This is a genomic window from Stutzerimonas stutzeri (assembly GCF_002890915.1).
GTDB classification, from domain to species: Bacteria; Pseudomonadota; Gammaproteobacteria; order Pseudomonadales; family Pseudomonadaceae; genus Stutzerimonas; species Stutzerimonas stutzeri_AF.
This window is the reverse complement of the sequence record NZ_POUT01000014.1, coordinates 55,267-104,072: the sequence shown is the minus strand read 5'-3', so window position 1 is coordinate 104,072 and position 48,806 is coordinate 55,267. Positions and strand designations below refer to the sequence as shown.

Sequence of the window (48,806 nt, the reverse complement as noted above, 5' to 3'; positions counted from 1 at the left end):
GAGCGTTGGAACCACCTGATCCCATCCCGAACTCAGCAGTGAAACGACGCATCGCCGATGGTAGTGTGGGGTCTCCCCATGTGAGAGTAGGTCATCGTCAAGCACCTATCCCAAACCCCCGATCCGCATTAGCGGCTCGGGGGTTTGCTTTTGCGTACGGTCCGGCTTCCTAGGCACTTACGGTCGGCGTCGCTATCATGCGAGCCTCGTCAGTTGGGGTGTGACATGAATAGGCTGTTGAGATTGCTCCAGGATGGGCGCTTTCATTCGGGGCAGGAGTTGGGGGAAAAGCTCGGTGTGAGTCGCAGCTCCGTCTGGAAGCACTTGCAGCGTGTAGAGAGCGAAACCGGCTTGAGGCTTTACAAAGTGCCCGGGCGAGGTTACCGCCTGGCTGAGCCGCTTTCCCTGTTCGATCATGCAAAGCTCGAGCCGCACTTGCGTCGGCTGGGATGGTCGCTGTACCTGCGCAGTACTACCGACTCCACCAATGCCGAGGCGCTCCGTCTGCTGCAGGAGCAAGTATCCGCTCCCTTTCTCGTTCTGGCTGAGGCTCAGACTGATGGGCGGGGACGGCGCGGTCGTAAATGGGTCAGTCCTGTCGGGCAGAATCTCTATTACAGCTTGGCTCTCAAGGTTGTTGGAGGGGCGCAGCAGTTATCGGGCATGAGTCTGGTCGTGGGGCTGGCGGTCATGCAGACACTGCGTCTTCTTGGCGTTGAACGGGCGGGGCTGAAGTGGCCAAACGATGTATATGCCGATGGCCGAAAGATCGCTGGGATCCTCTTGGAGTTGACGGGGGATCCGGCGGATGTGTGCCATGTCGTCATAGGCATAGGCATCAACGTCAACATGCTCACGGCCGATAGTGGAATCGACCAGCCATGGACCTCCGTAAGGGCTCAGGCTGGAAGCATGGTGGATCGGAATGATCTCGTGCTTGCGCTGAGCGACTCGCTGCAGGGCTACTTGAAGCGTCATATGGCGCTCGGATTTCCAGCTTTGCAGGCCGAATGGGAGGCCAGCCATATCTGGCAGGGGTGCAAATGCACCCTCAGCACCGGCGCTCAAGATTTCTCTGGGATTGTACTCGGGGTCGATCAGCAGGGGGCTCTCAGGTTGTCGATCAATGGCTGCGAGCATTCGTTTAGTGGTGGGGAGCTCAGCTTGAGGTTGGATCCATGATTCTTGAGTTGGATTGCGGTAACAGCCTGATCAAGTGGCGTGTATTCGATCCTTCGGTCGATGTCGTATTGATGGAGGGCGTGGCGGTTTCGTTGGTCGAGCTGATCGCCCAGCTTGCGGAGCTGCCTGAGTTGCATGTCTCGCGTGCGAGACTGGTTAGCGTCCGTAGCGATGACGAGACCGCGGACGCTTGTTCGCGTCTGGCCGAAACGTTGGGCGTCGAGGTGCTCCGGGCAATGCCGGCGAGGCAGCTCGGCGGTGTGCTTAATGGCTACCTCGATCACGAGCGCTTGGGCATGGATCGTTGGTTGGCAATCGTGGGCGCCTTCCAGTTAGGCGCGCGCGCGATGCTCGTAATCGATCTTGGAACGGCCGTGACCGTCGATTTGGTCAACTCGGAGGGGGTTCACCTGGGCGGCTACATTTGCCCGGGTATGTCATTGCTTCGGCATCAGTTGCATGCTCATACGCGGCGTATTCGGTATGACGTTGAGTCTGCTCGGGCGCTTCGGGATGAGGCCCGGCCGGGTCGCTCGACAGCCGAGGCGGTTGAGCGGGGCTGCTTGCTGATGTTGCGCAGTTTTGTCGAGTCGCAGATCCTGCAGGCCGGCGATTATCTGGGGAGTGACTTCGTGGTATATGCCACCGGCGGCGATGTCGCTCTGATTGCAGGCATTGAGGGCATACGCTGCGTGCCTGATCTCGTGTTCCGCGGCTTGGCCATCGCCTGCCCCTAGCCCATAGACAAGGTCGAAGCTTGCATGCGTTGGTTTTTTCTCCTGCTGATGCTGTTGAATGTCTTTTTCTTTCTACAACACCAGTACCAAGCGCCTCTGAGGATAAAGGAGGTGGCGCCACTCGACGCCTATAACAGGCCCCAGCAGAACATTACCCTGCTCAGCGAGTCGCCTTCTCCAAAGCGCCGTGAGCAGGTGGCGGTGCCTGGCGAATCCGATAGCGCGTGTCTGTTCTTGGGTGGGTTCGATGATGAGCAGCTGGCCAATTCATTGGAGCAACGGCTGTTGAGCCTGGACGTGCAATCCAGTGTCCAGTTCGTGGATATGGCTGGCGGGGTGGACTATTGGGTGTATCTGCCGCCACTGGCTTCCAGATCGGCCTCTCTGCGTCAGTTGCGAGAGCTGCAGAGCAGGAATATAGACAGTTACATCATCACGGTCGGTGACTTGGCCAACGGTATTTCACTCGGAATCTTTTCGCGCAAGGATTCGGCGGAGGGGGTCGTGGCTCGTCTACGGGAGGTGGATTATGCTGCTCTGGTCCGTGAGCTGCCTCGAGTGCATCGCAAGTATTGGGTCCGTATTTCCGCTGCCAGCCGTCATCTCGTCGACGACACGATCCTGGAAGGGCTGATGAAGGATATGCCGGCGCTACAGCATCGGCAGATGTCCTGCACAAGCGTTGCAACTTCGGAATAGTTTGAATAGAATGGCGCCCGCTTCGCAGCTAGGGGCTGTTGTTCCGCTGTCGTAGCCGCTGTCATGGAAGCTAACCTCAAGATTTATATGAGAAAATGCTTGACAGCAGGGTGGCAAGTGATGAAAATGCCGCCTCACTTTGGAGGGGTTCCCGAGCGGCCAAAGGGATCAGACTGTAAATCTGACGTCATAGACTTCGAAGGTTCGAATCCTTCCCCCTCCACCAGATTCAAGCGTAGGCTTCGGCGTTCGCGGGTATAGTTTAGTGGTAGAACCTCAGCCTTCCAAGCTGATGATGCGGGTTCGATTCCCGCTACCCGCTCCAGCTTTGAAGGTTACGGTAAAAGCTTCGCTCATGTAGCTCAGTTGGTAGAGCACACCCTTGGTAAGGGTGAGGTCAGCGGTTCAAATCCGCTCATGAGCTCCAAACCACAAAGGCAGATATGTAAATATCTGCCTTTGTTTTAATGGTGGCGTGACTAGCTCAATTCAACGATGGGAGACGGTCTCGATGGCTAAAGAAAAGTTCGAACGTAACAAACCGCACGTCAACGTCGGCACCATTGGTCACGTCGACCATGGCAAGACCACTCTGACCGCTGCGCTGACCCGCGTGTGCTCCGAGGTGTTCGGTTCCGCTCGCGTCGACTTCGACAAGATCGATAGCGCGCCGGAAGAGAAGGCTCGCGGTATCACCATCAACACTGCGCACGTGGAATACGACTCCAACGTCCGTCACTACGCGCACGTTGACTGCCCGGGTCACGCTGACTACGTGAAGAACATGATCACCGGTGCTGCCCAGATGGACGGCGCGATCCTGGTCTGCTCGGCTGCTGACGGCCCCATGCCGCAGACCCGCGAGCACATCCTGCTGTCCCGTCAGGTAGGCGTTCCGTACATCGTCGTGTTCCTGAACAAGGCTGACATGGTTGATGATGCCGAGCTGCTGGAACTGGTCGAGATGGAAGTTCGCGACCTGCTGTCGACCTATGATTTCCCGGGCGACGACACGCCGATCATCGTCGGTTCCGCGCTGATGGCGCTGAACGGCGAAGACGACAACGAGCTGGGCACCACTGCGGTGAAGAAGCTGGTCGAGACCCTGGACACCTACATCCCGGAGCCGGTTCGTGCCATCGACAAGCCGTTCCTGATGCCGATCGAAGACGTGTTCTCGATCTCCGGCCGCGGTACCGTGGTGACCGGTCGTGTCGAGCGCGGCATCATCAAGGTCCAGGAAGAAATCGAGATCGTTGGTCTGCGTGACACCACCAAGACCACCTGTACCGGTGTCGAAATGTTCCGCAAGCTGCTCGACGAAGGTCGTGCCGGCGAGAACTGCGGCGTGCTGCTGCGCGGCACCAAGCGTGATGACGTCGAGCGTGGTCAGGTGCTGGCCAAGCCGGGCACCATCAAGCCGCACACCAAGTTCGAAGCCGAAGTGTACGTGCTGTCCAAGGAAGAAGGTGGTCGTCACACCCCGTTCTTCAAGGGCTACCGTCCGCAGTTCTACTTCCGTACCACTGACGTGACCGGTTCGTGCGAGCTGCCGGAAGGCGTCGAGATGGTGATGCCGGGCGACAACGTGAAAATGGTTGTCACCCTGATCAAGCCGATCGCCATGGAAGACGGCCTGCGCTTCGCGATTCGCGAGGGTGGCCGTACCGTCGGTGCCGGCGTGGTTGCCAAGATCGTCGAATAACGATTGATCTGTTTGAAGCAGGTCGGCATAATAGTCGGCCTGACTCTTTCTAGGCCAGTAGCTCAATTGGCAGAGCGGCGGTCTCCAAAACCGCAGGTTGGGGGTTCGATTCCCTCCTGGCCTGCCAATTTCAATATCGAAATTTGGCAGTCTTTACAAGGTTCTAGCAGATGAATATCAAAGCTGAAGCCAAAGACACGCGCTTCGATCTGGTGAAGTGGCTTGTTGTGGCTGCTTTGGTGGTTGTTGCCGTTGTCGGTAATCAATACTACTCCGCTGAGCCGATTCTGTATCGAGTCCTGGCGGTGCTTGTGATCGGTGCGGTAGCTGCGCTGGTTGCTCTGCAGACCTCCCGGGGGCGTTCTTTCTTCGCGTTGCTGAAAGAGGCGCGTGTAGAGATTCGCAAAGTCGTTTGGCCGACCCGTCAAGAAACCACTCAGACCACCTTGATCGTTGTCGTTGTGGTCCTGGTTATGGCGTTGTTGTTGTGGGGGCTTGATACCCTGCTGGGTTGGCTGGTTTCCATGATTGTTGGTTAAGGGTGTCTCGTGGCTAAGCGTTGGTATGTTGTGCATGCTTACTCGGGTTACGAGAAGCACGTCATGCGCTCGCTGATCGAGCGCGTCAAGCTTGCCGGCATGGAAGATGAGTTCGGCGAGATTCTGGTTCCCACCGAAGAAGTGGTCGAGATGCGTAACGGGCAGAAGCGCAAGAGTGAGCGCAAATTCTTCCCGGGCTACGTTCTCGTGCAGATGGAAATGAACGAGGGCACTTGGCACCTCGTCAAGGATACCCCGCGAGTGATGGGCTTCATTGGTGGTACGGCAGACAAGCCGGCGCCCATCACCGACAAAGAGGCTGAGGCGATTCTGCGTCGTGTTGCCGACAGTGGTGACAAGCCGAAGCCGAAGACGCTGTTCGAGCCGGGTGAGGTCGTGCGTGTTGCCGATGGGCCATTCGCCGATTTCAATGGGGTGGTCGAAGAGGTCAACTACGAAAAGAGCCGGATCCAGGTCGCGGTGCTCATTTTCGGTCGCTCTACCCCGGTAGAGCTGGAGTTCAGCCAGGTCGAGAAGGTCTAGCTGGGTAAAGCATCCCACACCCCGCAGCTGCTGGCTGCGGGGTTTTGTCGTCACTGGGATAAATAAGCAATGGGGAGCCGCGAGGCGCTAAAACCCGTAACGGAGTAAATATGGCTAAGAAAATTCAAGCTTATATCAAGCTTCAGGTAAAGGCCGGTCAGGCCAACCCGTCGCCGCCGGTTGGTCCTGCACTGGGCCAGCATGGCGTGAATATCATGGAGTTCTGCAAGGCGTTCAATGCCAAGACCCAGGGCCAGGAGCCCGGTCTGCCGACTCCGGTGATCATCACCGTATACAGCGATCGCAGCTTCACTTTTGAAACCAAGAGCACTCCGGCAGCTGTGCTGCTGAAGAAGGCTGCCGGTATCACCAGTGGCTCCGCTCGTCCCAACACCCAGAAGGTCGGCACCGTTACCCGTGCCCAGCTGGAAGAGATCGCCAAGACCAAGCAGGCCGATCTGACCGCTGCCGAAATGGAAGCTGCCGTTCGGACCATCGCCGGGTCCGCGCGCAGCATGGGCCTGAACGTGGAGGGCGTGTAATGGCTAAGTTGACCAAGCGCCAGAAGGCAATCGCCGAGAAAGTCGAAGCCGGCAAGCAGTACGCCTTCGAAGACGCAGCCAAGCTGCTGGCCGATCTGTCGGCGGTGAAATTCACCGAGTCGTTCGATATCGCCATCAACCTCGGCGTCGATCCGCGTAAATCCGACCAGGTCGTGCGCGGTGCAACCGTGCTGCCGAACGGCACCGGCAAGACCGTGCGGGTTGCCGTGTTCACTCAGGGTGCGGGTGCCGAAGCTGCGCTGGCTGCTGGTGCCGATCGTGTCGGTATGGACGAGCTGGCTGCCGAAATGAAAGGTGGCGACCTGAACTACGACGTGGTGATCGCTTCCCCGGACGCGATGCGTGTCGTCGGCCAGCTGGGCCAGATCCTCGGCCCGCGCGGCCTGATGCCGAACCCCAAGGTCGGCACCGTGACTCCGGACGTCGCCACTGCGGTGAAGAATGCCAAGGCCGGTCAGGTACGTTTCCGTACCGACAAGAACGGCATCATCCACACCTCCGTAGGCAAGGTCGGTTTCGAGGCCGTTCAGCTGAAGCAGAACGTCGAAGCGCTGCTTTCCGATCTGAAGCGCCTGAAGCCGTCCACCTCCAAAGGTATCTACGTCAAGCGCGTCACCCTGAGCACCACCATGGGCCCGGGACTGGTCATCGATCAGGCTTCCCTGGAAGCGTAAGACACAAGCCGCCCCGTTCGCGGGGCGGTCTGCAAGATTGGGGTCCCTGCCTGGCGGGGGCTATCCAAGACCGTAGGCGGCGCAAGCCTTAAACCTCAAGCCTACGCAGAGGTGCTCCCGATTCGTACCGAATCAGACACCAAAACCCGTCCGGTCTCGACCGGATGAACCGGTAACATCCAGGAGTGAAACCCGTGGCAATCAAACTCGAAGACAAGAAGGCCATCGTCGCTGAAGTCAACGAGGCTGCCAAAGCTGCCCTGTCCGCTGTCGTGGCCGATGCCCGTGGCGTGACCGTGGGGGCCATGACCGGACTCCGTAAAGAGGCCCGCGAAGCTGGCGTGTACGTGCGTGTCGTGCGTAACACCCTGCTGCGTCGCGCCGTTGATGGCACTCAGTTCGATGTGCTCAACGACGTGTTCAAAGGCCCGACCCTGATTGCATTCTCCAACGAACATCCGGGCGCTGCCGCTCGTATCTTCAAGGAGTTCTCCAAGGGTCAGGACAAGTTCGAGATCAAGGCCGCTGCGTTCGAGGGTCAGTTCCTCGCAGCCAACCAGATCGACGTACTGGCAACTCTGCCGACCTACGACGAAGCCGTTTCCCAGCTGATGAGCGTGATCCAGGGCGCCACCAGCAAGCTGGCTCGTACTCTGGCGGCCGTTCGCGACCAGAAAGAAGCCGCTGCCGCCTAAGGCGTGCACGACCCTTTCGAATCTCTTTTTGAATTAGATGGCCGCAGGCCGTCACCTATATACAGGAATTAGAGTCATGGCTCTGACCAACGAAGATATCATCAACGCCGTTTCCGAAATGTCCGTGATGCAGGTTGTTGAACTGATCAAGGCAATGGAAGAGAAGTTCGGTGTTACCGCTGCTGCCGCTACCGTTGCTGCTGCTGGCCCGGCTGCTGCTGCTGTAGAAGAGCAGACCGAGTTCACCATCGTCCTGGCCGAGGCCGGCGACAAGAAAGTGAACGTGATCAAGGCGGTGCGCGAGCTGACCGGCCTGGGCCTGAAAGAAGCCAAGGCTGTCGTTGACGGCGCCCCGGGCGTGGTCAAGGAAGGCGTTTCCAAGGAAGAGGCCGAAGCGGCCAAGAAGGCTCTGGAAGAAGCAGGCGCCAAAGTCGAGCTCAAGTAAGCGACGACCTTGCGTCTACAGCCGGAGCGACTCGCGTAAGGCTGACGGCTGGTGGCTTTTGCCACCGGCCTTTTTCCGTTATGGAAAGCTGGCGATGCCGGCGCTTCCGCGGAAATAAAAACCACCCCCTGGGTGGCGCGAATCAAGGGATTCGCACGATTTTCTGGCAGCTCCCGTCGGGAGAGGCCAACAAGCAGGTGACCAAGCTGGGGAACGCTGATGGCTTACTCATACACTGAGAAAAAACGTATCCGCAAGGACTTTAGCAAGTTACCGCACGTGATGGACGTGCCGTATCTTTTGGCCATCCAGCTGGATTCGTATCGCGAATTCCTGCAGGCGGGAGCGACCAAAGATCAGTTCCGCGATATTGGCTTGCATGCAGCCTTCAAATCCGTTTTCCCGATTATCAGCTATTCCGGCAATGCAGCGCTGGAGTACGTCGGCTATCGCCTGGGCGAGCCGGCCTTCGATGTCAAGGAATGTGTCCTGCGCGGCGTGACCTTCGCGGTACCGCTGCGGGTGAAGGTGCGCCTGATCATTTTCGACAAAGAATCGTCGAACAAGGCCATCAAGGACATCAAGGAACAGGAAGTCTACATGGGGGAAATTCCCCTGATGACCGAGAACGGTACCTTCATCATCAACGGTACCGAGCGTGTGATCGTTTCCCAGCTGCACCGCTCGCCGGGCGTATTCTTCGATCATGACCGCGGCAAGACCCACAGTTCGGGCAAGCTGCTGTACTCCGCGCGCATCATTCCCTACCGCGGCTCCTGGCTGGACTTCGAGTTCGATCCGAAGGACGCCGTGTTCGTCCGTATCGACCGTCGCCGTAAGCTGCCGGCGTCGGTACTGCTGCGCGCGCTGAACTACAGCACCGAGGAAATCCTCGAGCAGTTCTACGACACCAACATCTTCCACGTGAAGGGCGAGACCCTGGCGCTGGAACTGGTGCCGCAGCGTCTGCGTGGCGAGATCGCTACCTTCGACATCAAGGATGATAGCGGCAAGGTCATCGTCGAGCAGGGCCGTCGTATCACCGCCCGTCACATCAACCAGCTCGACAAGTCCGGCATCAAGGAGCTCGAGATGCCGATGGAGTACGTGCTGGGCCGCACCGTGGCCAAGGCCATCGTGCATCCGGCCACCGGCGAGATCATCGCCGAGTGCAACACCGAGCTGACCGTCGACGTAATGGCGAAGATCGTCAAGGCGCAGGTCGTGCGCTTCGAGACGCTGTACACCAACGACATCGACTGTGGTCCGTTCATTTCCGACACCCTGAAGATCGATTCGACCACCAATCAGCTCGAAGCGCTGGTCGAGATCTACCGCATGATGCGCCCGGGGGAGCCGCCGACCAAGGACGCCGCCGAAACGCTGTTCAACAACCTGTTCTTCGCCGCCGAGCGCTACGACCTGTCGGCCGTCGGCCGGATGAAGTTCAATCGCCGCATCGGTCGTACCGAGATCGAAGGTTCCGGCGTGCTGAGCCGCGAGGACATCGTCGCGGTGCTCAAGACCCTGGTCGACATCCGTAACGGCAAGGGCATCGTCGACGACATCGACCACCTGGGTAACCGTCGTGTGCGTTGCGTCGGCGAGATGGCCGAGAACCAGTTCCGCGTCGGTCTGGTGCGCGTCGAACGCGCGGTGAAAGAGCGTCTGTCGATGGCCGAAAGCGAAGGCCTGATGCCGCAGGACCTGATCAACGCCAAGCCGGTCGCGGCGGCGGTGAAGGAGTTCTTCGGCTCCAGCCAGCTCTCGCAGTTCATGGACCAGAACAACCCGCTTTCGGAAATCACCCACAAGCGCCGCGTTTCCGCGCTCGGCCCGGGCGGTCTGACCCGTGAGCGTGCCGGCTTCGAGGTGCGTGACGTACACCCGACCCACTACGGTCGCGTCTGCCCGATCGAAACCCCTGAAGGTCCGAACATCGGCCTGATCAACTCGCTGGCCGCCTATGCCCGCACCAACCAGTACGGCTTCCTGGAAAGCCCGTACCGCGTGGTCAAGGACGGCGAAGTCACCGACGAGATCGTGTTCCTCTCGGCGATCGAAGAAGCCGACCACGTCATCGCCCAGGCCAGCGCCAAGCTGGACGGTCGCAAGCTGGTCGACGAGCTGGTGGCCGTACGTCACCTGAACGAATTCACCGTCAAGGCGCCGGAAGACGTGACCCTGATGGACGTCTCGCCGAAGCAGGTCGTTTCCGTCGCTGCCTCGTTGATTCCGTTCCTCGAGCACGACGACGCCAACCGTGCACTGATGGGTTCCAACATGCAGCGTCAGGCCGTGCCGACCCTGCGTTCGGACAAGCCGCTGGTGGGTACCGGCATGGAGCGCAACGTGGCGCGCGACTCCGGTGTCTGCGTCGTGGCCCGTCGCGGCGGCGTGATCGATTCGGTCGACGCCAGTCGTATCGTCGTGCGCGTGCGTGACGACGAGGTCGAGACCGGCGAAGCGGGTGTCGACATCTACAACCTGACCAAGTACACCCGTTCCAACCAGAACACCTGCATCAACCAGCGTCCGCTGGTGCGCAAGGGCGACGTGGTTGCACGTGGCGATATCATGGCCGACGGCCCGTCCACCGACATGGGCGAGCTGGCCCTGGGGCAAAACATGCGCGTCGCGTTCATGCCCTGGAACGGCTACAACTTCGAGGACTCCATCCTCCTTTCGGAGCGCGTGGTCCAGGAAGATCGCTTCACCACCATCCACATCCAGGAACTGACCTGCGTGTCGCGCGACACCAAGCTCGGCCCGGAGGAAATCACCGCGGACATCCCGAACGTGGGTGAGGCTGCGCTGAACAAGCTGGACGAGGCCGGTATCGTCTATGTCGGCGCCGAAGTCGGCCCAGGCGACATCCTGGTCGGCAAGGTCACGCCGAAGGGCGAGACCCAGCTGACCCCGGAAGAGAAACTGCTGCGTGCGATCTTCGGTGAGAAGGCCTCCGACGTGAAGGACACCTCCCTGCGCGTGCCGACCGGCACCAAGGGCACCGTCATCGACGTGCAGGTGTTCATCCGCGACGGCGTCGAGCGCGACTCCCGTGCGCTGGCCATCGAGAAGATGCAGCTCGACGAGATCCGCAAGGACCTCAACGAGGAATTCCGCATCGTCGAAGGCGCGACCTTCGAGCGTCTGCGCTCGGCATTGGTCGGCGCGACCGCCGAGGGCGGTGCCGGTCTGAAGAAGGGCGCGGTGATCAGCGACGAGATTCTCGACGGGTTGGAGCACAGCCAGTGGTTCAAGCTGCGCATGGCCGAAGACGCGCTGAACGAGCAGCTGGAGAAGGCCCAGGCCTATCTCTCTGACCGCCGTCAGCTGCTCGACGACAAATTCGAGGACAAGAAGCGCAAGCTGCAGCAGGGCGACGACCTGGCGCCGGGCGTGCTGAAGATCGTCAAGGTCTACCTGGCTATCAAGCGTCGCATCCAGCCGGGTGACAAGATGGCCGGTCGTCACGGTAACAAGGGTGTGGTCTCGGTGATCATGCCGGTCGAGGACATGCCGCATGACGCCAACGGCACGCCGGTGGACATCGTGCTGAACCCGCTGGGTGTACCGTCGCGTATGAACGTCGGTCAGATCCTCGAAACCCACCTGGGCCTTGCGGCCAAGGGCCTGGGCGAGAAGATCAACCTGATGCTCGAAGAGCAGCGCAAGGTCGCCGAGCTGCGCAAGTTCCTGCACGAGATCTACAACGAGATCGGCGGACGCCAGGAGAGCCTGGATGACCTGAGCGATCAGGAAGTGCTGGACCTGGCGAACAACCTGCGCAAGGGCGTGCCGATGGCGACCCCGGTATTCGACGGTGCCAAGGAGCGCGAGATCAAGGCCATGCTGAAGCTGGCCGATCTGCCGGAAAGCGGCCAGATGCAGCTGTTCGATGGGCGCACTGGCAACAAGTTCGAGCGCACCACCACCGTCGGCTACATGTACATGCTCAAGCTGAATCACCTGGTCGACGACAAGATGCACGCGCGTTCCACCGGTTCCTACAGCCTGGTCACCCAGCAGCCGCTGGGCGGCAAGGCGCAGTTCGGTGGTCAGCGTTTCGGGGAGATGGAGGTCTGGGCCCTGGAGGCCTATGGCGCCGCGTATACCCTGCAGGAAATGCTCACGGTCAAGTCGGACGACGTGAACGGGCGGACCAAGATGTACAAGAACATCGTGGACGGCGATCACCGCATGGAGGCCGGCATGCCGGAATCCTTCAACGTGTTGATCAAAGAGATCCGCTCGCTCGGTATCGATATCGATCTGGAAACCGAATAACCACGCACCGCCTGTGCGGCACCCGGCGTCAGCCGGCTGCCGCAGGTCCGTGAGGAGGAAAGGCCTTGAAAGACTTGCTGAATCTGTTGAAAAACCAGGGTCAAATCGAAGAGTTCGATGCCATCAAGATTGCCCTGGCTTCGCCCGAGATGATCCGTTCCTGGTCCTTCGGTGAAGTGAAGAAGCCGGAGACCATCAACTACCGTACGTTCAAGCCCGAGCGTGACGGCCTGTTCTGCGCCAAGATCTTTGGCCCGGTCAAGGACTACGAGTGCCTGTGCGGCAAGTACAAGCGCCTCAAGCACCGTGGCGTGATCTGCGAGAAGTGCGGCGTGGAAGTCGCGCTGGCCAAGGTGCGCCGCGAGCGCATGGCGCACATCGAGCTGGCCTCGCCGGTCGCTCACATCTGGTTCCTGAAGTCGCTGCCGTCGCGTATCGGCCTGCTGCTGGACATGACCCTGCGCGATATCGAGCGCGTGCTCTATTTCGAGAGCTACGTGGTGATCGATCCGGGCATGACCACCCTGGAAAAGGGCCAGCTGCTGAACGACGAGCAGTACTTCGAGGCGCTGGAAGAGTTCGGTGACGACTTCGATGCCCGCATGGGCGCCGAGGCGGTGCGTGAACTGCTGATCCAGATCGACCTGGAGCACGAGATCGGCCGCCTGCGCGAAGAGATTCCGCAGACCAACTCGGAAACCAAGATCAAGAAGCTCTCCAAGCGTCTGAAGCTGATGGAAGCCTTCCATGGTTCGGGCAACCTGCCGGAGTGGATGATCCTTACCGTGCTGCCGGTGCTGCCGCCGGACCTGCGTCCGCTGGTTCCGCTGGATGGCGGCCGTTTCGCGACGTCGGATCTCAACGATCTGTATCGCCGTGTGATCAACCGCAACAACCGTCTCAAGCGCCTGCTCGACCTGTCGGCGCCGGACATCATCGTGCGCAACGAAAAGCGTATGCTGCAGGAAGCCGTCGATGCGCTGCTGGACAACGGCCGTCGTGGCCGTGCCATCACTGGTTCGAACAAGCGCCCGCTCAAATCCCTGGCCGACATGATCAAGGGCAAGCAGGGGCGGTTCCGTCAGAACCTGCTCGGCAAGCGCGTGGACTACTCCGGCCGTTCCGTGATCACCGTGGGCCCGACCCTGCGTCTGCACCAGTGCGGCCTGCCGAAGAAGATGGCCCTCGAGCTGTTCAAGCCGTTCATCTTCGGCAAGCTGGAAATGCGCGGCATGGCCACCACCATCAAGGCGGCCAAGAAGATGGTCGAGCGCGAACTGCCCGAGGTATGGGACGTGCTCGCCGAGGTCATCCGCGAACATCCCGTGCTGCTCAACCGCGCACCGACCCTGCACCGTCTGGGCATCCAGGCGTTCGAGCCGGTACTGATCGAAGGTAAGGCCATCCAGCTGCACCCGCTGGTCTGTGCCGCGTACAACGCCGACTTCGACGGTGACCAGATGGCCGTGCACGTGCCGCTGACGCTGGAAGCCCAGCTGGAAGCGCGCGCGCTGATGATGTCGACCAACAACATCCTCTCGCCAGCCAACGGCGAGCCGATCATCGTGCCGTCGCAGGACGTGGTGCTGGGTCTGTACTACATGACCCGCGAAGCGATCAACGCCAAGGGCGAAGGGCGCGTGTTCGCCGACCTGCAGGAAGTCGACCGTGTGTTCCGTGCCGGCGAAGCGTCCCTGCATGCCAAGGTCAAGGTGCGCATCAACGAGACCGTCAAGCAGAAGGACGGCAGCCTGGTGAAGAACACCCGCATCGTCGACACCACCGTCGGCCGTGCGCTGCTGTTCCAGATCGTGCCGGCCGGCCTGGCTTTCGACGTGGTCAACCAGCCGATGAAGAAGAAGGCGATCTCCAAGCTGATCAACCTGTGCTACCGCACGGTGGGTCTGAAGGACACCGTCATCTTCGCCGACCAGCTGATGTACACCGGTTTCGCCTACTCGACCATCTCCGGTGTGTCGATCGGCGTGAACGACTTCGTCATCCCCGAGGAGAAGGCGCGCATCATCGACGCCGCCACCGAGGAAGTGAAGGAGATCGAGAGCCAGTACGCCTCTGGCCTGGTAACCCAGGGCGAGAAGTACAACAAGGTGATCGACCTCTGGTCCAAGGCCAACGACGAAGTGTCCAAGGCGATGATGGCCAACCTCTCGAAAGAGAAGGTCATCGACCGCGAGGGCAAAGAAGCCGAGCAGGACTCGTTCAACTCGATGTACATGATGGCCGACTCCGGTGCGCGGGGTTCCGCCGCACAGATTCGCCAGCTCGCCGGTATGCGCGGCCTGATGGCCAAGCCGGACGGCTCGATCATCGAGACGCCGATCACCGCGAACTTCCGTGAAGGCCTGAACGTACTGCAGTACTTCATCTCCACTCACGGTGCACGTAAGGGTCTGGCGGATACCGCACTGAAGACCGCGAACTCCGGTTACCTGACCCGTCGTCTGGTTGACGTCGCGCAGGATCTGGTGGTGACCGAGATCGATTGCGGCACCGAGCAGGGCCTGCACATGACGCCGCACATCGAAGGTGGCGACGTGGTCGAGCCGCTGGGTGAGCGTGTGCTCGGTCGCGTGATCGCACGCGACGTGTTCAAGCCCGGCACCGAGGAAGTGCTGGTTCCGGCGGGTACTCTGATCGACGAGCAGTGGGTCGATTTCATCGAGCTGAACAGCATCGACGAAGTGATCGTGCGTTCGCCGATCTCCTGTGAAACCCGCTATGGCATCTGCGCCAAGTGCTACGGTCGTGATCTGGCTCGCGGGCATCAGGTCAACATCGGCGAGGCCGTGGGTGTCATCGCGGCGCAGTCGATCGGTGAGCCGGGTACCCAGCTGACCATGCGTACCTTCCACATCGGTGGTGCGGCGAGCCGGACCTCGGCGGTCGACAACGTGCTGGTGAAGAATGGCGGCACCATCCGTCTGCACAACCTGAAGCACGTCGAGCGTGCCGACGGCGCCCTGGTGGCGGTGTCGCGTTCCGGCGAGCTGGCGGTGGCCGACGACTTCGGTCGCGAGCGCGAGCGCTACAAGCTGCCCTACGGTGCGGTGATTTCGGTGAAGGAAGGCGACAAGGTCGATCCGGGCGCCGTGGTCGCCAAGTGGGATCCGCACACCCACCCGATCGTGACCGAGATGAAGGGTATCGTGACCTTCGTCGGCATGGAGGAGAACATCACCATCAAGCGCCAGACCGACGAGCTCACCGGTCTGACCAACATCGAGGTGATGGATCCGAAGGACCGTCCGGCCGCCGGCAAGGACATCCGTCCGGCGATCAAGATGGTCGACGCCAGTGGCAAGGAACTGCTGCTGCCGGGTACCGACGTACCGGCCCAGTACTTCCTGCCGGCCAACGCACTGGTCGGTGTGGCGGACGGTGCCGAGATCAACGTGGGTGACGTCATCGCGCGTATCCCGCAGGAAACCTCGAAGACCCGCGACATCACCGGTGGTCTGCCGCGCGTTGCCGACCTGTTCGAAGCGCGGCGTCCGAAGGAACCGTCGATCCTCGCGGAAATCAGCGGCACCATCTCCTTCGGCAAGGAAACCAAGGGCAAGCGTCGCCTGGTGATCACCCCGACCGACGGCAGCGATCCGTACGAGGAGCTGATTCCGAAGTGGCGTCACCTCAACGTCTTCGAAGGCGAACAGGTGAACAAGGGCGAAGTGATCTCCGACGGTCCGAGCAACCCGCACGACATCCTGCGCCTGCTGGGCGTCAGCGCGCTGGCCAAGTACATCGTCAACGAGATCCAGGACGTGTACCGCCTGCAGGGTGTGAAGATCAACGACAAGCACATCGAGACCATCCTGCGGCAGATGCTGCGAAAGGTCGAGGTCACCGAATCGGGCGATTCCAGCTTCATCAAGGGCGACCAGATGGAGCTGACCCAGGTGCTGGAAGAGAACGAGCGCCTGAGCGAAGAGGACAAGTTCGTCGCCAAGTACGTGCGCGTCCTGCTGGGTATCACCAAGGCCTCGCTGTCGACCGAATCGTTCATCTCCGCGGCCTCCTTCCAGGAGACCACCCGCGTCCTCACCGAGGCGGCGGTCACTGGCAAGCGCGACTACCTGCGCGGCCTGAAGGAGAACGTGGTCGTGGGTCGCCTGATCCCGGCCGGTACCGGCCTGGCCTATCACAGCGAGCGCAAGCGCAAGCGTGATGCCGAGAAGCCGGTGCGGGTGAGCGCCGATGAGGTCGAAGCGGCTCTGACCGAGGCGCTGAACTCCAGCGGCAACTGAGTGCTGGGCCCCGGCGTGAGCCGGGGCCTGCCTTGACGGTGGGCGAGAAGCTCTTTAGACTCTCGTACCCCTAATTTGGCGGGGCTTCGTGCCCTGCCATTTTTCGTTTGTGTCGAAAGACAACAGTGGAGCTAGTAGATGGCAACTATCAACCAGCTGGTACGTCAGCCGCGCAAGCGGGTCGTCGAGAAAAGCGACGTCCCTGCGCTGCAAAACTGCCCGCAACGTCGTGGCGTGTGCACCCGCGTGTACACCACCACGCCGAAGAAACCGAACTCCGCACTGCGTAAGGTGTGCCGTGTTCGCCTGACCAATGGCTACGAAGTCGCCTCCTATATCGGCGGTGAAGGTCATAACCTGCAAGAGCACAGCGTGGTGCTGATCCGTGGCGGTCGTGTAAAGGACCTTCCGGGTGTGCGTTACCACACCGTGCGCGGTTCGCTGGATACCTCCGGCGTGAAGGACCGCAAGCAGGGTCGTTCCAAGTACGGCGCCAAGCGTCCGAAATAAGCAGCAATTTCTATTTATCTGAGTCGATAAGAGTAAGGTCGGGCGTAACCTGCGCGTTACCGTTCCGAGCTAACCTGAAGACCGTTTGAGGGCTTATCAATGCCAAGACGTCGTGTAGCAGCCAAGCGCGAGATCCTGGACGATCCGAAGTACGGAAGTCTGATCCTGGCCAAATTCATGAACCACGTGATGGAGAGCGGCAAGAAGGCCGTTGCCGAGCGTATCGTTTATGGCGCGCTGGACAAGGTCAAGGAACGCAAGAACAGCGACCCCCTGGAAATCTTCGAAAAAGCACTCGATGCCATCGCTCCGCTGGTCGAAGTGAAGTCCCGCCGTGTCGGCGGTGCTACCTACCAGGTTCCGGTCGAAGTTCGTCCTTCCCGTCGCAATGCGCTGGCCATGCGCTGGCTGGTAGACGCTGCGCGCAAGCGTGGCGAGAAATCCATGGCGCTGCGCCTTGCCGGCGAGCTGCTGGATGCTTTTGAAGGTAAAGGCGCTGCTGTCAAGAAGCGCGAAGACGTGCACCGTATGGCTGAAGCCAACAAGGCCTTCTCGCACTACCGCTTCTAAATCAAGCGCAACTTTTACGAGGACCTTATTGTGGCCCGTACTACCCCTATCAACCGCTACCGTAACATCGGTATCTGCGCCCACGTCGACGCGGGCAAGACCACCACGACGGAGCGGATTCTGTTCTACACCGGCCTCAGCCACAAAATGGGTGAGGTGCATGACGGTGCGGCGACCACCGACTGGATGGTTCAGGAGCAGGAGCGTGGTATCACCATTACCTCCGCTGCTGTCACGACTTTCTGGCAGGGCTCGCGCGGCCAGTATGACAAGTATCGCGTAAACGTCATCGATACCCCCGGTCACGTGGACTTCACCATCGAAGTGGAGCGCTCCCTGCGCGTGCTCGACGGTGCGGTCGTGGTGTTCTGTGGTACTTCCGGTGTCGAGCCGCAGTCCGAGACCGTATGGCGTCAGGCCAACAAGTACGGTGTGCCGCGCATCGTCTACGTGAACAAGATGGACCGCCAGGGTGCCAACTTCCTGCGCGTCGTCGGTCAGATCAAGCAGCGTCTGGGGCACACCCCGGTGCCGGTGCAGCTGGCCATTGGTGCCGAAGACAACTTCGAAGGCCAGATCGACCTGATCAAGATGAAGGCGATCTACTGGAACGAAGACGACAAGGGCACCAGCTACCGCGAGGAAGAGATTCCGGCGGAGCTGCAGGCCATGGCCGAAGAATATCGTTCCAACATGGTCGAGGCGGCTGCCGAGGCCAATGAAGAGCTGATGAACAAGTATCTCGAAGAGGGCGATCTGTCCGTCGAAGAGATCAAGGCTGGTCTGCGTCAGCGCACCATCGCCTGTGAGATCGTTCCGGCCGTTTGCGGCTCCTCGTTCAAGAACAAGGGTGTGCCGCTGGTTCTCGATGCCGTGATCGACTTCCTGCCGGCGCCGACCGAGATTCCTGCGATCCAGGGCGTCAACCCGGACAACGAGGAACAGGTCGACGAGCGTCATGCGAGCGACGACGAGCCGTTCTCGGCGCTGGCGTTCAAGATCGCCACCGACCCGTTCGTCGGTACCCTGACCTTCACCCGCGTCTACTCGGGCGTGCTCACTTCTGGTGACTCGGTGGTCAACTCGGTCAAGGGCAAGAAGGAGCGTGTCGGTCGGATGGTGCAGATGCACGCCAACCAGCGCGACGAGATCAAGGAATGCCGTGCCGGCGACATCGCCGCTCTGATCGGTATGAAGGACGTCACCACCGGCGACACCCTCTGCTCGATCGAGAAGCCGATCATCCTCGAGCGCATGGACTTCCCGGAGCCGGTCATTTCGGTGGCTGTCGAGCCGAAGACCAAGGCCGACCAGGAGAAGATGGGTATCGCGCTGGGCAAGCTGGCCCAGGAAGACCCGTCGTTCCGCGTCAAGACCGATGAGGAAACCGGCCAGACCATCATCTCCGGCATGGGCGAGCTGCACCTGGACATCCTCGTTGACCGCATGAAGCGCGAGTTCAACGTCGAGGCCAACATCGGCAAGCCGCAGGTGTCCTACCGCGAAACCATCACCAAGGACAATGTCGAGATCGAAGGCAAGTTCGTTCGTCAGTCCGGTGGTCGTGGTCAGTTCGGTCATTGCTGGATCCGTTTCTCGGCTCCGGACGTGGACGAGAAGGGCAACATCACCGAGGGTCTGGTGTTCAGCAACGAAGTCGTGGGCGGTGTGGTTCCGAAGGAATACATTCCGGCGATCCAGAAGGGCATCGAAGAGCAGATGAAGAACGGCGTTGTTGCCGGTTATCCGCTGATCGGCCTGAAGGCGACCGTATTCGATGGCTCCTACCATGACGTCGACTCCAACGAGATGGCGTTCAAGGTTGCCGCCTCCATGGCGACCAAGCAGCTGGCCCAGAAGGGCGGCGGCAAGGTGCTTGAGCCGATCATGAAGGTCGAAGTGGTGACCCCTGAGGACTACATGGGCGACGTGATGGGTGACCTGAACCGTCGTCGCGGTCTGATCCAGGGTATGGAAGACTCGGTCTCCGGCAAGGTTATCCGTGCCGAGGTTCCGCTCGGAGAAATGTTCGGTTATGCAACCGACGTTCGTTCCATGTCTCAGGGTCGCGCCAGCTACTCCATGGAATTCTCCAAATACGCTGAGGCTCCGGCGAATATCGTCGAGACGCTCGTCAAAAAACAAGGTTGATTCAGCCCTTTAAGTAAGAGGTTTACTGTCGTGGCTAAGGAAAAATTCGAACGTAACAAACCGCACGTCAACGTCGGCACCATTGGTCACGTCGACCATGGCAAGACCACTCTGACCGCTGCGCTGACCCGCGTGTGCTCCGAGGTGTTCGGTTCCGCTCGCGTCGACTTCGACAAGATCGATAGCGCGCCGGAAGAGAAGGCTCGCGGTATCACCATCAACACTGCGCACGTGGAATACGACTCCAACGTCCGTCACTACGCGCACGTTGACTGCCCGGGTCACGCTGACTACGTGAAGAACATGATCACCGGTGCTGCCCAGATGGACGGCGCGATCCTGGTCTGCTCGGCTGCTGACGGCCCCATGCCGCAGACCCGCGAGCACATCCTGCTGTCCCGTCAGGTAGGCGTTCCGTACATCGTCGTGTTCCTGAACAAGGCTGACATGGTTGATGATGCCGAGCTGCTGGAACTGGTCGAGATGGAAGTTCGCGACCTGCTGTCGACCTATGATTTCCCGGGCGACGACACGCCGATCATCGTCGGTTCCGCGCTGATGGCGCTGAACGGCGAAGACGACAACGAGCTGGGCACCACTGCGGTGAAGAAGCTGGTCGAGACCCTGGACACCTACATCCCGGAGCCGGTTCGTGCCATCGACAAGCCGTTCCTGATGCCGATCGAAGACGTGTTCTCGATCTCCGGCCGCGGTACCGTGGTGACCGGTCGTGTCGAGCGCGGCATCATCAAGGTCCAGGAAGAAATCGAGATCGTTGGTCTGCGTGACACCACCAAGACCACCTGTACCGGTGTCGAAATGTTCCGCAAGCTGCTCGACGAAGGTCGTGCCGGCGAGAACTGCGGCGTGCTGCTGCGCGGCACCAAGCGTGATGACGTCGAGCGTGGTCAGGTGCTGGCCAAGCCGGGCACCATCAAGCCGCACACCAAGTTCGAAGCCGAAGTGTACGTGCTGTCCAAGGAAGAAGGTGGTCGTCATACCCCGTTCTTCAAGGGCTACCGTCCACAGTTCTACTTCCGTACCACTGACGTGACCGGTTCGTGCGAGCTGCCGGAAGGCGTCGAGATGGTGATGCCGGGCGACAACGTGAAAATGGTTGTCACCCTGATCAAGCCGATCGCCATGGAAGACGGCCTGCGCTTCGCGATTCGCGAAGGTGGCCGTACCGTCGGTGCCGGCGTGGTTGCCAAGATCGTCGAGTAATATTTGACGATGATGAAGAAGGCCCCTTCGGGGGCCTTTTTCTATTGTTGATCATTTATTGACACCCTATGGGCGCATCCGTACAATTGCGCCTCCTTTTACCGGGGGTATTGCGCCCGGTAGGGTGGCTACTTGGAGTCTGAGGTCAAAATGCAAAACCAACAAATCCGTATTCGGTTGAAGGCTTTTGACCATCGCCTGATCGATCAATCAACCCAGGAAATCGTGGAAACCGCGAAACGTACTGGTGCTCAGGTGCGTGGTCCGATTCCGCTGCCAACCCGCAAAGAGCGGTTCACTGTGCTGGTTTCTCCGCACGTCAACAAAGACGCGCGCGACCAGTATGAAATTCGAACCCACAAGCGCGTGCTGGACATTGTTCAGCCGACCGACAAAACCGTCGATGCGCTGATGAAGCTCGATCTTGCGGCTGGCGTGGAAGTGCAGATCAGCCTCGGCTAAAACCTGAGAGTTTTAGTCGTGTAACGCTCTGAAATGGGCGGCCATAGCGGGTGAAAGCCCCGTACACTCAAGAGGTTTCAAAATGACTATTGGTGTAGTCGGTCGTAAATGCGGCATGACCCGCGTTTTCACCGAAGATGGTGTCTCTATTCCGGTTACGGTCATCGAGATCGAGCCGAATCGCGTCACTCAGTTCAAGAATGAAGAGAGCGATGGCTACCGTGCAGTGCAGGTCACTGTTGGTGAGCGTCGCGCGTCCCGTGTAACCAAGGCTCAGGCCGGTCATTTCGCCAAGGCGAATGTCGCTGCCGGTCGTGGTGTCTGGGAATTTCGCCTCGAAGGCGAAGAATTCCAAGTGGGCGATCAGATCAATGCCGAGATTTTCCAGGCGGGCCAGTTGGTGGACGTCACCGGTCAGTCCAAGGGTAAAGGCTTTGCCGGTACCATCAAGCGCTGGAACTTCCGCGGGCAGGACAATACCCACGGTAACTCCGTATCCCACCGCGTCCCGGGCTCTATCGGTCAGTGCCAGACTCCAGGTCGTGTATTCAAGGGCAAGAAGATGTCCGGGCACATGGGCGCCGAGCGCGTAACCGTGCAGTCCCTGGAAATCGTGCGTGTCGACGCCGAGCGTAACCTGCTGTTGGTCAAGGGTGCAGTGCCCGGCGCCACTGGCGGTGACGTGGTTGTGCGTCCGGCTGCCAAGGCTCGCGGTTAAGGGGGAGTTCACATGCAATTGAATGTAAATGGCGCACAGGCCATCGAAGTCTCCGAGCGCACCTTTGGCGGTGAGTTCAACGAGACGCTGGTGCACCAGGCAGTCGTCGCCTACATGGCTGGCGGTCGTCAGGGTAGCAAGCAGCAGAAGACCCGTTCCGATGTCTCCGGTGGCGGTAAGCGCCCGTGGCGTCAGAAGGGCACCGGCCGTGCTCGTGCCGGTACCTCGCGTGGCCCGATCTGGCGTGGCGGTGGCGTAACCTTCGCTGCTCGTCCGCAGAATCATGACCAGAAGCTGAACAAGAAGATGTATCGCGCCGCGCTGCGCTCCATCCTTGCTGAGCTGGTTCGCTCCGAGCGTCTGGTCGTCGTCGAGGATTTCGCCGTCGAGACTCCCAAGACCAAGCAGCTTGCCAGCAAGCTGAGCGGTATGGGCCTGAACGACGTGCTGATCGTTTCCGATGCTGTCGATCAGAACCTGTACCTGGCTGCGCGCAACCTGCCGCACGTCGACGTCCGCGACGTCCAGGGTTCGGATCCGGTCAGCCTGATCGCCTATGACAAGGTGTTGATCACCGTGTCGGCTGTGAAGAAATTCGAGGAGCTGCTGGGATGAACCAGGAACGCGTATTCAAAGTCCTGCTTGGTCCGCACGTCTCCGAGAAGGCTACCGTGCTGGCTGACAGCAAGAAGCAATTCGTTTTCAAGGTTGCAACCGATGCAACCAAGCTGGAAATCAAGAAGGCCGTCGAAAGCCTGTTCGGCGTGAAGGTCGCTGCCGTCAACACCCTGAACGTCCAGGGCAAGACCAAGCGCACCGCTCGCGGCCTGGGCAAGCGCAACGACTGGAAGAAGGCGTACATCGCTCTCCAGCCGGGCCAGGATCTCGATTTCTCCGGCAGTGCTGAGTAAGGAAGGGGTGCATCATGGCAATCGTTAAATGCAAACCGACTTCCGCGGGCCGCCGCTTCGTGGTCAAGGTGGTCAACCAGGAGCTGCACAAAGGCGCTCCTTACGCACCGCTGCTCGAGAAGAAGTCGAAGTCTGGCGGCCGTAACAACAACGGTCGTATCACCACCCGTCACATCGGCGGTGGTCACAAGCAGCACTATCGTCTGGTCGATTTTCGTCGCAACAAGGATGGCATTCCTGCCATCGTCGAGCGCATCGAATACGATCCGAACCGTACTGCACACATCGCGCTGCTGAAGTATGCCGACGGTGAGCGTCGCTACATCATCGCGCCGAAGGGCGTGAGCGCCGGTGATCAGCTGGTTTCGGGCATCAATGCGCCGATCAAGGCCGGTAACAGCCTGCCGCTGCGCAACATCCCGCTGGGTTCCACCGTTCACGGAGTCGAGCTGAAGCCGGGCAAGGGTGCTCAGATCGCTCGCTCCGCTGGTGCTTCGGCTCAGCTGGTCGCTCGCGAAGGTGCCTATGTGACCCTGCGTCTGCGCTCCGGCGAGATGCGTAAAGTGCTGGCCGAGTGCCGTGCGACCCTGGGCGAGGTCTCGAACTCCGAGCACAGCCTGCGTTCGCTGGGTAAAGCCGGTGCCAAGCGCTGGAAGGGCATCCGCCCGACCGTTCGTGGTGTCGCGATGAACCCGGTCGACCACCCGCACGGTGGTGGTGAAGGTCGTACCTCCGGTGGTCGTCATCCGGTGTCGCCGTGGGGCTTCCCGACCAAGGGCGCGAAGACCCGCACTAACAAGCGCACCGATAACATGATCGTCCGTCGTCGCAAGTAACTAGAGGGATACGACAGTGCCGCGTTCTCTGAAAAAAGGTCCTTTTATCGATCTTCACCTATTGAAGAAGGTCGAAGCGGCGGTGGAAAAGAACGATCGCAAGCCGGTGAAAACCTGGTCGCGTCGTTCGATGATCCTGCCGCAAATGGTCGGTCTGACCATCGCTGTACACAACGGTCGTCAGCATGTCCCGGTCCTCGTGTCCGAAGACATGGTCGGCCACAAACTCGGCGAGTTCGCTGCCACCCGTACTTATCGCGGGCACGTGGCGGACAAGAAAGGCAAGCGCTAAGGGGTAAGGAAAGATGGAAGTAGCCGCTAAGTTGTCGGGCGCTCGCATCTCCGCCCAGAAAGCCCGCCTGGTCGCCGACCAGATCCGCGGGAAGAAGGTGGGCGACGCGCTCAACCTCCTGGCTTTCAGCAGCAAGAAAGCCGCCGAGATCATGAAGAAAGTGCTGGAGTCGGCCGTTGCCAACGCCGAGCACAACGAAGGCGCCGATGTGGATGATCTGAAGGTCTCCACCGTCTTCGTCAACGAAGGGCGTTCGCTTAAGCGCATCATGCCGCGTGCCAAGGGCCGCGCTGATCGCATCGTCAAGCGGTCTTGCCATATCACTGTCAAGGTTGCGGACAAGTAACGGAGTCGATCAGATGGGTCAGAAAGTACATCCCACTGGCATTCGCCTGGGAATCGTCAAGGAGCACACCTCCGTCTGGTACGCAGACGGCCGTACGTATGCAGACTATCTGCTTGCAGATCTGAACGTGCGCGAGTATCTCCAGGACAAACTAAAAAGCGCGTCCGTAAGCCGTATCGATATTCATCGCCCGGCTCAAACCGCACGCATCACCATCCACACCGCTCGTCCCGGCATCGTGATCGGCAAGAAAGGTGAGGATGTCGAGAAGCTGCGTCAGGACCTGACCAAGCAAATGGGTGTGCCGGTGCACATCAACATCGAAGAGATCCGCAAGCCGGAGCTCGACGCCATGCTGGTTGCACAGAGCGTTGCTCAGCAGCTGGAGCGTCGCGTGATGTTCCGTCGCGCCATGAAGCGCGCCGTACAGAACGCCATGCGCATTGGTGCCAAAGGCATCAAGATCCAGGTCAGTGGTCGTCTGGGTGGGGCTGAAATCGCCCGTACCGAGTGGTATCGCGAAGGTCGTGTGCCGCTGCACACCCTGCGTGCCGATATCGATTACAACACTTACGAAGCGCACACCACCTACGGTGTGATCGGTGTCAAGGTGTGGATCTTCAAGGGCGAAGTGATTGGTGGTCGCCATGAAGAGCTCAAGCCGCAAGCGCCTGCGCCTCGTAAAAAAGCTGCTAAGTAAGGGGTACGCCAAATGTTGCAACCCAAGCGTACAAAATTCCGCAAGCAGATGACCGGCCACAACCGTGGTCTGGCTCAGCGCGGTAGCAAGGTCAGCTTCGGCGAGTTCGCCCTGAAGTCTGTTTCCCGTGGTCGCCTGACCGCACGTCAGATCGAGGCTGCGCGTCGTGCGCTGACCCGTCACGTCAAGCGTGGCGGCAAGATCTGGATCCGCGTGTTCCCCGACAAGCCGGTTACCAAGAAGCCCCTCGAAGTTCGTATGGGTAAAGGTAAGGGTAGCGTCGAGTACTGGGTAGCCCAGATTCAGCCGGGCAAGGTGCTCTACGAGATCGAGGGTGTTTCCGAAGAGCTGGCGCGTGAGGCATTTGCCCTGGCTGCTGCAAAGCTGCCGCTCGCCACCTCCTTTGTTAAGCGGACGGTGATGTGATGAAAGCGAATGAACTTCGTGAAAAATCCGTTGAGCAGCTGAACGAGCAACTGCTCGAGCTGCTACGGGACCAGTTCAATCTGCGTATGCAGAAGGCGACTGGCCAGTTGGGGCAGTCTCACCTGCTCTCGCAAGTCAAGCGCGACATCGCTCGTGTCAAGACTGTGCTCAACCAGCAGGCAGGTAAGTGATCATGGCTGAAGCTCAGAAAACCGTCCGCACGCTGACCGGCCGCGTCGTCAGCGACAAGATGGATAAGACCATCACCGTTCTGATCGAGCGTCGCGTCAAGCACCCGATCTACGGCAAATACGTCAAGCGTTCGACCAAGCTGCACGCTCACGACGAAACCAACCAGTGCAAGATCGGCGACAAGGTTTCTATCCGTGAAACCCGTCCGCAGTCCAAGACCAAGTCCTGGGCTCTGGTTGAAGTCGTTGAACGCGCCGTCGAAGTCTAAGGGCTAAGGGTCGGAGAAATTTTATGATTCAGACTCAATCCATGCTCGATGTGGCGGATAACAGTGGCGCTCGTCGCGTCATGTGTATCAAGGTGCTCGGCGGTTCTCACCGCCGTTACGCCGGCATCGGCGACATTATCAAGGTTACCGTCAAGGAAGCGATTCCGCGTGGCAAGGTCAAGAAAGGCCAGGTGATGACTGCAGTCGTGGTCCGCACCCGTCACGGCGTTCGTCGTCCCGATGGTTCGATCATTCGCTTCGATGGCAACGCTGCTGTTCTGTTGAACAACAAGCAGGAGCCTATCGGCACCCGTATCTTTGGGCCGGTGACGCGTGAACTTCGTACCGAGAAGTTCATGAAGATCGTCTCGCTCGCCCCTGAAGTGCTGTAAGGAGTAGCCGCATGCAAAAGATTCGTCGCAACGACGAGATCATCGTCATCGCCGGCAAAGACAAGGGCAAGCGCGGTAAGGTGCTCAAGGTTCTCGCTGACGACCGTCTGGTCGTTGGTGGGGTCAACCTGGTGAAGCGTCATACCAAGCCGAACCCGATGTCCGGCGTTCAGGGCGGTATCGTCGAGAAGGAGGCGCCTCTGCACGCCTCTAACGTCGCCATTTTCAACGGTGAAACCAACAAGGCAGACCGCGTTGGCTTCAAGGTTGAAGACGGTAAGAAAATTCGTGTCTTCAAGTCGACCCAGAAGCCGGTTGACGCTTGAGACTGCTAGGTAGATAACCATGGCACGACTAAAAGAAGTTTATCGGAAGGAAATCGCGCCCAAGCTGAAGGAAGAACTGAAGCTTGCGAACGTGATGGAAGTTCCGCGCATTACCAAGATCACCCTCAACATGGGTATTGGCGAGGCGATCGGTGACAAGAAGATCATCGACAACGCCGTTGCCGACCTGGAAAAGATCACCGGCCAGAAGGTCGTCGTGACTCACGCTCGCAAGTCCATCGCCGGCTTCAAGGTCCGCGAAGGCTGGCCGATCGGTGTCAAGGTGACTCTGCGTCGCGAGCGTATGTACGAATTCCTGGATCGTCTGCTTTCCATCTCCCTGCCGCGCGTGCGTGACTTCCGCGGCCTGAATGCCAAGTCCTTCGATGGTCGCGGCAACTACAGCATGGGCGTGAAAGAGCAGATCATCTTCCCGGAAATCGATTACGACAAGATCGATGCTCTGCGTGGCCTGGACATCACCCTGACCACCACTGCCCGGACGGATGAAGAAGGTCGCGCATTGCTGCGTGCCTTCAACTTCCCGTTCCGCAACTGATTGGAGTAGGACATGGCTAAACAAAGCATGAAGAACCGTGAGCTGAAGCGTCAGCGTACGGTTGCCAAGTACGCGCAGAAGCGTGCGGCGCTGAAGGCTGTCATCGCCAGCCCCGACTCCACTCCGGAGCAGCGTTGGGAAGCTCAGGTCGCCCTGCAGAAGCAGCCGCGTGACGCCAGTGCCTCGCGCCTGCGCAACCGCTGCCGCCTGACCGGGCGCCCGCACGGCGTGTACCGCAAGTTCGGTCTGGCGCGCAACATGCTGCGTCAGGCCGCCATGCGCGGCGACGTGCCGGGTCTGGTCAAGGCCAGCTGGTAACAAGACGAACGGGGCGCTGGCGCCCTGTTTGTTTATCGATCAAGCCCCTTCTGGGGCTTGATTCGTTTCTGGGGTGTCTCTAGAATGTCCGGCTCGCCTGAGCCTCGCATTTTTGCGCTTGCTCGCACGTTGGCGACACGAGCCGTACAAAGGCTTATTTATTCGTTTTAGGAGCTAAGAGCCCATGAGTATGCAGGACCCGTTAGCGGACATGCTAACTCGTATCCGTAATGCCCAGATGGCCGAAAAGTCCGTCGTAAGCATGCCGTCTTCCACTCTGAAGGTGGCTGTAGCCAATGTTCTTCAGGGCGAAGGCTATATCGCGGGATACCAGGTCAGTGGCGACGCCAAGCCGCAACTGTCCATCGAGCTGAAGTACTTCGAAGGCCGTCCGGTCATCGAGGAACTCAAGCGCGTAAGTCGTCCTGGCCTGCGCCAGTACAAATCCGTTGACCAGTTGCCGAAAGTACGTGGCGGGCTGGGCGTTTCGATCGTTTCCACCAACAAGGGTGTGATGACCGATCGGGCTGCTCGCGCTGCTGGTGTTGGCGGCGAAGTGCTCTGCACTGTGTTCTAAGGGGGGATAGGCATGTCTCGCGTTGCTAAGAACCCCGTCAAGCTGCCCGCTGGCGTCGAAGTCAAGATGTCCGGCCAGCAGCTTTCGGTGAAGGGTGCCAAGGGCGCTCTCGAACTGAACGTCCATCCGTCCGTGGAAGTCATCCAGGACTCGGGCGAGCTGCGTTTCGCCGGTCGCAATGGCGACCAGCAGACTCGCGCCATGGCCGGCACCACGCGTGCGCTGGTCAACAACATGGTCATCGGTGTCAGCCAAGGCTTCGAGCGCAAGCTCCAGCTGGTCGGCGTCGGTTACAAGGCGCAAGCCAAAGGTCAAGTGCTGTCCCTGGCTCTCGGCTTCTCGCATCCGGTGGATTACGAACTGCCGCAAGGCGTTACCGCTGAAACCCCCAGCCAGACCGATATCCTGATCAAGGGTGTCGACAAGCAACTGGTCGGTCAGGTGGCTGCTGAAATCCGCGATTTCCGTCGTCCGGAGCCTTACAAAGGCAAGGGCGTACGTTACTCGGATGAAGTAGTCCGTCGCAAAGAAGCTAAGAAGAAGTAGGGCATAGCAAATGAGCGTAAAGAAAGAAACTCGTCTGCGTCGCGCTCGCAAGGCACGCCTGAAGATGCGCGAGCTGGAAACCGTACGCCTTTGTGTGTACCGCTCTTCCCAGCACATCTACGCCCAGGTCCTTTCGGCCGACGGCGGCAAGGTCCTGGCCAGCGCCTCGACTCTGGACAAAGAATTGCGCGATGGGGCCACCGGCAACGTCGAAGCTGCCAAGAAAGTCGGTCAGCTGGTCGCTGAGCGTGCGAAAGCCGCAGGTGTCACCCAGGTGGCGTTCGACCGTTCTGGCTTCAAGTACCACGGTCGTGTGAAGGCACTGGCTGATGCTGCTCGTGAAGGCGGGCTGGAGTTCTAAGTTATGGCAAATAACGAGCAAAAGCGCGACGAAGGCTACATCGAGAAGCTGGTTCAAGTTAACCGCGTCGCAAAGACTGTAAAGGGTGGCCGTATCTTCACCTTCACCGCGTTGACCGTGGTGGGTGACGGCAAGGGTCGCGTCGGTTTCGGTCGTGGCAAGTCCCGCGAAGTGCCGGCTGCCATCCAGAAGGCCATGGAAGCGGCTCGCCGCAACATGATCCAGGTCGACCTGAACGGCACCACGCTGCAGTACCCGACCAAGGCCGCGCACGGCGCATCCAAGATCTACATGCAGCCTGCCTCCGAAGGTACGGGTGTGATCGCCGGTGGTGCCATGCGCGCCATCCTGGAAGTTGCTGGTGTGCAGAACGTCCTGGCCAAGTGCTACGGCTCCACCAACCCGGTCAACGTGGTGCATGCCACGTTCAAGGGTCTGAAGGCCATGCAGTCGCCGGAGTCGGTCGCCGCCAAGCGTGGCAAGAGCGTCGAGGAGATTCTCTAACCATGGCTAACGCTACTGTCAAAGTCACGCTGGTCAAGAGCGTGAACGGCCGTCTGGCTAACCACAAGGCTTGCGTCAAGGGTCTCGGCCTGCGTCGTATCGGTCATACCGTCGAAGTCCAGGACACTCCTGAGAATCGCGGCATGATCAACAAGGCCTACTACCTTCTCCGTGTGGAGGGTTAATCATGCAATTGAACGATCTACGTTCCGCGCCGGGTGCCCGTCGCGAGAAGCTGCGTCCGGGCCGTGGTATTGGTAGCGGTCTCGGCAAGACCGGTGGCCGTGGCCACAAGGGCCAGACTTCCCGCTCCGGCGGCAAGATCGCGCCCGGGTTCGAAGGCGGTCAGCAGCCGTTGCACCGTCGCCTGCCGAAGTTTGGCTTCGTCTCCCTGAAGGCCATGGATCGCGCAGAAGTGCGTACTTCCGAGCTGGCCAAGGTGGAAGGTGATGTAGTGACCGTGCAGAGCCTGAAAGACGCCAACGTCATCAACCAGAACGTGCAGCGTGTGAAAGTCATGCTGTCCGGCGAGGTTGGGCGTGCGGTTACTCTCAAGGGCATCGCAGCCACCAAGGGTGCGCGTGCGGCTATCGAAGCAGCTGGCGGCAAGTTCGAGGAATAAATGGCTAAGCAAGGTGCTCTCTCCGCGCTGAGTAATGGTGGGCTGTCCGAACTCTGGGCTCGTCTGCGCTTTCTGTTCATGGCGATCATCGTCTACCGGATTGGCGCACACATCCCGGTGCCCGGGATCAATCCCGACCGGCTGGCCGAGCTGTTCCGTCAGAACGAGGGGACCATCCTTAGCTTGTTCAACATGTTTTCCGGCGGTGCGCTGGAGCGCATGAGCATCTTTGCACTGGGGATCATGCCGTACATCTCGGCCTCGATCATCATGCAGCTCATGACCGCTGTCAGCCCACAGCTGGAGCAGTTGAAGAAAGAGGGCGAGGCCGGCCGGCGGAAGATCAGTCAGTACACGCGTTACGGTACGTTGGTGCTGGCGATCGTCCAGGCTGTCGGGATGTCGGTCGGGCTGGCGGGGCAAGGTGTCGCGTTCAGCAACGATTTCGGCTTCTACTTCGTGGCCGTCACCACCTTCGTGGCGGGTGCGATGTTCATGATGTGGCTTGGCGAGCAGATCACCGAGCGTGGGGTCGGCAACGGTATTTCGATGCTGATCTTCGCCGGTATCGTCGCCGGCTTGCCGGGTGCCCTCGGCCAATCCTTCGAGTCGGCTCGCCAGGGTGATATCAACATCATCGCCTTGCTCGCGGTAGGCCTGCTGGCTGTTGCGATCATCGGTTTCGTGGTCTTCATCGAGCGTGGGCAGCGCCGCATCGCGGTGCACTACGCCAAGCGCCAGCAGGGCCGTAAGGTCTTCGCTGCGCAGACCAGTCATCTGCCGTTGAAAGTGAACATGGCGGGGGTCATTCCGGCCATCTTCGCCAGCAGCATCCTGCTGTTCCCGGCGTCCTTGGGGCAGTGGTTCGGCCAGTCCGAGAGCATGAGCTGGTTGGCCGATATTTCTCAGGCGATCGCTCCTGGTCAGCCTTTGAATATCCTGCTGTTCAGCGCTGGAATCATTTTCTTCTGCTTCTTCTACACGGCATTGATGTTCAATCCCAAGGATGTCGCGGAGAATCTGAAGAAGTCTGGTGCATTTATCCCGGGGATTCGTCCTGGTGAGCAGTCGGCGCGCTATATCGATGGCGTTCTGACCCGCTTGACCATGTTCGGTGCCCTGTACATGACGGCTGTCTGCCTGCTGCCCCAGTTCCTTGTGGTTGCAGCCAATGTGCCGTTCTACCTTGGTGGGACCTCGTTGCTGATCGTGGTGGTGGTTGTGATGGACTTCATGTCGCAAGTGCAATCACACCTCATGTCGCACCAGTACGATTCCCTGATGAAGAAAGCCAACCTGAAGAGCTATGGCAGCGGCATGCTCCGCTGAGATGGTTCGTAAGGTTCTAGGAGTTGGTGATGAAAGTTCGTGCATCGGTGAAAAAGCTGTGCCGTAACTGCAAGATCATCCGTCGCGACGGTGTCGTGCGCGTGATCTGCAGCGCGGAACCGCGTCACAAGCAGCGCCAAGGCTGATTGTGTAAGGCGTCAGAACCCGGCAGCTAGTGCGCTGCCGGGTTGAATATTTGTTTTTACAGCGTTAATATCTCGCGCCCTTTTCTTGGCTTCCGGGGCGTAGGTAGCTGTCAATTGGAGTTTCACTGAATGGCCCGTATTGCAGGCGTCAACATTCCGGATAACAAGCACACTGTTATCTCGCTGACCTACATCTACGGTGTTGGTCGCACCCGTGCACAGGAAATCTGTGCCGCTACCGGCGTGAATCCGGCAGCAAAGATCAAGGATCTCTCCGACGAGCAGGTCGAACTGCTGCGCGGCGAAGTCGGCAAATTCATCGTTGAAGGCGACCTGCGTCGCGAAGTCAACATGAAAATCAAACGCTTGATGGACCTGGGTTGCTACCGCGGCCTGCGTCATCGTCGTGGTCTGCCGGTTCGCGGTCAGCGCACCAAGACCAACGCACGTACCCGTAAGGGCCCGCGCAAGCCGATCCGCAAGTAATCGCGTAGGAATTTAGTCATGGCAAAACCTGCTGCTCGTCCTCGTAAGAAAGTCAAAAAGACAGTGGTTGATGGCATCGCCCACATCCATGCGTCTTTCAACAACACCATCGTGACCATCACCGACCGCCAGGGCAACGCTTTGTCCTGGGCTACCTCGGGTGGTTCCGGTTTCCGTGGCTCGCGCAAGAGCACTCCGTTCGCTGCCCAGATCGCCGCAGAGCGCGCCGGCCAGGCTGCTCTGGAGTACGGCCTGAAGAACCTCGACGTCAACGTCAAGGGCCCGGGCCCGGGTCGTGAGTCCGCTGTGCGTGCATTGAACGCATGTGGCTATAAAATCGCCAGCATCACCGACGTGACGCCGATCCCGCACAACGGGTGCCGTCCGCCGAAGAAGCGCCGCGTGTAATCAGGAGACAGTGAAGAATGGCTCGTTATATTGGTCCCAAGTGCAAACTGTCTCGTCGTGAAGGCACCGATCTCTTCCTGAAGAGTGGTGCGCGCGCGCTCGAATCCAAGTGCAACATCGAAACCCCGCCGGGTGTTCACGGCCAGCGTCGCGGTCGTCTGTCCGACTACGGCACCCAGCTGCGTGAAAAGCAGAAGGTGCGCCGTATCTACGGTGTGCTCGAGCGCCAGTTCAGCGGTTACTACAAGGAAGCGGCCAGCCGCAAGGGCGCTACCGGCGAGAACCTGCTGCAACTGCTCGAATGCCGTCTGGACAACGTCGTGTATCGCATGGGCTTCGGCTCCACTCGTGCCGAATCGCGCCAACTGGTCTCGCACAAGTCGATCACCGTCAACGGTCAGACCGTGAATATCCCGTCCTACCAGGTCAAGGCCGGTGACGTGGTTGCCGTTCGCGAGAAGTGCCGTAACCAGCTGCGTATCGCCCAGGCCCTCGAACTGTGCGCTCAACGCGGTCGCGTTGAATGGGTCGAAGTAGACGCCGACAAGAAATCCGGTGTTTTCAAGAATGTTCCGGCTCGCAGCGATCTGTCCGCCGACATCAACGAAAACCTGATTGTCGAGCTCTACTCCAAGTAAGGGCTAGAAAATAGGTGTATCCATGCAGAGTTCGGTAAATGAGTTCCTGACCCCCCGCCATATCGATGTGCAGGTGGTCAGTCCGACCCGTGCCAAGATCACTCTCGAGCCCCTCGAGCGTGGTTTTGGCCACACCCTGGGCAACGCGCTGCGTCGTATCCTGTTGTCCTCCATGCCCGGCTGCGCTGTGGTCGAGGCCGAGATCGACGGTGTGCTCCACGAGTACAGCGCCATCGAGGGTGTGCAGGAAGATGTGATCGAAATCCTGCTCAACCTCAAAGGTATCGCCATCAAGCTGCACGGCCGTGATGAAGTGACCTTGAGCCTGGTGAAGAAGGGCGCGGGCGCTGTGACCGCTGCCGATATCCAGCTGGATCACGATGTCGAAATCGTCAATGGCGATCACCTGATCGCCAACCTGGCGGCTAACGGCTCGCTCAACATGAAGCTCAAGGTCGCTCGCGGCCGCGGTTACGAGCCTGCTGATGCGCGTCAGAGCGATGAAGACGAAAGCCGCAGCATCGGCCGTCTGCAGCTCGACGCCACCTTCAGCCCGGTTCGCCGTGTGGCTTATGTGGTCGAGAATGCCCGTGTCGAGCAGCGTACCAACCTGGACAAGCTGGTCATCGACCTGGAAACCAACGGCACCCTGGATCCTGAAGAAGCGATCCGTCGTGCAGCGACCATCCTGCAGCAGCAGCTGGCTGCGTTCGTCGACCTCAAGGGCGACAGCGAGCCGGTGGTTGTCGAGCAGGAAGACGAGATCGATCCGATCCTGTTGCGTCCGGTTGATGACCTGGAGCTGACCGTACGTTCGGCCAACTGCCTGAAGGCGGAAAACATCTACTACATCGGTGATCTGATCCAGCGCACCGAAGTGGAGCTGTTGAAAACGCCGAACCTGGGCAAGAAGTCCCTGACCGAGATCAAGGACGTTCTGGCTTCGCGTGGTTTGTCCCTCGGTATGCGCCTGGACAACTGGCCGCCGGCAAGTCTCAAGAAGGACGATAAGGCCACGGCCTGATCGTCCCCAGTAACCGAACTGAACGTTTGGTAAGGAATTTCAATCATGCGTCATCGTAAAAGTGGCCGTCACCTGAGCCGCACCAGCGCCCACCGCAAGGCCATGTTCCAGAACATGGCGGTGTCGCTGTTCGAGCACGAACTGATCAAGACCACCCTGCCCAAGGCCAAGGAACTGCGTCGCGTTGCCGAGCCGCTGATCACCCTGGCCAAGGAAGACAGCGTCGCCAACCGCCGCCTGGCTTTCGACCGTACCCGTTCGAAAGCAGCCGTGGGTAAGCTGTTCAACGACCTGGGCAAGCGCTACGCCACCCGTCAGGGCGGCTACCTGCGTATCCTCAAGTGCGGTTTCCGCGCTGGCGACAACGCCCCGATGGCTTACGTCGAACTGGTTGACCGTCCGGTCACCGGTGAGGTGGAAGCTGCCGAGTAAGTTCGGCGCTGTCGAAGAAAACCGAGCCTCTGGGCTCGGTTTTTTTATGTCTGAAAGATTTGCTCTATCGGACGCGTTGGCCTTCCTCATTAGCCGGCGTTGCGCTTGGTTCCTATGATGGCTTTCAACCAGCCGGTGCCTATACCCCCGAATGTTGAATGCCAAGGAGATCCAGCCATGACTGACAAGCCTAAGCTCACTACCGTTGCCGGTGCGCCGGTAGCCGAAAACCAGAATTCGATGACTGCGGGGCGGCGCGGCCCTATGCTGCTGCAGGACGTGTGGTTCCTGGAGAAGCTGGCGCACTTCGACCGCGAGGTCATCCCGGAGCGGCGCATGCACGCCAAGGGTTCCGGTGCCTTCGGCGAGTTCGTCGTGACCCACGACATCACCCGCTACACCAAGGCGCAACTGTTCTCCGAAATCGGCAAGCGCACTCCGTTGTTCGCCCGTTTCTCCACCGTGGCCGGCGAGCGCGGCGCCGCCGACGCCGAGCGCGACATCCGCGGCTATGCCCTGAAGTTCTACACCGAGCAAGGCAACTGGGACATGGTCGGCAACAACACGCCGGTGTTCTTCTTCCGCGACCCGCTGAAGTTCCCCGACCTCAATCACGCGGTCAAGCGCGACCCGCGCACCAACATGCGCAGCGCCAACAACAACTGGGACTTCTGGACCGGCCTGCCCGAGGCGCTGCACCAGATCACCTATGTCATGGGCGACCGCGGTATCCCGGCTTCCTACCGTCATATGCACGGTTTCGGCTCGCACACCTACAGCTTCATCAGCCCGGCGAACGAGCGCTACTGGGTCAAGTTCCACTTCCGCACCCAGCAGGGCATCAAGAACCTGACCGATGCCGAAGCCGCGGCGATCGTCGCCAATGACCGCGAAAGCTCGCAGCGCGACCTGTTCGAGGCGATCGAACGGGGCGAGTATCCGCGCTGGACGATGTACGTGCAGCTCATGCCGGAAGCCGACGCGGCCAAGGTGCCGTACCATCCGTTCGACCTGACCAAAGTCTGGCCGCATGCCGACTATCCACTGATCGAGGTCGGCTACTACGAGCTGAACCGTAATCCGGACAACTACTTCCAGGATGTCGAGCAGGCCGCGTTCACCCCCGCCAACGTGGTGCCCGGCATCAGCTTCTCGCCGGACCGCATGTTGCAGGGTCGGCTGTTCTCCTACGGCGATGCGCAGCGCTATCGCCTCGGCGTGAACCACCACCAGATTCCGGTGAATGCGCCGCGTTGCCCGGTACACAGCTATCACCGCGATGGCGCCATGCGCGTGGACGGCAACCAGGGCGGCCGTCTGCACTACGAGCCGAACACCTATGGCGAGTGGCGCGAGCAGCCGGACTTCAGCGAGCCGCCGCTGGCGCTGGAGGGCGCGGCGGATCGCTACGATTACCGTGCCGACGATGCCGACTACTTCACCCAGCCGGGCAACCTGTTCCGCTTGATGCAGGCCGACGAGCAGCAGCGTCTGTTCGAGAACACTGCCCGTTCGATGCGGGGTGTCGATCGTCACATCAAGTTGCGCCATATCAAGCACTGCTATCTTGCCGACCCAGCCTACGGCAGCGGTATCGCCAAGGCCCTGGACGTTCCGCTGGAAGACGCTCTGGCCTGATCCAGGCCCGCAAAAAAGGCCCGCAGCATGCTGCGGGCCTTTTCGTTTTCGCCGGCTGTCAGCCCTTGGGCTGGGCGTCGCGCTCCAGCAGCGGCTTGAGGAAATGCCCGGTATGCGACTGGGGCATCGCCGCGACTTCTTCCGGGGTGCCGCTGGCGATGATCTGTCCGCCCTTTGAGCCGCCCTCCGGGCCGAGATCGACCAGCCAGTCGGCGGTCTTGATCACGTCCAGGTTGTGCTCGATGACCACCACGGTGTTGCCGTGGTCGCGCAGGCGATGGAGCACGTCGAGCAACTGCTGGATATCGGCGAAGTGCAGGCCGGTGGTCGGTTCGTCGAGGATGTAGAGGGTCTTGCCGGTGTCGCGCTTGGACAGCTCGCGCGACAGCTTGACCCGTTGCGCCTCGCCGCCGGACAGGGTGGTCGCGCTCTGCCCCAGCTTGATGTACGACAGGCCGACGTCCATCAGTGTCTGCAGCTTGCGCGCGACCGCCGGCACCGGGTCGAAGAACTCCCGGGCTTCCTCGATGGTCATGTCGAGCACTTCGGTGATGCTCTTGCCCTTGTACTTCACTTCCAGGGTTTCGCGGTTGTAGCGCTTGCCCTTGCACACGTCGCAGGGCACGTAGATGTCCGGCAGGAAGTGCATCTCCACCTTGATCACGCCGTCGCCCTGGCAGGCCTCGCAGCGCCCGCCCTTGACGTTGAAGGAGAAGCGCCCCGGGCCATAGCCGCGCGAACGGGCTTCCGGCACGCCGGCGAAGAGTTCGCGGATCGGCGTGAACAGCCCGGTGTAGGTCGCCGGGTTGGAGCGCGGCGTGCGGCCGATCGGGCTCTGGTCGATATCGACCACCTTGTCCAGGTGCTGCAGCCCGTCGAACGAATCGTGGGGCGCCACTTCCAGCGTGGTGGCGCCGTTCAGCGCAGTGGCGGTAATCGGGAACAGGGTGTTGTTGATCAGCGTCGACTTGCCCGAACCGGATACGCCGGTGATGCAGGTGAGCAGGCCCACCGGGATTTCCAGATCGACGTTGCGCAGGTTGTTGCCGCGCGCGCCCTTGAGCTTGAGCAGCTTCTTCGAATCGCGGCGGGTGCGCTGTGGCGGGTAGTTGATCTTTACGCGGCCGGACAGGTACTTGCCGGTCAGCGAGTCGGGATGTGCCATCACCTCGTCCGGAGTGCCTTCGGCGACGATGCGCCCACCGTGCACGCCGGCGCCGGGGCCGATGTCCACCACGTAGTCGGCGAGGCGGATGGCATCCTCGTCGTGCTCCACCACGATCACCGTATTGCCGATATCGCGCAGGTGGCGCAGGGTGCCGAGCAGGCGCTCGTTATCGCGCTGGTGCAGGCCGATCGAGGGCTCGTCGAGGATGTACATCACCCCGACCAGGCCGGCGCCGATCTGGCTGGCCAGGCGGATGCGTTGCGCCTCGCCGCCGGAGAGGGTGTCGGCGCTGCGGTCCAGGGTCAGGTAGTCGAGGCCGACGTTGACCAGGAACTGCAGGCGCTCGCGGATTTCCTTGAGGATCTTGTCGGCGATCTCGCCGCGGCGGCCGCTCAGCGACAGGCCGCCGAAGTACTCGGTGGCATCGCCGATCGGCAGCCCGGTGACCGCCGGCAGGGTCTTGTCGCCGACCCAGACATGGCGCGCCTCGCGGCGTAGGCGGGTGCCGCGGCACTCCGGGCAGGGCTGGGTGCTGAGGTACTTGGCGAGTTCTTCGCGTACCGAATTGGATTCGGTTTCGCGATAGCGGCGTTCGAGGTTGGGAATGATGCCCTCGAAGGGGTGCGAGCGCTTGACGATGTCGCCGCGGTCGTTGAGGTAGCGGAACTCGACGTTTTCCCGGCCGCTGCCGCGCAGGATGAATTTCTGGTGCTCGGCCGACAGCGCGTCGAACGGCTCGTCGAGGCTGAAGCCGTAGTGCGAGGCCAGCGAGCCGAGCATCTGGAAGTAGTAGGCGTTGCGCCGGTCCCAGCCGCGGATGGCGCCTTCGGCCAGGGTCAGTTCGCCGTTGACCAGGCGCTTGGCGTCGAAGAACTGCTTCACGCCCAGGCCATCGCAGGTCGGGCAGGCGCCGGCGGGGTTGTTGAACGAGAACAGCTTGGGTTCCAGTTCGCTGATCGAGTGGCCGCAGATCGGGCAGGCGAAGCGCGCGGAGAAGATCAGATCCTCACTGTCGTCGTCCTCTTCCATGGAGGCGACCAGGGCGATGCCGTCGGCCAGCTTGAGCGCGGTCTCGAAGGACTCGGCCAGGCGCTGCTGCAGGTCGCCGCGGACCTTGAAGCGGTCCACCACCACGTCGATGGAGTGCTTTTTCTGCTTGTCCAGCTTGGGCAATTCGTCCAGCTCGTACAGCTTGCCGTTGACCCGTGCGCGGACGAAGCCCTGGGCGCGCAGTTCGTCGAACACCGCCAGATGCTCGCCCTTGCGCTCGCGGATGACCGGTGCCAGCAGCATCAGCTTGCGCCCTTCAGGCAGGGCCAGCACCTGATCGACCATCTGGCTGACGGTCTGCGCCTCCAGCGGCGCGTCATGGTCCGGGCAGCGCGGCGTGCCGACCCGCGCGTAGAGCAGGCGCAGGTAGTCGTAGATCTCGGTGATGGTGCCGACGGTGGAGCGCGGGTTGTGCGACGTGGATTTCTGCTCGATGGAGATCGCTGGGGAGAGCCCCTCGATGGTGTCGACGTCGGGCTTTTCCATCATCGACAGAAATTGCCGGGCGTAGGCCGAGAGGGACTCGACGTAGCGCCGCTGGCCCTCGGCGTAGAGCGTGTCGAACGCCAGCGAGGACTTGCCGGAGCCGGACAGGCCGGTGATGACGATCAGCTTGTCGCGTGGCAGGGTGAGGTCGATGTTCTTCAGGTTGTGGGTGCGGGCACCACGAATCAGAATCTTGTCCAAAACAGCCTCGCGTGGCGGGCGGAAACCCGAAAGTATACGGCCGGGGTGATAGTCGCGGCAAAACCGCGCGCCTGTGCCTGCTAGGGTCTGTTGCCGTTTCAGCGCGTCCGCGCCGGAGCCTGTTCTTGCGCGAGGCAAGGCACGAGGAGCGAAGTTTGGCATTCCAAATAAGCGACGAGTAACGCCGCATCGCGCAAAAACAGGCCCGGCCCTTCGGGTTGCGCGGCAAATGACGCCATGCGGCGTTGCGGGACTTGGCAAGGGAATGACCATTACCTGCGTCCCGCGCCTGCGGAACGCCGCCCGGCCATGGCGCCATTTGACGCAGCAACGCGGATTGCGCTGAAACGGCAACAGACCCTATAGGATGGCTGCTAGAATCGCCGCCGGTTCATACAAGCGAGACCCTCCATGCAGGACCCCTACAGCGAGCGCATGAGCGCCAGCGAAACACGCGCAGCGGCCGGGCTGGCCCTGGTTTTCGCGTTCCGCATGCTCGGCATGTTCATGGTTTTGCCGGTGCTGGCGACCTACGGCATGGATCTCGACGGCGCCACACCCACGCTGATCGGTCTGGCCATCGGCGCCTATGGTTTGACCCAGGCGCTGCTGCAAATTCCCTTCGGCATCCTTTCTGACCGCATCGGTCGCTTGCCGATCATTTATTTCGGCTTGCTGATCTTCGCTGCTGGCGCCGTATTGGCGGCGATGTCCGACAGTATCTGGGGCGTGATCGCCGGGCGCATCCTGCAGGGCGCCGGAGCGATTTCCGCGGCGGTGATGGCGCTGCTCTCGGATCTCACGCGCGAGCAGCATCGGACCAAGGCGATGGCCCTGATCGGCGTGAGCATCGGTTTCTCCTTCGCTGTGGCGATGATCGTCGGGCCGCTGCTGACCCGGGCGTTCGGCCTTTCCGGCTTGTTCTGGGTGACGGCGGCGATGGCGCTGGTCGGCGGCGTCATCGTCGCGCTGCTGCCGCGTGCCGAGGCGCACGTGCGCCACCGTGAGTCCGGCGTCGCCAGGCAGGCGCTCGGCCTGACGCTGCGTCATCCCGACCTGTTGCGGCTGGACTTCAGCATCCTGGCGTTGCACGCGATCCTCATGGCCAGCTTCGTCGCCCTGCCGCTGGCGCTGGTGGAGCAGGGCGCGCTGCCCAAGGACGAGCACTGGTGGGTCTACCTCACGGCGCTGATGATCGGCTTCTTCGGCATGATCCCGTTCATCATCTATGGCGAGAGGAAGCGGCAGATGCGCCGGGTGGTGCTCGGCGCAGTCGCTGCGCTGCTGCTGTGCGAGCTGTTCTTCTGGCTGCTGGGCAACGGCCTGTGGATGCTGGTGATCGGCATGGTCGGCTTCTTCATCGCCTTCAACCTGCTGGAAGCCTCGCTGCCCTCGCTGATCAGCAAGGTGGCGCCGGCTGGCGGCAAGGGCACCGCGATGGGGGTCTATTCCACCAGCCAGTTCCTCGGTGCCGGCCTGGGCGGCGTGCTCGGCGGGCTGCTCTACCAGCAGGGTGGGCTGGCGCTGGTGTTCAGCGGCTGCGCCGTGCTCTGTGCGCTATGGTTCGGCGTGGCCTACAGCATGCGTGAACCGCCCTACGTCACCAGCCTGCGCCTGCCGCTCTCCGCCAGCGCCCTGGCGAATGCCGGGCTCGGTGCCGATCTGCGCGGCGTGCAGGGTGTCAGCGATGTGCTGATCGTCGTCGAAGAGGCGGCCGCCTACATCAAGGTGGATACCCTGCAACTCGACCGCGAGGCGCTGGATCGCCTGGTGGGCTGAAGGCGGCCTCAGTTGCCAGCTCGGGCACAACTTGGCGGTGCGGCGGTTGGCCGCCCGGGGTGGGCTGAGGTAAGATGCTCGGTCTTCGGGTGTTCCTGCAAGCAGGATCTGCGCATCGCGAGCCCACTCAAAATCACTGTTCCAGAAAGGAGTTACCCATGGCCAGAGGGGTGAATAAAGTCATCTTGATCGGCAATGTCGGCGGCGACCCGGAAACCCGCTACATGCCCAATGGCAATGCGGTGACCAACATCACCCTGGCCACCACCGACAGCTGGAAGGACAAGCAGACCGGCCAGTTGCAGGAGCGTACCGAATGGCACCGCGTGGTGCTGTTCGGCAAGGTCGCCGAGATCGCTGGCGAGTACCTGCGCAAGGGCTCGCAGTGCTACATCGAAGGCCGCCTGCAGACCCGCGAGTGGGAGAAGGACGGCGTCAAGCGTTACACCACCGAGATCGTGGTCGACATGAACGGCAGCATGCAGCTGCTGGGCAGCCGTGGCGGCAACGCCGACGATGCCCCGCGCCAGGCGCGCCCGCAGCGCGAGCCGCAGCAGGCACCGCGCCCGCAGGCCCAGCCGCAGCAGCCCGCAGCACGGCAGCAACCGGCGCCGGATTACGACAGCTTCGACGACGACATCCCCTTCTAGAGTCTTCTGAATGCGAATGCGCCTGATGCTGTTGGGCGGCGGTAATGCCCTGGGGCAGGCGCTTATCCGCCTCGGTGCCGAGGAAGACATCGGCTTTCTCGCACCGCGCCCGCCCGCGCAAGGCTGGGACGCGCCCAGCCTGACCCAGCTACTCGACGACAACCGCCCGGATGTCGTGATCAATCTCGCGTATTACTACGACTGGTTCCAGAGTGGGCAGACCAGCGAGCCGGCGCTCGCGGCCCAGGAACGGGCTGTCGAGCGTCTGGCCGAACTTTGCCAGCACCACGATTTCGTGCTGCTGCAGCCCTCCAGCTATCGCGTCTTCGATGGCGCGCGAACCACCGCCTACAGTGAGAAGGACGAAGTGGCGCCGCTGGACGTCCGGGGCCGGGCGCTGTGGCGCATCGAGCAGAGCGTGCGCTCGTTCTGCCCGCGGCATGTGCTGTTGCGCTTCGGCTGGTTGCTCGACGACAGCCGTGACGGCGTGTTGGGGCGCGTGCTGCAGCGGCTCGAGCAGAGCGAGCCGATCCTTCTCGCCGACGACCGCCGCGGCAACCCGACGCCGGTGGACGATGCGGCGCGGGTGATTCTCGCCGTGCTCAAGCAACTGGACTGCCAGGCGCCGCTGTGGGGCACCTATCACTACGGCGGGCACGAAGCCTCCACGCCCCTGCTGGTCGGCCAGGCATTGCTCGCCGAGGCGGGCAGGTATCGCGACGTGGCGGGCGCCACCCTGACGCCGGTCGCCCATGCCGATTGCCAGGATGCGACGGACGAACCGCAGCACGGCGTACTCGCCTGCAAGAAAATCTTCACCACCTTCGGCATCAAGCCGCGCGCATGGCGCACCGGCCTGCCGAGCCTGCTGGAACGCTATTACCGTCATGAGTGATTCCCCGATCCTGGTGACCGGCGGTGCCGGCTTCATCGGCTCCAACCTGGTCGACGCATTGCTCGCACGGGGCTATTCGGTGCGAGTGCTGGACAACCTTTCCACGGGCAAGCGCGAAAACCTGCCGGCAGATGGGCGGGTCGAGCTGATCGTCGGCGATGTCGCCGACGCGGAATGCGTGCGGCAGGCCGTGAGCGGCTGCCGGGCGGTCGTACACCTGGCGGCGGTGGCTTCGGTGCAGGCGTCGGTGGACGATCCGTTCGGTACCCACCAGAGCAACCTGATCGGCACGCTCAACCTGTGCGAGGCGATGCGCGAGGCTGGCGTGAGGCGGGTGCTGTTCGCCTCCAGCGCCGCGGTCTATGGCAACAACGGCGAAGGCCGGGCCATCGACGAGGACACACCGAAGGCGCCATTGACGCCTTATGCGGCGGACAAGCTGGCCAGCGAGCATTACCTGGATTTCTATCGCCGCCAGCACGGGCTGGAACCGGCGATTTTCCGCTTCTTCAATATCTTCGGGCCGCGCCAGGATCCTTCATCGCCATATTCCGGGGTGATCAGCATCTTCACCGAGCGGGCGCAGAAGGGGCTGCCGATCACGGTGTTCGGCGATGGAGAGCAGACCCGTGACTTCGTCTACGTCGGTGATCTCGTCGAGGTGCTGGTGCAGGCGCTGGAATCGCCTGAAGTGGCAGAGGGCGCGGTGAATGTCGGGCTGGGTCGAGCAACCTCGCTGAATCAATTGCTCGAAGCGATCGGCGATGTGCTGGGCGGGCTGCCTGTGGTGAGCTACCAGGCTTCGCGGCCCGGAGATATCCGCCATTCGCGGGCGAACAATGCGCGGCTGTTGCAGCGCTATCGCCTGCCGGCGCCGCCGACCGACATGCGCGATGGGTTGGCCCGGTTGCTGGGCCTGTAAGCGTAATTCGAAAAACACAAAAGGCGCCGAAGGGCGCCTTTTGTTCGTCTGCGATTCGGCGGGTGCCGCTTTCGTCAGAACTTGTAGCCGAGACCGACCATGTAGACGAAGGGGTCTACGTCCACGTCGACTTTGACCTTGGTGGCGCCGGCGTAAGTGGTGCCGGTGGTGTCGATGTCGATATAACGAACCTGGGCGTTCAGCATGATGTTGTCGGTCAGCATGTAATCCATGCCCACTTGGGCTGCCAGGCCCCAGGAGTCCTTCATGTCCAGGCCGCGGAAGCCGGCTGCTTCGGCTTCGCTGGTCAGCTTGTCATCGAAGAACCAGGTGTAGTTGATGCCGGCGCCAACATAGGGCTGGAATGCGGAGGTTTTCTCGAGCGGGTAGTAAACGACGCTCAGGGTCGGGGGCAGGTGCTTGAGTTCGCCGAGCTTGAGACCGCCCAGGCCCTTGGTGCCTACATCGTGGCTGAACGGGGTGGCTGCCAGCAGTTCGATACCGACCTTGTCGGTCAGCATGTAAGCGAAGTTCAGTCCCAGCTGGGTATCGCTATCCAGGGTTGCGCCAGTGCCAGGCACTGCTGCGCCGCCAATTTTTACGTTACCGCTATCTTCGTGCGGATCGACGGTAACCGCACCAGCGCGGACGATGATGTCCCCGGCTTCGAAAGCCTGGGCGAAGGGTGCGGCCAGCGCCAGGGCCAGCGCGGAAGCGGTGAACAGGGTCTTGCGCATGATGATGCTCCGTTGGTTGGGATGCGACTGGGGGCAATGGTAGGGGGTGGGGGTAGGGGCTTTTTGATCCAGCTCAATGAAAGCCACTCGCTATGCTGCGACGTATTGCCCGGGTTGCTTTGCATCAATCCACAGATGATAATGTTTCTCTTTTGAGTTAACGCCCGTCTGCAAGGATTCCCTCAATGCCTTCCTCCATCCCCCGCCTGCTGGCGGCTGCCGTGCTGCCGTGCTGTCTGCAGCTCTATGCTGCATCGCTGTCGGCCGCCCCGCTGGATGCCGCGCTGGACGAGAGCGAGCGTCTGTCCGCGGAAGCGAAAGCTTCGCAAGTGCGGATCGACCAGCTCGATGACGCCACACGACAGATGCTCAACGAATACCGCAGTGCGCTGCAGCAGACCGAGGCGCTGAAGACCTACAACAAGCAACTGCAGGCGCTCACTGCGGCGCAGCGCAAGGAGCTGGAAGGCTTCCAGCGGCAGCTGGACAGCATCGAGCGCACCCAGGAGGCGGTAACGCCGCAGATGGGGCAGATGGTCGAGGTGCTGGGCGAGTTCATCGCTGCCGACTTGCCGTTCCTTCCGGATGAGCGTGCCGATCGCCTGGCCAGCCTGCAGGATCTGCTGCCCCGCGCGGACGTCAGCCTGGCCGAGAAATATCGGCGCATTCTCGAGGCCTACCAGATCGAGAGCGACTACGGCCGGACGCTGGAAGCCTGGCGCGGCGAGCTGCCGATCGAGGGCGGTTCGCGTAGCGTCGAGTTCCTGCGCCTGGGCCGGGTGATGCTCTATTACCAGACGCTCGATGCCCATGAGAGTGGCTGGTGGAATCCGCAGACCCGCAGTTGGCAAGTCCTCGATGGCGGTGCCCGCCGGCCGCTGACCCAGGCCATCGCCATCGCCCGTCAGCAGCAGGCGCCCGCCTACCTGCAACTGCCCGTCAAGACACTGGCCGAGGAGGCCGCGCAATGAGCCGTCTGCTTTCCTGGATTTTCCTCGGCCTGCTGCCGGTCGTGGCGCATGCCGCCGAACCGCTGAACCCCGACCAGTTGCTCGAGCGTATCCGCAGCGAACGGGCCGCCGAGGTCAGTGCCATGCAGACGCGTGAGCAGGCCTTCGTCCGTGACCGTGGCGAGCAGGCGCAATTGCTGGCCCGCGCACGCGCGGCGCTGGACGAGCAGAAAGCCGAGGCCGAACGGCTGAAGGCCCAGTTCGATCGCCAGGAGGCCGAGCTGGCCGAGCAGGAGAAACTGCTGGCCCAGCGGGTCGGTCATCTCGGTGAACTGTTCGGCGTGGTGCGCCAGAGTGCCGGCGATATCGCCGGCCAGTGGCAGGACAGTCTGCTCAATGCACAGTATCCCGAGCGCCTGCAGCAATTGCGCAGCCTGGCGGAAAGCCGCGCGCTGCCGTCCGCCGATGACCTCGACCGCTTCTGGATGACCTTGCTCGAGGATCTGGCGGCCAGTGGCCGGGTGGAACGGCTCGAGCTGCCGGTGGTGGCGGCCGATGGGTATCGCAGCGAGCAGCCGGTATTGCGGGTAGGCAGTTTCTCGGCCTTCACCGATGCGGCCTTCCTGCGTTATGACGCCGACGCCGGCGAGTTGCTGGTGCCGGCGCGCCAGCCTTCCGGCCAGGGGCTGGTCGGGGACTATCTGGAAAGCCGCGATGGGCTGGCGACACTGCCGGTCGACCCCAGCCGGGGCACCCTGCTGGCCCAGCTGCAGCGCCAGCCGGACCTGTGGGACCGCGTCCAGCAGGGCGGTCTGGTGGGCTGGGTGATCCTGGCGCTCGGTGCGGTCGGCCTGCTGCTGGCGATCTGGCGCATGGTCTGCCTGAGTGGCGTCGGGCGCAAGGTCGGCAGCCAGATGCGCGAACTCAATCATCCGCGTGACGACAACCCGCTGGGCCGCATCATCGGCGTGCTGGGACCCAAGCCGCAGCTGTCGGATCTGGAAACCCTGGAGCTCAAGCTCGACGAGGCGATCCTCCAGGAAACCCCGCCGCTCGAACGTGGCCAGCCGCTGCTCAAGCTGCTCGCCGCGGTGGCGCCGCTGCTCGGCCTGCTGGGGACCGTCACCGGCATGATCATCACCTTCCAGGCGATCACCCAGAGCGGTGGCGGCGACTCCCGGCTGATGGCCGATGGTATTTCCCAGGCCCTGGTGACCACGGTGCTGGGGCTGGTGGTGGCGATCCCGCTGCTGTTCCTGCATAGCCTGCTGGCCAGCCGCAGCAAGGCGCTGATCCAGCTGCTGGAGCAGCAGAGCGCGGGGCTGATCGCGCTGCATCTCTCGGGGGCGCCACGCCGTGACTGACCTGCGCACCCAGTGGCTGAGCCTGGTCGACAGCGGTCATGCGCTGCTCGATTTCATGGCGGCTGGCGGGGTGGTGATGTGGGCGCTGGCCGGGCTCTGCGTGCTGTATTGGACGCTGGTCTTCGAGCGCCTGTGGTTCATGCGCCGGGTCTTCCCGCATTGGGTCGAGGCGCGTCGGCAGGCCTGGACGCAGCTGAGCGACGAGCCGGGCAGCTGGCAACGGGCGGTGCGCGCGGCCTGGCTGGCGCAGGCGCAGCAACAGCTGTCCGGCCCGCTGCGGCTGAGCAAGACACTGGTGGCGATGTATCCGCTGCTCGGCCTGCTCGGCACGGTCAGCGGCATGATCGCGGTATTCGACGTGCTGGCGCTCAGCGGCACCGGCAACCCGCGCGGCATGGCCGCGGGGGTCTGGCAGGCGACCCTGCCGACCATGGCTGGCATGGTGCTGGCCATTACAGGACTGTTCAGCCTGGCGCGCCTCGAGCGGATCGCGCGCCAGTCTCTCGACCGGCTGGCCGACCAGCTGCGTCACGACTGAGGATTTGCGGATGCGTATGCGTCGTCACCATTACCAGCAGGAAGAAGACACCGGTATCGACCTCACGCCGATGCTCGATGTGGTCTTCATCATGCTGATCTTCTTCATCGTCACCAGCTCCTTCATCAAGGAGTCCGGTGTCGAGGTCCAGCGCCCGCAGGCGGACACCGCCAGCGCCCAGGACAAGGGCAACATCCTCATCGCCGTCACGGCCGACGGCCAGGTCTGGATCGACAAGCAGGCGGTGGACGTGCGCAGCGTGCGCGCCCACGTCGAACGCCTGCGCGTGGATCAGCCGGAAGGCGCCGTAGTCGTGCAGGCCGACCAGGATGCCCGCACCGGCCTGGTCGTTCAGGTGATGGATCAGGCGCGTCAGGCCGGCGTGCGGGATGTCGCCCTGGCTGCCAGCACGGGGACGCGCTGATGCGCCCGCGGCTGGCCCGTTTCAGCTTGTCGTTCATCGCCGCGTGCGTGATGGCGCTGTTGCTGTTCGCCCTGATGCTGAGCATGGTCAACCCACCGCAGGATGCGCTCCAGGACGATCCAGTAGCGATCGCCAACTTCATCCGCATGGACGGGCGTAACGAGGACAGTGCCACGCGTTCGCGCCAGCAAGCCCCGCAGCCGCCGCAGCCGAAGACGCCGCAGCCACCGACGCCGCCGACGCCGAACATGGCCACCCCGGATGCCAGCCTGCCGAAACTGGACCTGGACTTGCCGGCCATCGACAGCGGTATTTCCGTTGCGACCGCGCCGGCCCCCAGCCTGTCCGGCCTGACCGCCGCGCAGAGCGCGCCGGCGGCCCCGGCACCGGCCAGCGCCGCCGTCGAGGCCGCCGGCCAGCCAGGCGGTCCGGAACAGGAAGTGATGCCGCTCAATGACGTACGCCCGGAGTACCCCTATCGTGCCCGCCAGCAGGGCATCGAAGGGCATATCAAGCTCGCTTTCACCATCAACCCGCAGGGCCGGGTGGAGAACATCCGCGTGCTGGAGGCCTCGCCGCGCAACGTGTTCGACCGCGAGGCTCGCCGCGCCGCCGCCCGCTGGCGTTTCGCCCCGCGCACCGAGAATGGTGTGGCGGTATCCCGCGAAGCGGTGAAAACCCTGCACTTCCGCCTGCAAGGAGAACGCTGAGATGCCTCGCCTGCTACTCGTGCTGACCCTTTTCCTCGCCGCTTCGGTACAGGCTGCCCAGGCGATCGATCCCGCTGTCTTCATGGCGCTCGAGCGAGCGAAGAGCGCCCAGGCGAAGAAGGACTACGCCGGGGCACGCAAGGCGCTGGAGAGCGTCAAGGCCAAGGCGGGCAGCAGCGAGGAGGCATTGCTCTGGCGTAGTCGCGGCTATCTGGCCTGGGCCGAAGGCAACAACCGCCAGGCCCTGGAGTGGTTGGACAAGGCCGTCGCCAGCGGCAAGCTGGACGAGGCGTTGCTGGACGGCGAACGGCTCAACCTGGCACGGCTGAATCTCGTCGAAGGACGTTACGCCAAGGTCGTCAGCCTGCTGGGTACGGCCAACCAGGCCGATGAAGACGTGCTGCAGATGCTGGTGCAGGCCTACCAGGGGCTCGGCCAGCATGCCAAGGCACTGCCACTGGCCGAGCGCTACGTGCAGACCAACCCCCAGGCCGCCGATGCCTGGCTGCAGCTGCTGGTCGGCGGCAACGCCGAACTCAAGCGCTATCAGGCGGCCGAGCGCTGGCAACGCAAGTTGCTGGCCCGCCATCCCGAGCAGGTGAAGGCCTGGCGCCAACTGGCCGGGCTGCAGCAACTGGCCGGCGCGGAAGACAAGGCGCTGGCCACCCTGCGCGCGGCGCATG

The 48,806-nt window shown here is 61.5% G+C and carries 57 protein-coding genes, 4 tRNA genes and 1 rRNA gene (1 of these 62 running past the window's edge); 60 read left to right on the top strand and 2 right to left on the bottom strand.

The features are described from left to right. The 50 genes from rrf to CXK94_RS19410 form a co-directional block, all read left to right on the top strand. A 5S ribosomal RNA gene (rrf, locus tag CXK94_RS19655) occupies window positions 1-103 on the top strand; the annotation flags it as partial. A gap of 122 nt (window positions 104-225) precedes the next feature. Then, window positions 226-1,182, top strand: a complete 957-nt coding sequence (birA, locus tag CXK94_RS19650) for a bifunctional biotin--[acetyl-CoA-carboxylase] ligase/biotin operon repressor BirA (protein ID WP_102895553.1) — start codon at window positions 226-228, stop codon at window positions 1,180-1,182. After that, window positions 1,179-1,919, top strand: a complete 741-nt coding sequence (locus CXK94_RS19645) for a type III pantothenate kinase (protein ID WP_102895552.1) — start codon at window positions 1,179-1,181, stop codon at window positions 1,917-1,919. Before birA ends, CXK94_RS19645 begins: the two co-directional genes overlap by 4 nt. A 24-nt stretch (window positions 1,920-1,943) precedes the next feature. Beyond that, window positions 1,944-2,618, top strand: coding sequence for an SPOR domain-containing protein (locus CXK94_RS19640; protein WP_102895551.1), 675 nt, complete (start codon window positions 1,944-1,946; stop codon window positions 2,616-2,618). A gap of 141 nt (window positions 2,619-2,759) precedes the next feature. Continuing rightward, a tRNA-Tyr gene (locus CXK94_RS19635) sits at window positions 2,760-2,844 on the top strand. Window positions 2,845-2,869: 25 nt separating this feature from the next. After that, window positions 2,870-2,943: transfer RNA gene (locus CXK94_RS19630), tRNA-Gly, on the top strand. 26 nt (window positions 2,944-2,969) lie between these two features. Continuing rightward, window positions 2,970-3,045: transfer RNA gene (locus CXK94_RS19625), tRNA-Thr, on the top strand. An 84-nt stretch (window positions 3,046-3,129) separates the two neighbouring features. Continuing rightward, window positions 3,130-4,323 (top strand): elongation factor Tu, encoded by a 1,194-nt coding sequence (gene tuf / locus CXK94_RS19620; protein ID WP_102895545.1) that lies wholly within the window; start codon window positions 3,130-3,132, stop codon window positions 4,321-4,323. Window positions 4,324-4,374: 51 nt separating this feature from the next. Further along, a tRNA-Trp gene (locus tag CXK94_RS19615) sits at window positions 4,375-4,450 on the top strand. A gap of 43 nt (window positions 4,451-4,493) precedes the next feature. Then, window positions 4,494-4,862, top strand: coding sequence for a preprotein translocase subunit SecE (secE, locus tag CXK94_RS19610; RefSeq protein WP_102895550.1), 369 nt, complete (start codon window positions 4,494-4,496; stop codon window positions 4,860-4,862). 9 nt (window positions 4,863-4,871) lie between these two features. Continuing rightward, the gene (gene nusG / locus CXK94_RS19605) at window positions 4,872-5,405 is read left to right on the top strand and encodes a transcription termination/antitermination protein NusG (RefSeq protein ID WP_003297703.1); all 534 of its coding nucleotides are present in this window, start codon (window positions 4,872-4,874) and stop codon (window positions 5,403-5,405) included. 110 nt (window positions 5,406-5,515) lie between these two features. Further along, the gene (gene rplK, locus CXK94_RS19600; protein WP_063544041.1) at window positions 5,516-5,947 is read left to right on the top strand and encodes a 50S ribosomal protein L11; all 432 of its coding nucleotides are present in this window, start codon (window positions 5,516-5,518) and stop codon (window positions 5,945-5,947) included. After that, on the top strand, window positions 5,947-6,642 hold the full coding sequence (gene rplA, locus CXK94_RS19595) for a 50S ribosomal protein L1 (RefSeq protein WP_102895549.1): 696 nt from the start codon (window positions 5,947-5,949) through the stop codon (window positions 6,640-6,642). Before rplK ends, rplA begins: the two co-directional genes overlap by 1 nt. Window positions 6,643-6,836: 194 nt before the next feature. Continuing rightward, the gene (rplJ, locus tag CXK94_RS19590) at window positions 6,837-7,337 is read left to right on the top strand and encodes a 50S ribosomal protein L10 (RefSeq protein WP_037044008.1); all 501 of its coding nucleotides are present in this window, start codon (window positions 6,837-6,839) and stop codon (window positions 7,335-7,337) included. Window positions 7,338-7,413: 76 nt separating this feature from the next. Continuing rightward, window positions 7,414-7,782, top strand: a complete 369-nt coding sequence (gene rplL, locus CXK94_RS19585) for a 50S ribosomal protein L7/L12 (RefSeq protein ID WP_003297700.1) — start codon at window positions 7,414-7,416, stop codon at window positions 7,780-7,782. Between the two features lie 219 nt (window positions 7,783-8,001). After that, window positions 8,002-12,072, top strand: a complete 4,071-nt coding sequence (gene rpoB / locus CXK94_RS19580) for a DNA-directed RNA polymerase subunit beta (RefSeq protein WP_102895548.1) — start codon at window positions 8,002-8,004, stop codon at window positions 12,070-12,072. Window positions 12,073-12,137: 65 nt separating this feature from the next. Further along, window positions 12,138-16,337, top strand: a complete 4,200-nt coding sequence (gene rpoC / locus CXK94_RS19575; protein WP_102895547.1) for a DNA-directed RNA polymerase subunit beta' — start codon at window positions 12,138-12,140, stop codon at window positions 16,335-16,337. Between the two features lie 138 nt (window positions 16,338-16,475). Further along, on the top strand, window positions 16,476-16,847 hold the full coding sequence (gene rpsL, locus CXK94_RS19570; protein WP_003280832.1) for a 30S ribosomal protein S12: 372 nt from the start codon (window positions 16,476-16,478) through the stop codon (window positions 16,845-16,847). A 99-nt stretch (window positions 16,848-16,946) separates the two neighbouring features. Further along, window positions 16,947-17,417 (top strand): 30S ribosomal protein S7, encoded by a 471-nt coding sequence (gene rpsG / locus CXK94_RS19565; RefSeq protein WP_003297695.1) that lies wholly within the window; start codon window positions 16,947-16,949, stop codon window positions 17,415-17,417. Between the two features lie 30 nt (window positions 17,418-17,447). Continuing rightward, entirely contained in the window at window positions 17,448-19,568 is a 2,121-nt protein-coding gene (fusA, locus tag CXK94_RS19560) for an elongation factor G (RefSeq protein ID WP_102895546.1), read from the top strand. A 30-nt stretch (window positions 19,569-19,598) separates the two neighbouring features. Further along, window positions 19,599-20,792, top strand: coding sequence for an elongation factor Tu (gene tuf / locus CXK94_RS19555; RefSeq protein ID WP_102895545.1), 1,194 nt, complete (start codon window positions 19,599-19,601; stop codon window positions 20,790-20,792). A 150-nt stretch (window positions 20,793-20,942) separates the two neighbouring features. Further along, window positions 20,943-21,254 carry a 30S ribosomal protein S10 gene (gene rpsJ, locus CXK94_RS19550; protein WP_003186070.1) on the top strand — a complete coding sequence of 104 codons (312 nt, stop codon included), beginning with the start codon at window positions 20,943-20,945 and terminating at the stop codon, window positions 21,252-21,254. A gap of 82 nt (window positions 21,255-21,336) precedes the next feature. Further along, a complete protein-coding gene (gene rplC / locus CXK94_RS19545) occupies window positions 21,337-21,972 on the top strand; it encodes a 50S ribosomal protein L3 (RefSeq protein WP_102895544.1) in 636 nt (211 codons plus the stop codon). Between the two features lie 12 nt (window positions 21,973-21,984). Next, window positions 21,985-22,587 (top strand): 50S ribosomal protein L4, encoded by a 603-nt coding sequence (gene rplD, locus CXK94_RS19540; protein WP_102895543.1) that lies wholly within the window; start codon window positions 21,985-21,987, stop codon window positions 22,585-22,587. Next, window positions 22,584-22,883: a 50S ribosomal protein L23 gene (gene rplW / locus CXK94_RS19535; RefSeq protein WP_037043274.1), complete on the top strand. Its 300-nt coding sequence runs from the start codon at window positions 22,584-22,586 to the stop codon at window positions 22,881-22,883. The genes rplD and rplW overlap by 4 nt, the downstream gene beginning before the upstream one ends. A gap of 14 nt (window positions 22,884-22,897) precedes the next feature. Further along, on the top strand, window positions 22,898-23,719 hold the full coding sequence (gene rplB, locus CXK94_RS19530) for a 50S ribosomal protein L2 (protein WP_037043276.1): 822 nt from the start codon (window positions 22,898-22,900) through the stop codon (window positions 23,717-23,719). Between the two features lie 16 nt (window positions 23,720-23,735). Then, entirely contained in the window at window positions 23,736-24,011 is a 276-nt protein-coding gene (gene rpsS, locus CXK94_RS19525) for a 30S ribosomal protein S19 (protein WP_003293029.1), read from the top strand. A 13-nt stretch (window positions 24,012-24,024) separates the two neighbouring features. Next, window positions 24,025-24,357: a 50S ribosomal protein L22 gene (gene rplV / locus CXK94_RS19520; protein WP_003304070.1), complete on the top strand. Its 333-nt coding sequence runs from the start codon at window positions 24,025-24,027 to the stop codon at window positions 24,355-24,357. 13 nt (window positions 24,358-24,370) lie between these two features. After that, entirely contained in the window at window positions 24,371-25,057 is a 687-nt protein-coding gene (gene rpsC / locus CXK94_RS19515; RefSeq protein ID WP_003289210.1) for a 30S ribosomal protein S3, read from the top strand. Window positions 25,058-25,069: 12 nt separating this feature from the next. Continuing rightward, a complete protein-coding gene (gene rplP, locus CXK94_RS19510) occupies window positions 25,070-25,483 on the top strand; it encodes a 50S ribosomal protein L16 (protein ID WP_003281836.1) in 414 nt (137 codons plus the stop codon). Continuing rightward, entirely contained in the window at window positions 25,483-25,674 is a 192-nt protein-coding gene (rpmC, locus tag CXK94_RS19505) for a 50S ribosomal protein L29 (RefSeq protein WP_003281834.1), read from the top strand. Before rplP ends, rpmC begins: the two co-directional genes overlap by 1 nt. Window positions 25,675-25,676: 2 nt before the next feature. Then, window positions 25,677-25,943, top strand: coding sequence for a 30S ribosomal protein S17 (gene rpsQ / locus CXK94_RS19500; RefSeq protein WP_011911990.1), 267 nt, complete (start codon window positions 25,677-25,679; stop codon window positions 25,941-25,943). 23 nt (window positions 25,944-25,966) lie between these two features. Continuing rightward, window positions 25,967-26,335, top strand: coding sequence for a 50S ribosomal protein L14 (gene rplN, locus CXK94_RS19495; RefSeq protein ID WP_003281831.1), 369 nt, complete (start codon window positions 25,967-25,969; stop codon window positions 26,333-26,335). 11 nt (window positions 26,336-26,346) lie between these two features. Then, window positions 26,347-26,661: a 50S ribosomal protein L24 gene (rplX, locus tag CXK94_RS19490; RefSeq protein ID WP_037043278.1), complete on the top strand. Its 315-nt coding sequence runs from the start codon at window positions 26,347-26,349 to the stop codon at window positions 26,659-26,661. A gap of 19 nt (window positions 26,662-26,680) precedes the next feature. After that, window positions 26,681-27,220, top strand: coding sequence for a 50S ribosomal protein L5 (rplE, locus tag CXK94_RS19485; RefSeq protein WP_037043280.1), 540 nt, complete (start codon window positions 26,681-26,683; stop codon window positions 27,218-27,220). A gap of 12 nt (window positions 27,221-27,232) precedes the next feature. Then, complete coding sequence (gene rpsN, locus CXK94_RS19480; protein ID WP_102895542.1) at window positions 27,233-27,538, top strand: 30S ribosomal protein S14; 306 nt, start codon at window positions 27,233-27,235, stop codon at window positions 27,536-27,538. Between the two features lie 184 nt (window positions 27,539-27,722). Further along, window positions 27,723-28,115, top strand: a complete 393-nt coding sequence (rpsH, locus tag CXK94_RS19475) for a 30S ribosomal protein S8 (RefSeq protein ID WP_003293036.1) — start codon at window positions 27,723-27,725, stop codon at window positions 28,113-28,115. A 12-nt stretch (window positions 28,116-28,127) separates the two neighbouring features. Beyond that, complete coding sequence (rplF, locus tag CXK94_RS19470) at window positions 28,128-28,661, top strand: 50S ribosomal protein L6 (protein ID WP_037043284.1); 534 nt, start codon at window positions 28,128-28,130, stop codon at window positions 28,659-28,661. Between the two features lie 10 nt (window positions 28,662-28,671). Then, window positions 28,672-29,022 carry a 50S ribosomal protein L18 gene (gene rplR, locus CXK94_RS19465; protein WP_037043286.1) on the top strand — a complete coding sequence of 117 codons (351 nt, stop codon included), beginning with the start codon at window positions 28,672-28,674 and terminating at the stop codon, window positions 29,020-29,022. A gap of 3 nt (window positions 29,023-29,025) precedes the next feature. Then, a complete protein-coding gene (rpsE, locus tag CXK94_RS19460) occupies window positions 29,026-29,526 on the top strand; it encodes a 30S ribosomal protein S5 (protein WP_037043288.1) in 501 nt (166 codons plus the stop codon). 2 nt (window positions 29,527-29,528) lie between these two features. Then, window positions 29,529-29,711: a 50S ribosomal protein L30 gene (gene rpmD, locus CXK94_RS19455; RefSeq protein WP_003289195.1), complete on the top strand. Its 183-nt coding sequence runs from the start codon at window positions 29,529-29,531 to the stop codon at window positions 29,709-29,711. A gap of 2 nt (window positions 29,712-29,713) precedes the next feature. Continuing rightward, a complete protein-coding gene (gene rplO / locus CXK94_RS19450) occupies window positions 29,714-30,148 on the top strand; it encodes a 50S ribosomal protein L15 (protein WP_003281817.1) in 435 nt (144 codons plus the stop codon). Continuing rightward, a complete protein-coding gene (secY, locus tag CXK94_RS19445) occupies window positions 30,149-31,477 on the top strand; it encodes a preprotein translocase subunit SecY (RefSeq protein WP_037043293.1) in 1,329 nt (442 codons plus the stop codon). 29 nt (window positions 31,478-31,506) lie between these two features. After that, window positions 31,507-31,623, top strand: a complete 117-nt coding sequence (gene rpmJ, locus CXK94_RS19440; protein WP_003281814.1) for a 50S ribosomal protein L36 — start codon at window positions 31,507-31,509, stop codon at window positions 31,621-31,623. Between the two features lie 129 nt (window positions 31,624-31,752). Further along, window positions 31,753-32,109: a 30S ribosomal protein S13 gene (gene rpsM / locus CXK94_RS19435; protein ID WP_003289190.1), complete on the top strand. Its 357-nt coding sequence runs from the start codon at window positions 31,753-31,755 to the stop codon at window positions 32,107-32,109. An 18-nt stretch (window positions 32,110-32,127) separates the two neighbouring features. Then, on the top strand, window positions 32,128-32,517 hold the full coding sequence (gene rpsK, locus CXK94_RS19430; protein WP_003281811.1) for a 30S ribosomal protein S11: 390 nt from the start codon (window positions 32,128-32,130) through the stop codon (window positions 32,515-32,517). Window positions 32,518-32,534: 17 nt separating this feature from the next. Next, entirely contained in the window at window positions 32,535-33,155 is a 621-nt protein-coding gene (gene rpsD, locus CXK94_RS19425; RefSeq protein WP_011911999.1) for a 30S ribosomal protein S4, read from the top strand. 22 nt (window positions 33,156-33,177) lie between these two features. Beyond that, complete coding sequence (locus CXK94_RS19420) at window positions 33,178-34,179, top strand: DNA-directed RNA polymerase subunit alpha (protein ID WP_003293045.1); 1,002 nt, start codon at window positions 33,178-33,180, stop codon at window positions 34,177-34,179. Window positions 34,180-34,224: 45 nt separating this feature from the next. Continuing rightward, the gene (gene rplQ / locus CXK94_RS19415; RefSeq protein WP_003304056.1) at window positions 34,225-34,611 is read left to right on the top strand and encodes a 50S ribosomal protein L17; all 387 of its coding nucleotides are present in this window, start codon (window positions 34,225-34,227) and stop codon (window positions 34,609-34,611) included. Window positions 34,612-34,788: 177 nt separating this feature from the next. Then, on the top strand, window positions 34,789-36,249 hold the full coding sequence (locus CXK94_RS19410; protein ID WP_102895541.1) for a catalase: 1,461 nt from the start codon (window positions 34,789-34,791) through the stop codon (window positions 36,247-36,249). A gap of 58 nt (window positions 36,250-36,307) precedes the next feature. Here the strand turns inward: CXK94_RS19410 and uvrA are convergent, their stop codons facing one another. Further along, window positions 36,308-39,154, bottom strand: coding sequence for an excinuclease ABC subunit UvrA (gene uvrA / locus CXK94_RS19405; RefSeq protein WP_102895540.1), 2,847 nt, complete (start codon window positions 39,152-39,154; stop codon window positions 36,308-36,310). 411 nt (window positions 39,155-39,565) lie between these two features. On the opposite strand from uvrA, the gene CXK94_RS19400 reads away from it, so the two are divergent. The 4 genes from CXK94_RS19400 (at window position 39,566) to CXK94_RS19385 (ending at window position 43,400) form a co-directional block, all read left to right on the top strand. Then, window positions 39,566-40,933 carry an MFS transporter gene (locus CXK94_RS19400; RefSeq protein WP_102895539.1) on the top strand — a complete coding sequence of 456 codons (1,368 nt, stop codon included), beginning with the start codon at window positions 39,566-39,568 and terminating at the stop codon, window positions 40,931-40,933. 158 nt (window positions 40,934-41,091) lie between these two features. Next, entirely contained in the window at window positions 41,092-41,583 is a 492-nt protein-coding gene (locus CXK94_RS19395; RefSeq protein WP_102895538.1) for a single-stranded DNA-binding protein, read from the top strand. Between the two features lie 10 nt (window positions 41,584-41,593). After that, on the top strand, window positions 41,594-42,478 hold the full coding sequence (locus CXK94_RS19390) for a sugar nucleotide-binding protein (RefSeq protein ID WP_037045028.1): 885 nt from the start codon (window positions 41,594-41,596) through the stop codon (window positions 42,476-42,478). Continuing rightward, entirely contained in the window at window positions 42,471-43,400 is a 930-nt protein-coding gene (locus CXK94_RS19385; RefSeq protein WP_102895537.1) for an NAD-dependent epimerase/dehydratase family protein, read from the top strand. The genes CXK94_RS19390 and CXK94_RS19385 overlap by 8 nt, the downstream gene beginning before the upstream one ends. Before the next feature lie 74 nt (window positions 43,401-43,474). On the opposite strand, the gene CXK94_RS19380 is transcribed toward CXK94_RS19385, so the two are convergent. Beyond that, window positions 43,475-44,137, bottom strand: a complete 663-nt coding sequence (locus CXK94_RS19380) for an OmpW/AlkL family protein (protein WP_102895536.1) — start codon at window positions 44,135-44,137, stop codon at window positions 43,475-43,477. Between the two features lie 185 nt (window positions 44,138-44,322). On the opposite strand from CXK94_RS19380, the gene CXK94_RS19375 reads away from it, so the two are divergent. The 6 genes in view from CXK94_RS19375 to CXK94_RS19350 are tightly spaced (at most 10 nt apart) and all read left to right on the top strand, a layout consistent with a single transcriptional unit that may run on beyond the window. Then, a complete protein-coding gene (locus tag CXK94_RS19375) occupies window positions 44,323-45,108 on the top strand; it encodes a DUF3450 domain-containing protein (protein ID WP_102895535.1) in 786 nt (261 codons plus the stop codon). Continuing rightward, window positions 45,105-46,451 (top strand): MotA/TolQ/ExbB proton channel family protein, encoded by a 1,347-nt coding sequence (locus tag CXK94_RS19370; protein ID WP_102895534.1) that lies wholly within the window; start codon window positions 45,105-45,107, stop codon window positions 46,449-46,451. Before CXK94_RS19375 ends, CXK94_RS19370 begins: the two co-directional genes overlap by 4 nt. Next, window positions 46,444-46,989 carry a MotA/TolQ/ExbB proton channel family protein gene (locus CXK94_RS19365; protein ID WP_037045021.1) on the top strand — a complete coding sequence of 182 codons (546 nt, stop codon included), beginning with the start codon at window positions 46,444-46,446 and terminating at the stop codon, window positions 46,987-46,989. Before CXK94_RS19370 ends, CXK94_RS19365 begins: the two co-directional genes overlap by 8 nt. Window positions 46,990-46,999: 10 nt before the next feature. Then, on the top strand, window positions 47,000-47,413 hold the full coding sequence (locus CXK94_RS19360) for an ExbD/TolR family protein (protein ID WP_037045018.1): 414 nt from the start codon (window positions 47,000-47,002) through the stop codon (window positions 47,411-47,413). Further along, on the top strand, window positions 47,413-48,123 hold the full coding sequence (locus tag CXK94_RS19355) for an energy transducer TonB (RefSeq protein WP_102895533.1): 711 nt from the start codon (window positions 47,413-47,415) through the stop codon (window positions 48,121-48,123). The genes CXK94_RS19360 and CXK94_RS19355 overlap by 1 nt, the downstream gene beginning before the upstream one ends. 1 nt (window position 48,124) lies before the next feature. Continuing rightward, window positions 48,125-48,806, top strand: the 5' portion of a protein-coding gene (locus tag CXK94_RS19350; RefSeq protein ID WP_102895532.1) for a tetratricopeptide repeat protein. Its footprint extends 410 nt past the window's final position; 682 of the gene's 1,092 nt are visible here — the first part of the coding sequence; its start codon is at window positions 48,125-48,127; its stop codon lies off the right edge, out of view.

Coding starts and splice junctions, on each gene's coding strand:
- CXK94_RS19380 (WP_102895536.1), bottom strand. CDS start 44,137: ATGCGCAAGACCCTGTTCACCGCTTCCGCGCTGGCCCTGGCGCTGGCC.
- rplR (WP_037043286.1), top strand. CDS start 28,672: ATGAGCGTAAAGAAAGAAACTCGTCTGCGTCGCGCTCGCAAGGCACGC.
- CXK94_RS19355 (WP_102895533.1), top strand. CDS start 47,413: ATGCGCCCGCGGCTGGCCCGTTTCAGCTTGTCGTTCATCGCCGCGTGC.
- rpsL (WP_003280832.1), top strand. CDS start 16,476: ATGGCAACTATCAACCAGCTGGTACGTCAGCCGCGCAAGCGGGTCGTC.
- secY (WP_037043293.1), top strand. CDS start 30,149: ATGGCTAAGCAAGGTGCTCTCTCCGCGCTGAGTAATGGTGGGCTGTCC.
- CXK94_RS19375 (WP_102895535.1), top strand. CDS start 44,323: ATGCCTTCCTCCATCCCCCGCCTGCTGGCGGCTGCCGTGCTGCCGTGC.
- rpsH (WP_003293036.1), top strand. CDS start 27,723: ATGAGTATGCAGGACCCGTTAGCGGACATGCTAACTCGTATCCGTAAT.
- rplE (WP_037043280.1), top strand. CDS start 26,681: ATGGCACGACTAAAAGAAGTTTATCGGAAGGAAATCGCGCCCAAGCTG.
- rpmJ (WP_003281814.1), top strand. CDS start 31,507: ATGAAAGTTCGTGCATCGGTGAAAAAGCTGTGCCGTAACTGCAAGATC.
- rplN (WP_003281831.1), top strand. CDS start 25,967: ATGATTCAGACTCAATCCATGCTCGATGTGGCGGATAACAGTGGCGCT.
- CXK94_RS19370 (WP_102895534.1), top strand. CDS start 45,105: ATGAGCCGTCTGCTTTCCTGGATTTTCCTCGGCCTGCTGCCGGTCGTG.
- CXK94_RS19420 (WP_003293045.1), top strand. CDS start 33,178: ATGCAGAGTTCGGTAAATGAGTTCCTGACCCCCCGCCATATCGATGTG.
- rplO (WP_003281817.1), top strand. CDS start 29,714: ATGCAATTGAACGATCTACGTTCCGCGCCGGGTGCCCGTCGCGAGAAG.
- rplW (WP_037043274.1), top strand. CDS start 22,584: ATGAACCAGGAACGCGTATTCAAAGTCCTGCTTGGTCCGCACGTCTCC.
- rpmC (WP_003281834.1), top strand. CDS start 25,483: ATGAAAGCGAATGAACTTCGTGAAAAATCCGTTGAGCAGCTGAACGAG.
- CXK94_RS19395 (WP_102895538.1), top strand. CDS start 41,092: ATGGCCAGAGGGGTGAATAAAGTCATCTTGATCGGCAATGTCGGCGGC.
- tuf (WP_102895545.1), top strand. CDS start 3,130: ATGGCTAAAGAAAAGTTCGAACGTAACAAACCGCACGTCAACGTCGGC.
- CXK94_RS19640 (WP_102895551.1), top strand. CDS start 1,944: ATGCGTTGGTTTTTTCTCCTGCTGATGCTGTTGAATGTCTTTTTCTTT.
- CXK94_RS19385 (WP_102895537.1), top strand. CDS start 42,471: ATGAGTGATTCCCCGATCCTGGTGACCGGCGGTGCCGGCTTCATCGGC.
- rpsG (WP_003297695.1), top strand. CDS start 16,947: ATGCCAAGACGTCGTGTAGCAGCCAAGCGCGAGATCCTGGACGATCCG.
- rplK (WP_063544041.1), top strand. CDS start 5,516: ATGGCTAAGAAAATTCAAGCTTATATCAAGCTTCAGGTAAAGGCCGGT.
- rplC (WP_102895544.1), top strand. CDS start 21,337: ATGACTATTGGTGTAGTCGGTCGTAAATGCGGCATGACCCGCGTTTTC.
- rpsD (WP_011911999.1), top strand. CDS start 32,535: ATGGCTCGTTATATTGGTCCCAAGTGCAAACTGTCTCGTCGTGAAGGC.
- rplB (WP_037043276.1), top strand. CDS start 22,898: ATGGCAATCGTTAAATGCAAACCGACTTCCGCGGGCCGCCGCTTCGTG.
- CXK94_RS19390 (WP_037045028.1), top strand. CDS start 41,594: ATGCGAATGCGCCTGATGCTGTTGGGCGGCGGTAATGCCCTGGGGCAG.
- birA (WP_102895553.1), top strand. CDS start 226: ATGAATAGGCTGTTGAGATTGCTCCAGGATGGGCGCTTTCATTCGGGG.
- rplA (WP_102895549.1), top strand. CDS start 5,947: ATGGCTAAGTTGACCAAGCGCCAGAAGGCAATCGCCGAGAAAGTCGAA.
- CXK94_RS19410 (WP_102895541.1), top strand. CDS start 34,789: ATGACTGACAAGCCTAAGCTCACTACCGTTGCCGGTGCGCCGGTAGCC.
- rpsN (WP_102895542.1), top strand. CDS start 27,233: ATGGCTAAACAAAGCATGAAGAACCGTGAGCTGAAGCGTCAGCGTACG.
- rplD (WP_102895543.1), top strand. CDS start 21,985: ATGCAATTGAATGTAAATGGCGCACAGGCCATCGAAGTCTCCGAGCGC.
- rplP (WP_003281836.1), top strand. CDS start 25,070: ATGTTGCAACCCAAGCGTACAAAATTCCGCAAGCAGATGACCGGCCAC.
- rplL (WP_003297700.1), top strand. CDS start 7,414: ATGGCTCTGACCAACGAAGATATCATCAACGCCGTTTCCGAAATGTCC.
- rpmD (WP_003289195.1), top strand. CDS start 29,529: ATGGCTAACGCTACTGTCAAAGTCACGCTGGTCAAGAGCGTGAACGGC.
- rpsJ (WP_003186070.1), top strand. CDS start 20,943: ATGCAAAACCAACAAATCCGTATTCGGTTGAAGGCTTTTGACCATCGC.
- rpsE (WP_037043288.1), top strand. CDS start 29,026: ATGGCAAATAACGAGCAAAAGCGCGACGAAGGCTACATCGAGAAGCTG.
- rpsK (WP_003281811.1), top strand. CDS start 32,128: ATGGCAAAACCTGCTGCTCGTCCTCGTAAGAAAGTCAAAAAGACAGTG.
- rpsM (WP_003289190.1), top strand. CDS start 31,753: ATGGCCCGTATTGCAGGCGTCAACATTCCGGATAACAAGCACACTGTT.
- secE (WP_102895550.1), top strand. CDS start 4,494: ATGAATATCAAAGCTGAAGCCAAAGACACGCGCTTCGATCTGGTGAAG.
- CXK94_RS19645 (WP_102895552.1), top strand. CDS start 1,179: ATGATTCTTGAGTTGGATTGCGGTAACAGCCTGATCAAGTGGCGTGTA.
- rplX (WP_037043278.1), top strand. CDS start 26,347: ATGCAAAAGATTCGTCGCAACGACGAGATCATCGTCATCGCCGGCAAA.
- rplF (WP_037043284.1), top strand. CDS start 28,128: ATGTCTCGCGTTGCTAAGAACCCCGTCAAGCTGCCCGCTGGCGTCGAA.
- rpoB (WP_102895548.1), top strand. CDS start 8,002: ATGGCTTACTCATACACTGAGAAAAAACGTATCCGCAAGGACTTTAGC.
- rpsC (WP_003289210.1), top strand. CDS start 24,371: ATGGGTCAGAAAGTACATCCCACTGGCATTCGCCTGGGAATCGTCAAG.
- CXK94_RS19360 (WP_037045018.1), top strand. CDS start 47,000: ATGCGTATGCGTCGTCACCATTACCAGCAGGAAGAAGACACCGGTATC.
- rplV (WP_003304070.1), top strand. CDS start 24,025: ATGGAAGTAGCCGCTAAGTTGTCGGGCGCTCGCATCTCCGCCCAGAAA.
- rplQ (WP_003304056.1), top strand. CDS start 34,225: ATGCGTCATCGTAAAAGTGGCCGTCACCTGAGCCGCACCAGCGCCCAC.
- rpsQ (WP_011911990.1), top strand. CDS start 25,677: ATGGCTGAAGCTCAGAAAACCGTCCGCACGCTGACCGGCCGCGTCGTC.
- CXK94_RS19400 (WP_102895539.1), top strand. CDS start 39,566: ATGCAGGACCCCTACAGCGAGCGCATGAGCGCCAGCGAAACACGCGCA.